Raw genomic sequence first — 57,671 nt, forward strand, 5'->3', positions numbered from 1 at the left:
TGCTTGCTCTTCACTTGTTGTTGTAAAGAATTTTAGTGATTCTTCTAATTCTTTATCAGATGTTTTTATATCCATATCTTTTGCTAATTTTGCCACAATATCTTTAGCAACGATTTGGTCAGTACCTGTTTGCTTTAATTTGGCAAACATCGTATTAATAATATTTTCTTCTTCATCTTCAAATGAGCCAATACCTTCTACATCACGCTTGTCCGTAATTTCAATAATATGATAGCCAAAGTCTGATTGAACAGGCTCGCTTAATGTATTTAATTCAAGTGCATATGCAGCATCATTAAATTCATCGACCATTGCCCCAACAGAGAACCAGCCAAGCTCGCCACCTTTTTCAGCAGAGCTTGTATCTGTTGAATATTCTTTCGCTACATCCGCAAATTTAGCGCCGCCTTTAATTTTTTCAATCACTTCTTTTGCTGTTGCTTCATCTGCTACTAAAATATGACGACCGTTTAGCTCGGTTTTCATTTGCTCATAATATTTTTTTGTATCAAATGAATCCTTTATAGCTTTTTCTTGCAGAAGCTGTACACGTAAAGAATCTTTAAAGCCTTCTTCTGTTAAGCCACTCTCCACAAGTGCTTGTTCGAAATTGTCGCCAATTTGCGCAGCTGTCATATCATATGCTTCTTGTACTTCTTTATCTGTTACTTCATATTTATCAGCTAATACTTTTTCAGTTAGCATTTGTTGTACAACATATGAGCCTGTTAACGATTTTGCTTTTTCATTAAAATCAGCTACTGAAATATCGCCTACTTTAGAAGTAACAAGTGCCTTATCATCTCCTCCGCTACATGCGCCAAGCGCTAAAACAGAAGCAGCTAATGTTAAAGATAAAACTGTCTTTTTCATAATGGATATTCTCTCCTAACATGGTTTCGTCCATTTTTTACTATAACATAAACGATTTAAAAACAAAATGGTTCCCCCTTGAGTATTGCCCATATTTCAAAATTCAAAGCGCATAGGATATAGAAAAGAAAGGGGGTGAAGTTATGGGCAACGGAGGATACGGTGGCGGTGGCTACGGCTCAGGCTTTGCTTTATTAGTTGTGTTATTTATTTTATTAATTATCGTTGGTGCAGCGTTCCTATACTAATTAATAAAATGGCGAAAAGCTAAGAGTGTAAGGCTCTTAGCTTTTCTTGTCAGACATTTGCATTGCATACGAAGAATACTAAGTTGTTGCATGGGGGCTCAACTTATTGTTATACGTATGATTGGTGCGAATGTCTTTTTGGTTGTCATTATACAGCGTATAAAACTTCAATATAGAATGAAACAAGTAAAATCGTAATAAGTATATTGATCGTTCGGAATACTTTTGGTTGGTTTTCTTCGGGAATTTCACGTCGCACACATAGCGTATATGTCATGCGGTTTATTTGAAATAAATAGAATACCGAGAATAGAACTACAATCATTAATAGCAAGTCTATTCCTCCCCTCTTTCAATAGTAATAGCATAACAAAGAACGTCATCAAAACACAAGTACAAGTAATTTAGTGAACCGTTGGTGGCACTAAAATTTCATAGCCCTTAGGCGTTTCCTCTATTTGTGAATTTTTTGGTGAATGTAGTAAATATTTCACGTAAAGAATGTCAATTAAACATAAACTACAATGATAAGCAAATAGTAACGTACCATAATGTGTATATTGCGGTAAAAGCAGTGTACCCAATAAAATACTTGTATTAAGCACAATAAAGGGCGTTAATAATGCTAAAATATAACGATTTTTTGCTAATGGCTCACGAATACGCATATGCAATACAGGAATAATATAAAATTGAGCACGTACACGCAACTTTAAATGCTGTCGTAAATCATATAGTGCAAGAAAATGTAAAAATTTATGAATCGGATACAATATAATAACAGCTATTACAAAGAGCCAAAATAAATGATCTGTATAATGCTCCTCATTGAATAAATTAAAGGTTACATAAGAAGTGCAAAAGACCAGCAGAAACGTGATAACGCTCATTATAATAATACGCGTAGTGCCGTAATGATGTTCTAAGTTTAAAATTTTCCAACAATGCATCGTTTATTATCAACTCCGAAAATAGGAAGTGTCCTATTTACTGTAAAGTGAATAATGTTAGAATGCAAGAAAAAGGAGGCGTTTCAGAAATATTTCTGAAATACCTCCTTTTTTATAAGTGAAGCTTCATCTTATCCTTTTACAGGTGTACGTTGTTCAAGCGTGTCAAAGGAATCACGGAAATGTTGGAAGGAGCGTTCGAAAATATCGATGAAATCCTCACCATAAATATTACGAATAACAGCCATTACATCTAAAAAGTCTGGGAAACGACCATATAGGTCCTTTAATGCCAGTGACCCTTCCAGTACAGAATGATACGTATTATGATAGTTTTTATTCATTTCGATTATTAGGTCTGTGCCAGCATCTGTTAGCTCAACATACGTATTACGCTTATCGTCATCTCGCTTTGAAAATTTAAGGAGTCCACGCTCCTCTAATTTTTTAGAGAAGTTAAACGCTGTTGAAACATGCATCACGCCAAATTTTGCTACATCTGAAATAGAAGCCCCTTTTAAATGGTAAGAAATCCATAAGATATGATGTTCATTAATATTTAAGTCATAGGGTTTAATCCATTGCTGCCAATCTTTTTCAACCGCTTTCCATAGAGCTTTTGATAATTGCGCGATTCTTTGACTATAAAGCATCGCTTCTTTTTGTGTGTATAATTCCTCTGACAAAGCCATCACCTACTGCTTTCTTTCACATTTTTAAAAATATTATAGCAGTAAAGGAAAAAAGTTTAAAGTTCGAAAAATTAAAAAATTAAAAGTGGTTAAAAAATAACATTATTACAATTTAATTTAATAAAAATATAGAATTATATTCAATTTAAAGGGTCTTTAGTCGTTGATTTTTTCTTGAGATTTTTCTTTGCTTTTTATGATTTGTGCGATGTTTTTCTCGATTTCGCTTATTGAATTCTGTAATGCTTCTATTTCTTGTTGTAAATTATTTTTATTTGGCTCAATTTCCTCTGTAAAAGTAGTAATAGTTTGTTTTAAATCATTTATTATTAGAGGAATATTATTTTTAACTTCATTTGTTAGTGAATTGACAGATTGTTTAACAGTGCCTACCTGTTGTTTTACATCCAAGAGCATTCCCTTTGTTTGATCTGCATTTTGTTTTAAGGAAGTACGTAGCTGTTGTCCTGATTGTGGTGTGGAGAAAAGTACAGCAACTGTGCCGCCAATAATGCCTGTTGTAAGTCCAAGTAAAAATGGTTTTGCTTTCATATTTGTCTACCTCATTTCTTATCATGATTACCTACTATTAAACCATGAAATCCGTGAATACAAAAATAAAAAAGAAACTAATATTGTGATGAATGACCACATATTAGCTTTCTGATGGTAGATAAAATTAACATAAAAGAACTTGTAGCAGGCGTTTCGCACCATTGCTACAAGTTCTTACTTTTGTTTGTTTATGAAATTTGAGAAATTGCTGTTACAAATTTAGAACGCTTTACTAATTTTGTTACGATTGGATAGATCACTACAAAGGCAACAATGTTAAATACGACAGCTGGAAGAACAACGCCTACAAATAACATGGCAAACGTTGCGCCCACATTGGCATTGAAGACAAAAAGTGCTGTGGATAAAAAAACAGTTCCAGATAAAATTGTACCCAATCCAACTAAAATCGTAGCTACAGCAAGATGATTTGCTAATTTTTTAAGCAGCAATACAGCAGCTAAAAATACAAAGCCTGTCACAGCTTTATCTAAAATATTTGGCACAAGACCAGCAGGGAACGTTGTAAATAAACCTGAAAGTACCCCTGTTGCTAGAGAAAGTAAAAATGTTTCTTTCACAGTAGGAAATAATAAAATCCCAATAAACATCATTGTTAACATAAAATCAGGCTTCATGCCATTTACCATTCCAGGTGTAACTACATAAAGAGCTGCACCGACACCTACTAAAAGTGCCATTAATACTAAATTTTTCGTATTCATTTTCTAATCTCTCCTCAACTCAACTAATCTAATTGTTTCCTAACGTGCCCTCATAGCCGTGAGCGAAACTTATTTGTGATTGTACGTTAAAATTTTGAAAATTGCAATACAATTATGCTAAAAACGTGATTTAAAGGTGTGCTTTAATGCTTTCCGCCACTTCTACTAATTGCTCTGATGTATAGTTTTGTGTTTGCCAAATCAAGCCTAGACCTTCTTTTTCATCATAACGCGGAATAAAATGTAAGTGGTAATGGAAAACAGTTTGTCCGGCTGCTGCACCATTATTATTAATCGTATTTAAGCCAATTGGCTGGAATGCGGCTTTAATGGCATTGGCGATTTTTGGTGCGACAGCATATAAATTACGTGCCACATCCTCTGGCATTTCAAATAAATCCTGACAATGCTGCTTTGGAATTAATAATGTATGACCTTTTGCGACAGGTGAAATGTCTGTAAATGCATAGACATGGTCATCTTCATAAACTTTTGTACTTGGAATAGAGCCATCAATGATTTTACAAAATAGGCAATCGCTCATAAGAATCTCCCCCTTATCGTATATGTAAGTATATTCTAACATACTCAAACCTGTATCATTTGCTAATTTTTGATAAAATATAAAGTGAAACTACCAATCGGGTTTTTACAGGCTGTTGGCTCCCTACTTAAACATTTCGTTTCTGCTAACTAGTTTGAAGTGGGGGTCTTATAGCCTGTTAATACGGGATAAAACAAGAAGAGGAGTGAGGGTATGCCGGTATTAGAGGTACAACATGTGACGGGTGGCTATACGAGAAAACCTGTTATTAAAGATTTATCTTTTACAATTGAAAAGGGAGAGCTTGTTGGCTTAATCGGCTTGAATGGTGCTGGTAAAAGTACAACGATTAAACATATTATCGGCACGATGTTGCCAAAGGAAGGGAATATTCGGTTAAATGGTGTCACGTTAAAGGAGGATACTGACAAGTATCGAACAGCCTTTTCCTACATTCCTGAAACCCCTGTACTGTATGATGAGCTGACATTAAGAGAACACTTAGAATTAACAGCAATGGCTTACGGCATGGATAAGGCTACGCTTGATGCCCGCTCAGCTACCTTATTAAAGGAATTTCGAATGGAAAAAAGATTAAATTGGTTTCCATCCCATTTTTCAAAGGGAATGCGACAAAAGGTCATGATTATGTGTGCCTTTTTAGTGAATCCTAGTCTTTATATTATTGATGAGCCATTTGTCGGGCTAGACCCACTTGGGATTCAATCATTATTAGATCAAATGGATGAAAAGAAAAAAGAGGGTGCCTCGATATTAATGTCTACGCATATTTTATCGACTGCTGAAAAGCATTGTGATCGAATTATTTTATTGCATGAAGGAAGTGTGCGAGCACAGGGAACAATGGCAGATTTACGTCAAGCCTTCGCGATGCCAAATGCCACATTAGATGACCTATATATTGCAATGACAAAGGAGCGGGACCATGAAGAACTTGCGTGATGTATGGTCTTCTCGCTTTATGCACTACATAGGGGAAGTACAGAAATATATGCAATTTATTTTTACAGGGCATATTGCCATTGTACTTGTCTTTTTGATTGGAGCGGGAGGCTACCAATATAGCGAATGGTTGAAAGTGGTGCAAACAGATTTTCCAGCAGAAATCGTAATAGCCATTATTATTGGGTTATTATTGATTTTTAGTCGTCCTACTACGCTCTTAAGAGAGCCAGACCAAGTATACCTCCTGCCATTGGAGTCTAAAATGCCACAGTATTTTAGCAAAGCTCTAACATGGACATTTTTTTCTCAAGTATGGATTGTAGCGATTGTCTATATTGTGAGTATTCCATTATTAAAGGCAGTGACAGCTTTAACAACGGCAAATATTTGGTTGATATTTTTACTTGTAGTTGTCCTAAAGTATATAAGTGTACAAGGTGAATTTAGCTATCGTTATAGTGAGCGTGGACAACTTGTTTGGGTGGACAGATTAATTCGAGCGGTTATATTTATTGCAGCTATCTATATGGCTCTTCAGGGGCAGCTACTATTAGCTATTGTTGCAACAGTGATTAGCATTATTTATATGATCGTTTTTCGCAAAAAGTCTAGCGGTGAGCCTGTGCCGTATGAGCATTTTGTCAAGCTTGAGCAAAATCGGATGATGAGCTTTTACCGCTTTGCTAATTATTTTACGGATGTGCCGCATCTACGTGGTAGTATTCGTCGTCGTAGCTGGCTTGATTGGTTATACAAATTTATTCCATATGGTAAAGATAACGCTCAAAAATATTTAGTATTTCGTACCTTTGTCCGTACAGATGACCATTTCTATTTATGGCTTCGTCTGACAGCGATTGCAGCTATTATTGCAGCCTTTGTAGATATTCCTGTTGTAACATGGATTGTTGCAGGCGCATTAAGCTTTGCCACAACCATTCAATTAAAGCAAGCATTGCTGTCAAGCGGTGAATTCCGTATGGACATGCTATATCCATTGCCAGATAATGCTCGTCAAATTGCTGTAAGGCAAATTGTACGGCTAGCGATGATAATACAAGCCGTTATTGTTGGCTTATGTGCTATTGCCCAGCCAATGTTTTATATTGTCATAGCAATCATAATCGTAATTAGTGAATTAACAGCAAAGCTTTCTAAATAATAACGTCAAACTTCAATTAATAAGCGTTCTTCATCCTCGCTGTTAATTACGGGATAAATTTAAAAAGAGAGTCGCCTAGAAAGGGGTATCTTTCTAGGTGACTCTCTTTTATTTTTTACTCTGTATCTTCTTCTTTTGGTATCGCGCTATAAGTAGTTAGATAGGAAGCTGCTGAAAAAATATTTTGCTGGCGTATGCCTGTTGAGTCATCCCTTTTAGGGTGTACTGCTTCAAATGCTTTAGAGCTCTTCCATGCTTCAAAGGAATGTGGTCCATTCCATTGGGTCATAACGATATAAGTATCGCTTTTAATAGGTCGCAGCAAGCGAAATGCTACAAACCCCGGTTCGTCCTCAATAACACGTGAACGCTCTAAAAAGCGGTGTTCGAAAACGGGTCGTCCTTCATCTGTCACAGGAATATTGTTGAAAACAAAGAAGCCACGTTCCTCTAAGTCATTGACTGAATCCAGCACCTCAAATTTACGAGGTGTTGCAAACACTGTTTTTCCTGCTGTTTCATGTATCAGTACAGAGTTACCATCTCCATGAATTAAAATCATATGCTCATTTGGATATTTGTTTTTTACCTGCTCTAAAAAATCGCCAGTGCCAGAAGTTAAATAAATGTGCATTATTTTACCCTCCTTCTCAATCTTACTAACTATAGCGTGATTATACCCTTTTAAGCATAAGTCTAACGCCTCGTGTGAAAAGAAACTGTCTAGAAAGAACAATTTTATGACATTTCATAAGGAAAACTATACAATAACAGAGGAAGCGTTTACTATTGAAAACGGATATCAATAATAAAGGAATAAACAAGGCTTTTTTTATAATAGGAATTTATTGAGGGGAAGGAACTATTCATGACAACTTTTAATGATACACTTCTACGTGCGGCACGTGGAGAAAGGGTAGCACATACGCCTGTATGGTATATGCGACAAGCGGGACGTTCACAGCCAGAATACCGTGCGATTAAAGAAAAATATTCTTTAGAAGAAATTACACATCAACCTGAGCTATGTGCGTATGTTACACGTCTTCCTGTCGAAAATTACAATGTTGATGCAGCAATTTTGTATAAGGATATTGTTACACCTCTCCCTGGTATTGGGATAGATGTCAAAATTAAAGCAGGCGTTGGTCCTGTTATTGCAAATCCTATTCGTTCGGTTGCAGATGTAGAAAATCTAGGTGAATTTGATGCGAAGGAGCATACGCCATTTGTATTAGAAACAATTAAGCTGTTAACAGAAGAACAGCTTAATGTACCATTAATTGGCTTTGCAGGCGCGCCATTCACACTTGCGAGCTACATGATTGAAGGCGGTCCTTCAAAAAATTATAATAAAACAAAATCATTTATGGTATCAGAGCCACAAGCATGGTTTGCATTAATGGATAAGTTAGCTGATATGATTATTGCCGATGTAACGGCTCAAATTCAAGCTGGAGCCAAAGCTATCCAAGTGTTTGACTCGTGGGTTGGAGCCTTAAATGTTGAGGATTATCGTGTATTCATTAAACCGATTATGACGCGTATTTTTGCAGAGCTACAAAAGGAAAATGTGCCATTGATTCAATTTGGTGTTGGTGCTAGCCATTTAGCGAAGGAATGGAACGATCTACCGATTGATGTGGTAGGCCTAGACTGGCGTTTACCTATTAAAGAAGCACGTACACATGGTATTACAAAGCCTGTACAAGGTAACTTAGACCCTTCCCTATTGCTAGCAGATTGGTCAGTAATTGAAAAGCGTACAAAAGATATTATCGATCAAGGCTTAGAAATGCCAGGACATATTTTTAACTTAGGACATGGTGTGTTTCCAGAGGTTAATCCAGATGTCTTAAAGCGTCTTACTACATTAATTCATGAATATAGTGCACAACAAATTCAAGCACGTTCTTAATAATAAGTCCTTTTCTATAATGAGCGATGGATGCCATTATAGAAAAGGAGCTGTCCAATAAAAAGATTGGGCAGCTTCTTTTTGTCACATAATGTATAAAAATAATTTTAGAGGTGAAAAGGTAATGAAAGAAGTTAAAGGCTTATTGGTAATGGCATACGGAACACCTTACAAAGAAGAAGATATAGAACCTTACTATACGCATATTCGTCATGGTCGTAAACCTTCTGCGGAGCATTTAGAAGATTTACGCAGTCGTTATGAGGCGATTGGCGGCTTATCACCATTAGCAGCAGCAACAAAGGCACAGGCTGAAGCATTATGTGCACGTTTAAATGAAGTACAGGATGCGGTAGAATATAAATTATTTATCGGCCTAAAACATATCCATCCATTTATTGAGGATGCGGTAGAGCAAATGGTGGCAGAGGGTATTAAAGAAGCGGTTTCGATTGTTTTAGCACCTCATTTTTCAACATTCTCTATTCAATCCTATAATGGGCGTGCAGTAGAAGCAGCTAACGGACGTTTAGCTATTACTTCTGTAGAATCATGGTATGATGAGCCAAAATTTATTGAGTATTGGAAGCAACAAGTCAATGCTACATTTGCTGCAATGTCTGACGAGGAACGTGAAAAAGCATGTTTAATTGTATCAGCACATTCATTACCTGAAAAAATTAAAAGCTTAGGTGATCCTTACGAAGAGCAATTAATTGAAACAGCTCGACTTATTCAGCAAGCAACAGGTTTAAAAAATGTTGAGGTTGGCTGGCAATCAGCAGGGCAAACACCAGAGCCTTGGATTGGTCCTGATGTGCAAGATTTAACACGTGATTTATATGAGGAAAAAGGTTTCCGTTCATTTGTTTATACACCAGTAGGCTTTGTAACAGAGCATTTAGAAGTGCTGTATGATAATGATTTTGAATGTAAAGTTGTTTGTGATGAACTTGGCGCAAAATACTATCGTCCAGCGATGCCAAATACACATCCATTATTTATTGATGCGATGGTAGATGCGATTCATAAAAAATTAAGCTAAGCGAAAAGAAAGTGATGATGTTGGTGACTCAGAAAAGACGAAAGGTAGTTGTTGTTGGCGGTGGTATTACTGGCCTTACAGCTGCGTTCTATATGCAAAAAGAAGCAATCACAAAAGAATTGCCATTAGATATCGTACTTGTCGAGTCGTCATTACGTCTTGGCGGAAAAATTCAAACATTAAGAAAAGATGGTTTTATTATTGAACGTGGACCTGAATCTTTTTTTGATCGTGAAAACTATGTTAATGCTTTAGCAAAGGATCTTGGTATTGAGCAAAAAATTAGAACAAGCAATGCAGGGCCAACCTATATTGCTGTTGGTAGCGCACTTTATCCAATACCTAGTCATCTGTTATCTGGAGAAACGCCACATATCTCATCATTTATTACCTCAGGCTTATTCTCGCTTAGTGGTAAGGTTCGGGCAGCAGGAGATTTTTTTATTCCTCGCTCTGAACAAGATGATGACCAACCGTTAGGAGCTTTTTTTAGAAGAAGGTTTGGCGCAGAGATTGTGGAAAATTTAGTTGAACCGTTACTAGCGGGTACATTTGCGGGGGATATTGAGCAATTAAGCATGAGCTCAACATTCCCTCAGCTTTATAGCTTAGAGCAAAAATATCGTAGTTTACTAATTGGTATGAAGAAGTCTGGCACAAACTTCTTAAATAATCATCTTGTAGATGAAAATAAAGGAATCTTTCAAACCTTTAGCAATGGTCTTGAAACACTCACTGAAAGTTTAGAAGATTCATTACTTCCTGGAACTGTTATGAAAGGTGTGAAGGTTGAGGAAATTGAGCATGGCAAGGATGGCTCGGTTCAGGTGATGCTCAATAACTTCTCACATATAAAGGCTGATGCGGTTATTATTGCAACACCATTCGATACGGTAGAAAAAATGTTTAGTAAGCATCAGCTGTTAAATGAGTTAGGGACAATGAAGGCTGCAACAATTGCAACTGTCACAATGGCTTTTAAAAAAGAACAGCTTGGAAATTTAGATGCACTTGCTTTTTATGTTTCTCGAAATAGTGATTTTTCAATAACCTCCTGTACATGGATGAATCGAAAATGGCCAGGTACTGCACCAGAGGATTATATTTTATTGCGTAGCTATATTGGACGAGTGGGTGATGAAGCCATTGTTGCACTATCCGATACTGAGATTGAAAAGACAGTTCTTCAAGATTTACAAAAAACAATTGGTGTAGATGGAGCACCTATTACAACTGTTGTTACACGCTGGAAAAATGCTATGCCACAATATACTGTTGGGCATGAGGCAAAAGTACAGCGCATTAAGCAGGAGTTACAGCAACACTTTCCAACGGTTAAATTAGCAGGTAGCTCTTTTGAGGGCATATCTGTACCCGAGTGTGTACAGCAAGGTAAGCAGGTAGCAGAGCAAGTGCTACAGGAATTATTAAAATAGAAAAGGAGTCGTTTGCAAAGTCTTTTAAAACGGCTCCTTTGTGACTAGCGTAAGCGCACTAGTTTTTAGCAAATAGTTATTATAGAAGTTAAGGCTGTCCAAAAAGATATTATCTTTTTGGACAGCCTATTTTTATTGTTTAGTGATAAGTGGTGGATAGAATAACCGAATTAGTGGATAATGTATAAAAGATAGATAATTTTTACAATGTGCATGGAAATTTCATAAGAAAGGGTTGGGGTAGTATGGAATTACGGCATTTAGAGTATTTTTTAATGGTTAGTAAAGAGCTACATTTTACAAAAGCCGCTGAAAAGTTAGGAATTTCACAGCCCACTTTAAGCCATCAAATTAGAATACTTGAAAAAGAGATAGGGTATTCACTATTTAATCGTGTTGGTAAGAGAATTGAACTGACGAAGGTAGGGGAAATTGTCCAACAGGAAGCATTGAATATTCAAGGCTCTATTCAAAATATGGCTTCTCAAATTGCAGCATTCTCGAAAGTAGAAATCGGGGAAGTAAAGATTGCAGTGTTGCCAGGAGAAATAACAGATTTGGTATCTACGTTATGTATTCAATTTAATCAGCTCTATCCAAACATTAAGGTTTTTATTGAAACGACAGATCAGGTAGAAAAGGCCGTTTTAGAAAATCAAGCTGATTTCGGTATTAGCTTCCAACTTAATGAATATGATATGTTGCAAGTAACAAAACTGTATGATGAAGAATTTTATCTGATTAGTAATCAATATCATGAAGAATCAAAAATATCATTTTGTTCTATTTTAGATAGTCCTCTTATTTTATTTCCAAATATGCATCAATGTAGAAAATTACTTGATAAGGTTGGCTATGAAATAGGCAAGCAATTAGAGCCTATTGTGGAAACGTCTAGTATTAAATCTATCTTAAATTTTGTTCGGAGTGGTATTGGTTGTAGTATTGTTTCGCGTACACTATACGAATTTTATGATACAGAAGATTTGTATTTCCAACATATTAAAGACCCATCTTTAACAAGAGGCGTTTATCTTGTGATGAAAAAGAACTGTTTTATTAATTATGCAGCACGTGAATATATTAAATTATTAGTATGTGAAATTGAAAAGCTTCATTTTCACACAGAGAAAGATGCCATTAATTCTTTGTCTAGTTTTGTATTATAGTTTTTATCTATCATTATCATAGAAATAATGTAATAGACGAGAGATAAAGTCCTTCTTACAATGTAGATAAGACAGCTTATGAAAAGCAGAAATAAATATTGCAAAGAGAGTAAGAATACTTATGAATTTTTGTGTTAAAAATTCATAAAGTCACAAGGAAATACTAAACTAATATGAGGTGATTGTTAATGGGAAAAGATTTAAGTCAATTCATTAGAAATGAAGCGTTTTTAGACAAAGTTGTTTCAGCTGAAGAAGCGGCTTCTTGGATTGAAGATGGAATGAACCTCGGCATGAGTGGCTTTACACTGTTCGGTGAGCCAAAAGAATTTCCACTTGCACTTTCTAAGCGTGGTGAGCAAGAAGACTTTAAAATCAACCTATATACAGGAGCTTCATTAGGGCCAACTGCTGACCAATCAATGGCTGAAGCTGGCATCATTAATTTACGTGTTCCTTACCAAGGAAACGCTGTAATGCGTGGGCAAGTCAATAAAGGGGAAATATACTACATTGACCAGCATTTATCACATACAGCAGAAGAAGTACGAAAAGGAACATTAGGCAATATTGATTATGCCATTATTGAAGCAGCTGGAATCACTGAGGATGGTTATATTATTCCAACTGGCTCTGTAGGAAATTCACCAATCTTTGTGGAAAAAGCTGAAAACGTTATCATTGAAATCAACACAACTGCACCTAGAGCGTATGAAGGACTTCATGATATTTTTGTACAAAAAGAACAAGGTGAGCGTAGAGAAATTCCAATTTATAATGTTTCGGATCGAATTGGAGAAGCGGGCATTAAAGTTGATCCAGAAAAGGTAAAAGGAATTGTTTTATCAGAACAGCCTGATGTTCCTTCACCATTATTTGAACCAAATGAAGAAACACAGCAAATTGCTAATCACTTATTAGACTTCTTTGCCAGTGAAGTAGCAGCAGGAAAATTACCAGAATCATTAGCGCCATTGCAATCTGGAGTAGGGTCTGTTGCGAATGCGGTTTTAAATGGTATGCAAAATTCTCAGTTTAAAGATATAGAAGTATTTTCTGAAGTATTACAAGATGGTGTCTTTGATTTAATTGATGCGGGTATCGTTAAATTTGCGGCTGGTACTGCATTCTCACTTTCAAAGAAGCGTGTTGATTCATTAGCGGAGGATTTAGAGAAATACAAAGATAAAATTATGTTTAGACCTCAAGAAATTTCGAACAATCCAGAAGTGATTCGTCGTTTAGGTGTAATTTCATTTAATACGGCAATCGAAGTGGACATTTATGGAAATGTTAATTCGACGCATATTAATGGAACAAAAATTATGAATGGTATTGGTGGCTCTGGTGATTTTGCTCGAAATGCTAGAATTACAATTTTTGTAACATCCTCTTTAGCAAAAAATGGAGCGATTTCAACGATTGTTCCTTTTGTATCACATGTTGATCATACAGAGCATGATGTAGATGTTATTGTGACAGAGCAAGGATATGCTGATCTTCGCGGATTGCCACCAGTGAAGAGAGCAGAAAAGCTTATCGAAATTGCACATCCTAAGTATAGACCACAATTACGTGCCTACTTTGAAGAAGCAAAAGAGAAGGTGGGTGGTCAAACACCACATATTCTTGAAAAAGCATTCTCTTTCCATACAAACCTAAAAGAAAAAGGGACAATGTTAATTGAAGAAGAAGTAACAAATTAATTTATAAGGTTAAAAAGGATTTAAATAAAACAAGCATAACCCCATTTTAAAACGAGGTTATGCTTGTTTAAATTTTAAAAATTCAATTATTCTCCTATTGTTTTATAGATAGCCCTATAAAATTCGATGACATGACCATACAATACCACCAGAATTTGCACCACCAAGCGTCAGACCAAGTGTCAGGCCATTCGCTTCGTAATACAGATCAACTGTATCGCCAGCATTTAATTCCACTTCTCCTGCTAAAGTAACTGTGCCATTGCCAAGAACTGCCCGTAAAGTTAGTAGTGTAACGGCTACATTTAATACTGGGAATAGACCGCTTATTAAATTTGTTGTACCATTTCGACGAATAGCAAAGGATGGGTTAATACCTGAACCTAAACTTAAGGAGATAGCTGCTGTTGTAGAGTAATTAATGGTTGCTTCAAAGGAATATCTACCTGTTGTTGGCACAGTAAATATCCCAGTTGCTGGATTGAAAGCAGCTGTTGTATAGTAAGGTGAAGAAACATTCCAGTTAGTAATGGAAGTAGAAGCATTTACAGCTAATGTATTTTTAAAAGCTGAGAATCCTTCAGTAAATGCCGATCCAGTTGCACCCGTAGCGCCAGTAGGACCAGTAGCTCCAGCGATTCCTGTTGCCCCAGTAGGACCAGTAGCTCCAGCGATTCCTGTTGCCCCAGTAGGACCAGTAGCTCCAGCGATTCCCGTAGCGCCAGTAGGACCAGTAGCCCCAGCGATTCCCGTAGCGCCAGTAGGACCAGTCACGCCAGCAATACCCGTAGCGCCAGTGATTCCTGTTGCCCCAGTAGGTCCAGTAATACCAGTGATTCCAGTAGCGCCAGTAGGTCCAGTAGCTCCAACAATTCCAGTCGTGCCAGTAGGACCAGTAACGCCAGTGATTCCAGTAGCGCCAGTAGGTCCAGTAACACCAGCAATACCCGTAGCGCCAGTAGGACCAGTAACACCAGCAATACCCGTAGCGCCAGTAGGTCCGGTCACACCAGTGATTCCTGTTGCCCCAGTAGGACCAGTAACACCAGCAATACCCGTAGCGCCAGTAGGACCAGTAACACCAGTGATTCCTGTTGCCCCAGTAGGACCAGTGATACCAGTGATTCCTGTTGCCCCAGTAGGACCAGTGATACCAGTGATTCCCGTAGCGCCAGTAGGACCAGTCACGCCAGTGATTCCTGTTGCCCCAGTAGGACCAGTAACGCCAGCAATACCCGTCGCACCAGTAATCCCGGTAGGTCCTGTTATACCAGTGGGTCCGGTAGCTCCCGTTGCGCCAGTCGGACCTGTACTCCCAGTAGGCCCTGTAATGCCACCTGTTGTCCCAGTTGGCTTGGTAGGCCAAATTGAGCATGAGGTAGGGGCAGTGTTGCAGCAGCAAGGAAATGCATTACATTTGCTACAAACACGGTTTAGGAAGTTTCCAAAATGCATAATTTCACCTCCTCTCTCACATATCCTATTCGGCGATAGGAGAAAGGAGGAAGACAGATAACTATTGATTACTTATAAATTATAGAACTGAAAAACTTTACCTAACTATAAAAAGGTACTTGGGTGATGAAGCGAAAATATGTTAATCATTGTTTTGCTTATGCTTTAAAATACGCTGGAAGTATTTTTTATTGTGTAAAATTTTCGCATCGTTAGGGATAAAAGTGCTTGCTAATTCATTATGTGCATGAGCAAGTTCGTATTGTTGTAAGCGATCATAAAGCACACAAAGCTGTAAATGGGGGAGCCATGTGGAAAAGCTTTTATGTTGAAAAGGAGCGTTTGGATTTTGCTTAATATTAAGTGCTTGTTCATACCAAAAGATGGCTTGGTGATTTCTACCTTGCTCCATAAAATAATAGCCTAAACGACAGCAGGCTTCAGGGCGAGGGATATCATATTCAAAGCTTCGTAAAATAGCACTTACACTGTTTTCTGTATCGTTTAAATGTGCATAGCAATCGGCTAGCTTAAAGCAGGCACGGATATTATCTTCTACCCAGCCTAATTTTGAGGTTAAAAATAGCTCGTAATAATAAATGGCATCTTCAAATTGGTGATGGTCTAGTAACTCATTAGCAAAATAAAATGTATCACGGGGTGTTAGTGTTGCACCAGATTTAATAAGTTGTTGATAAATCGTAATGTTGCGCGAATGGTCATGTGTTAGTGGTAAATGGCTAACTGCTATATCGCTATCAAATAAATTACCACCTACTTCTAAATATTCATGAACAGCACCAATCCATTGAAATTGCTTCGCTCTTTTCACAAGACGGTATCTTCTGATAAAGGCATCTACATTACCTTCGGGATCAAAGCTTAAATGATAATTCATTGAAACAGCATCAATATTAGAGGAGAGCGATTTTTTTAAAGCTTGCAATTTTTCTCGATCCTCCTCTAATAAAACATCGTCAGCATCTAACCAAAGAATATAGTCCTTTGTTGCCTGTTGAAAGGAGAAGTTTCGTGCTGCTGCGAAATGTTGAATCCATTCAAAATCAAAAATTCGATCTGTAAATTGCGCAACAATTTCTTTTGTATTATCTGTTGAGCCTGTATCAACAATATTAATTTCATCTACTATATCTTTGACGGATGCAAGACATCTGCCAATGACCTCCTCCTCATTTTTTACAATCATACATAAGCTAATTGAAATCACATTTTATTCCTCCTTACTATTATCTTTGTAGTATATGAACTACTGATAGAAATGGCTGGATGATTGAAATGTGAAATATGATTTGTGTGGTTTGTCATAAATTTACCTCTCAAGTTTCACCCCAATTTCACAATTGTGAAGTATAGTTAAGGGGCAGAGGTGATAAAGTTGAAAAAATGGGCATTCTTCATTTTTTCGTTACTACAAATCATATGGTTAGCAGGCTGTGCTGAAAAATCATATGAACCAATTGAACGTGATCAAGATTTTATAGCATCATTAAATATACAGGAGCCGTCGCTGGATTTTATTGATGAGGATGGCAATATACTCGCGACATGGGCATTTAACCAAGCCTATTCAGGAGCGGTTTTACTAGGGGACGATCAAATTCTATTGTATGGACACCAATTAAGTACAATTGATGTTTATACAATATCAACTGGTGAAAAGCGCTTTTCTAAAAAAGTAGATATTGGTACAACGAATGTATATTATGACGACAGCATCCAACAATTTTTTATAACGAATAGTAAAAATAATACAGTGACAAGCTTTGATCAGGAAGGAAATGCGCTAGCAACACAACGGATTGGTAATTATCCAATGTCAATGGCATCCTATAAAGACAAGCTATATGTTATTAATTTTAAGGATACAAAATTAACAGTGTTAAATACGAAAAATTTAATGATTGAAAAAGAATGGCCGATTCCAAAGTCATCACATGGTATAGCAGTTTTAGAAGAAACACATGAGCTATGGATAGGTGGTCATGGAGAAGGAAGTAGTCCAAATCATTCCGTTAAAAAATATGATTTGACGACAGGTGAGCTGCACGGAGAGATTGATATGCCTCTAATGCCAGTTGGGTTAAAGAAGACAGAAAATGCTGTTTTTGTAGTAAGTCATGGTCATAATATGTTATATGTCGCAGACTTTGCTGGCTCAGTCAAATGGCAGCAAGAGGTAGGTGCCAATCCCTTTGTTGTTGAGCGATTTCAGGACTATATTGTAGTGGCTGGCTATGATGACCATACATTACATTTTTTAAAAGATGGTCAGAAGGATAAAACAGTTGATGTAGGAAAAGGAGCCTTTCAGCTACTAGTAAGGGAGGAAAAGTAATGACAACTGTCTTAATCATTGATGATGAGCAAGATATGCGTAATTTAATCGAAATGATGTTAAATAACTCTGATATTGAAACATTTACAGCTGCAAGCGGTACAGAGGCTTATGATGTGATTATGCGTGAGCATATTGATTTAGTGCTGTTAGATGTAATGATGCCGCATGAGGATGGCTTTGTTGTTTGCCAAAGTATCCGTGCTATATCGAATGTGCCAATTATTTTTTTAACAGCGCGTGATGCAAATGAGGATAAGGTGAAAGGTCTTACACTTGGTGGCGATGATTATATTGTTAAGCCCTTTACACACGATGAGCTTGTTGCAAGAATCTATGCTGTGTTAAGAAGAAGTGGCTCGAATGTTTCAGAGCTACAGCAAAAATCGATTGTGATTGGTTCTATTAAAATAGATGAAATCGCTCGGAAAGTATCTGTCAATGATGAAAATGTTCCACTTACTTTAAAGGAATTTGAGTTATTGCATTTATTTATGAAAAATCCAGGTAATGCCTACACAAGAGAGCAATTGCTGGAACGTGTGTGGGATATTGATTATATAGGTGGTACTCGAACTGTTGATACACATATTAAAACGTTACGTATAAAGCTTGGAAAGGATGCGGCAGCGCATATTCAAACGGTCTGGGGAGTGGGCTATCGCTTTGACCCTGGCGAATGAAAAAGATTGCAACACGTATTTGGCTATTAATTTTTGCCTTTTTAGTCATTACAGTTGTCTTTATGTATGTACTGACGGATTTTTTATATCAACGTTTATATGTACAAGATACAGAAGATACAATGATTGAAGTCGGCTTAAAGCTCCAAACAATGTATGATAGCGGAAAGGTGACGGATGAATTTATTGCAGCGATTGAGGAATTTAATGATTATTCAAATTTGAATATTTTTGCTGTAAGGAATCCACGTGAGTTGAGTGCCTGTGTGCCTTTTGATATAGATTATGAAACATTGATTGGTCCTGAGGAAAGACAAAAGCTATTAGATGGTAAAACGATTCAAAAAATTGGTTATGAGCCTCGTTTTGATCGGCAGCTTATTTCAGTAGTAATACCACTTGTTGATCAAAATAGACTAGAAGGGATTATTTATATTTATTTCCCACTAGCAAAAATTAGTGAGCTGGCAAATAATGAAGTGATTTTATTATTTATTAGTGCTTTAATATTTTTAGTAGTTGTTAGTTATTTAATTTATAAAGGTATTCGACATATTATGCGCCCATTAAGTGAATTACAAAATGCTGTGGAGCAGATGTCCTTTGGTCATTATGAAACGCGTGTGCCTGTCAATTCAAGGGATGAAATCGGTAAATTATCGAGCACCTTTAATAAAATGGCGGAGGCTATTCAGCAGGAGGACGAGGCACGAAAAACATTTTTAGCTACGGTTTCACATGAGCTACGAACACCAATTAGCTATGTAAAGGGCTATAGTGAGGCTATACAAAATGGTATGATTACAGAGCAGCAAAAAGAGGAAACGATTCAGTTGATTGTACGTGAGGCAAATCGAATGGAACGTTTAACAAACGAATTATTGCAGCTTGCTAGGACAGAAAATGAACAAACAAATATTATGCTTTATCCAATTCCTCTTGGTGAAACAATACGAGAGGTTCAACAAATTTTAATGCATCAAGCACATAAAAAGAATATTACATTATGTGTAGATGTAGATGATGCACTGATTATTCAAGCTGATGAAGTAAAGCTTAAGCAAATTTTTATTAATATTATTGAAAATGCTATTAATTATTCATACGAAGGTTCTGATGTGGAAGTTATTGCAGCGGAGCATAATGGCTATGCAGTTATTACGATTAAGGATTATGGAATTGGTATTCCGCAGGAGGATTTATCGCATGTAACAGAGCGATTTTACCGTGTGAATAAGGCACGAAGCCGCGCAGATGGTGGTAGTGGATTAGGGCTATCCATTGTTGAGCAGCTTGTAAAGCAATTGCAAGGGAAATTAGAAATTGACAGTGTTGTTGATAAAGGTACAATTGTTAAAGTTATATTGCCATTAATGGAGGAATAAAAAATGAAAAAGTGGTTATACGCATTAATTGCAGTCCCTGTACTGCTAGTAGGTTGTGGAGATAAAAAAGAACAGGCAGCTTTATCGGAGCCAGAAGTTCCACAAGTACCAGAGGTAGAAATTTTAACACCAGAAGCGGTAGCGCCTAATGAAACAATTGAGTTGTCTGCGCATGTTCAACAGGGCGGCGAAAATGTGGATGATGCTATTGTGGAATTTGAGGTATGGGAATCAGGGAAGCGTGATGAAGGGCAAATGATTGATGGGAAATTAGATAAAGACGGTGTTTATAAGGCGACAACGACATTTGACCATGATGGTGTTTATTATATGTATGCACATACAACAGCGAATGGTGTACATAGTATGCCAAAGCAAGAAATTATTGCAGGCAGTCCAGATATGACACAGGTTTTGCCGGAGGATGAAGATGCTAATAATAGTATGGATCATGAGATGATGGAGCATAATCATGACTCATCTGATAAGGAAGACCATAATAATCATGAAAAAAATCATCATTAAACACTTGCAATTTTATTAAATTAGGACTATGATAATGACCAGATGACCAAAACGGTTTTCTGGTCATTTTTTAAAAGACACTATTTAGATGTACATAACTTAGTAGGAAAGGATGTTATGAATGGATCGTAGGCAGGAAATTCTTGAAGCAGCTACAAAGTCTTTTACATTGTTTGGCTATAAGGCAACAACGATGGAGCAAGTGGCAAAAATAGCGAATGTTGGTAAGGGTACGATTTATACATTCTTTGCAAACAAGGAAATTTTATTTCAAGAGATTGCTATGTCACTTGTACGTGAAATGAAGGCGGAGGCAGATGCAGTGTTGGATGCATCAGCAAGCTTTATGGATAATGCACATAATGCTTTAATGAAAATCCTGCAATTCCGTGAAAAACATCTTTTGTTTGCAAAGTTAATAGAGGAAGAAAAGGAAATACGTACACCAGCTGTTAAACAGGTTCTTTTACGCATCGAAACAGAAGTGCTATCATATATCACAGAGTTAATACAAAGGCGTATCAAAACAGGTGAAATTCGAGATTGCAATGCAGAGCTTGTTAGCTATTTATTGTTAAAGGCATATCTTGCATTTGTTGTCGATTGGTATGAGTTACATGGCGAAACGATTCCTGAAGAAAAAATTCTTGATTTATTTAAGGAAACCATCTTCCAAGGATTAATTTCAACTTGATTCGATATAAAAAAGATGTTAAAGTATCGAGTCAAGTGCTCTTTTTTAAATATAAAGAGCGTTTATTTTTTAACTTAAAATGACCAAATGACGTTTTAGGTCAAAATGTTTAGGAGTGAGGATATTTATGATTAAAGCTGAATGGCTGAAAATCTTGAAAACTAAAAAAATGCTTATTTCCATTATCGCTGTTTTATTTATTCCAGTGATGTATGCAGGCATGTTTTTATGGGCATTTTGGGACCCGTATGCAGGGCTACCTAATTTACCAGTAGCAGTTGTCAATGAAGACACTGGTGCTGAAATGGACGATGTTCAATTAGATTTAGGGGACACCTTGGTTGATAAGCTGATGGATAGTGAACAGTTTAACTTTATTGAGGTATCAAAAGAAGAGGCTGAAAAAGGGTTAAACGGCAGAGATTATTATATGATTTTAGAAATTCCAACAAATTTCTCTGAGCATGCAACAACACTATTAGATGATAAACCATCTAAATTAGTGATGAACTATATTCCTAACGAAGGGTTAAACTTCCTAGGTGCACAAATTGGTGAAACAGCAATGGATCGTGTACGTGCTGAAGTAAATGCACAAGTATCAGCAACATATGCTGAAAAATTATTTGATTCGATTGCAACAATGGGAGAGGGCTTTACAGAGGCGGCAGATGGCTCGTTGAAGCTAGATGAAGGTGCTAAAAAAGTAGCAGATGGTGCAAAGGATTTAAAAGGCTATCTTGAGCAATTAGCATCAAGCACAGTTGAATTGTCAAATGGTACAGATAAATTAACAAAAGGTGCTGGCGAAGCTGCAAAAGGTGCCAATGAATTATCAAATGGTTTAGTGAAACTTCAAGACGGTACTGTACAATTACAGCAAGGTGCACAGCAAGCTGCAAATGGCGCAGCAAGCCTTGAGCAAGGGTTAACACAATATACACAAGGCGTTGCAAAAGTAGGCGCAGGCTTAACAACTTTAAATGATAAACAGCAACAAATTAGTGCAGGTGCAGCCTCTATTGCTGAAAATGCAGGTGCATTAAATGGTGCAGCAAGCCAACTAACAGAAGGCTCTGCAAAGGTAGAGGCAGGAATTACAGCTTTATCTAACCAGCTACAAGATATGATAGCTACAATGCCTGAGGAGCAAGCGGCTGTCTTAAAGCAAACTTTAGCAGAATTACAGGCAGGTAGTGCAAGTGTGCACAATGGCTTAAGCTCTTTATCTGCAGGGACAGAACAATTACAGGCTGGTGCTAATCAAGTAAGCTCTGGTGCAGGTCAAATTGCGGCAGGTCAAGCAGAGGTTTTAGCAGGTGCAAATGCATTAACAGCAAAAAGTGGTGCTCTATTAGAAGGAGCAAAAGGCTTACAAGCAGGGAATGCAACATTAGCTGCAAAGCTAGGAGAATTAAATGCTGGTGTAAATACAGCAGTGGCAGGCTCTCAAACATTGGCGTCAGGTTTAAATGAGCTAACAAATGGTACAACAACATTAAATCAAGGTACATCTACACTTGCATCAAAATCTGGTGAGCTCGCACAAGGTTCAGCAACACTTGCAGAAGGTTCTACGGAGCTTGCAGATGGTACAGCAACTTTATCAGGTAAACTAGATGAAGCAAGTGAAAAGGCAAATGAAGTAAAAGCAAATGAAGATACGTATGATATGGTCGGTAGCCCAGTTGAAGTTGAAAAAGAATCTGTCAACCATGTTCCAAACTACGGTACAGGCTTTGCACCATATTTTATTTCGCTTGGCTTATTCGTAGGGGCATTATTAATTTCGATTGTGTTCCCACTTGTTGAACCTGCTATTCGTCCTAAAAACGGGGCATCTTGGTTTACAAGTAAAGTGACTGTATTAGCTGTTGTAGGTTTAGTACAAACATTACTAACAGTAGCTATTGTTAAATGGGGTCTAGGGCTTGAAGTGAATAACATGGGCTACTTTATCTTAACAGCTTTATTAACAAGCTATGTATTTTTAGCATTAATTCAAATGCTTGTTTCGATCTTTGGTGACCCTGGACGTTTCATGGCAATTGTAGTGTTAATTTTACAACTAACAACAAGTGCAGGTACGTTCCCATTAGAATTAATTCCATCACCATTACAAGTATTTAACAAGCTATTACCGATGACATATACAGTGCAAGCATTCAAATCAAGTATTTCTACAGGGGATATGTCATTCTTAATGCAAAACTATGGTGTGCTAGCTGGCTTCCTAGTAGCATTTTTAGCCATCACATTCGGCTACTTCATGCTACTTCACAATAAACGTTATTCAAAAGTAGCGGAAGAAAACTAAAATAAATAAGCACTCATCCAGAAATGGTGAGTGCTTATTTTGCTAGCTGGGGATAAGTGAATTTTAAACTAAGCAGATGAAGTATATTAATATAAAAACAAACAGCTGATATGAGCGTATCAGCTGTTTGTTTTGTAAGTGTAAGAGATTTAATTAAGGATTCATCATAGAAATGATGAGGGGTGTCATAATTGCTACGTGTGGGGCACGTATATGACGGTTACAGAATAGGCAAATGCTTATAGGTGGTTGCAGTTTTCACAAGTGTTGCTGTAGCATTCGCTTTGTTCTTCCAATTTTTCACCGCATTCAGTACACTGCTTTGCAGGTAAGTTCTTGAAAAATTCAACTACATTTTCTAACATTGTGGACGCCTCCTTTAAGTTCATCTGTACTATTACTGTTTCGATATTTTATAGTGTATTATAACAGATGCTTTTCGTCAACACAAAATGCCTAATTTACGGTAGAATAAATATGGATATTTTGTGAAGGAGGAAACGTAAACTATGATTTTCGTTGATAATAAAGGGATTCATGATCCACGCATTAACCTTGCGATTGAGGAATATTTATTAAAAACAATGGATGTTGAGAAGGAGCCAGTGCTACTTTTTTACATTAATCAGCCTGCTATTATCATTGGCAAAAACCAAAATACAATTGAAGAAATCAACACAGACTATGTAGAGGATAATGGCATTATTGTAGTACGACGTCTTTCGGGTGGTGGAGCTGTTTATCACGATTTAGGCAATCTTAACTTTAGCTTTATTACAAATGATGATGGCGATAGCTTTATGAATTATAAAAAATTCACACAGCCAGTTGTGGACGCGCTAGCAAAAATGGGTGTGAATGCAGAGCTTTCAGGGCGCAATGACATTTTAGCAGAGGGACGCAAGGTGTCAGGCAACGCACAGTTTTCAACAAGAGGACGCATGTTCAGTCATGGTACATTAATGTTTGATACAGAAATTGATGCGGTTGTTTCAGCTTTAAAGGTGAAAAAGGACAAAATTGAATCAAAGGGTATTAAATCCATTCGCTCACGAGTAGCCAATATTTCTGAGTTTTTGCAAGAAAAAATGACAATTGAGGAATTCCGTCTTGAAATTTTAAAATCTATTTTTGGTGGAGAAGAAAATATTCGCTATTATGAGCTAACTGAGGAAGATTGGGCGAATATTCATAAGCTATCAGCGGAGCGTTATCAAACTTGGGAATGGAACTATGGTAAATCACCACGCTTCAATATTCAAAAAACACATCGTTTCCCAACAGGTGGTGTCGATATTCGTCTTGAGGTGAATCATGGTATCATTGAAGAGGCACATATTTTTGGTGATTTCTTTGGTGTAGGCGATATAGCTGATATAGAACAGCGTCTAGTTGGGACAAACTATGATAGAGCTGCCATTGCGAAAGCGTTGGCGGATATTGATATTCCTACATATTTTGGCGGAATTTCAACAGAAGACTTTTTACAATTAATATATTAAGGAAAATAAAGGTTTTTTAGGCTGAAGGTTCGCTGACAATTATGTCGTCGAACCTTTTTTTGATACAATATAGAAAGAAAGGAGTGTTGATATGGAAAAGCATCGAATATTTATCGTTGAAGATGATGTGAAAATCGCTTCATTATTAGCGGAAACGCTTCGTAAATATCAATACGAGGTTGAAACCATTCAAAAGTTTGAACATCTTATCGAAGAATTTACAGCATTCAATCCACATATGGTACTGCTTGATATAAATTTACCTGCCTATGATGGCTATTATTGGTGTCGCCAGCTACGCCAGCATACAACATGCCCAATTATTTTTATTTCTGCCCGTTCAGGGGAGATGGATCAAATTTTTGCCCTTGAAAATGGCGGTGATGATTTTATTACAAAACCATTTAATTATGAGATTGTATTGGCTAAAATTCGGAGTCATTTGCGTCGTACATATGGTGAGTATGCGGCAAGACAAGAGGAGCGGACAATTAAACAGGGGCAGCTTATCCTGCATTTAGAAAGAATGGAGCTGCATAAAAATGATTTAGCCATTCCTCTACAGAAAAAAGAGTGTATTATCCTAGAACTTTTAATGGGCAATGCGCCAAAGGTCGTGACACGCGAGCAATTGCTAGAGGAGCTTTGGGACGATCAAGCCTTTGTTGATGAAAATACATTAAATGTCAATATGACACGCGTACGTAAAAAGCTAGCGGATTATGAGATATCATCGACGATAGAAACTGTGCGTGGTGCAGGCTATCGCTTTATATTAAGTGCAGGTGAGCTGTAGTGGGCTGGAAATTATTTTTACGCGATTATGCATCATTTATTGTGTTCCAGCTTTTACTAGTTGGCTTTATTATGGTTTTATATGCGCTGGATGGCTTTCGAAATGTTAATACAGCGATTTATTCCTTCTGTATTAGCCTTGTACTATTAGCGTCATTTCTACTTGTCCGTTATTTAATGCGTCAACGCTATTTATTAAAAATAACGCAGCTTCCTACAACAATGGAGGATGTATTGCAAAAAAATGCGAAAACACCTGAGGCTATACAAACAGAAAAATATATGCATGAATTGTATCGCCTTTATCAGCATGAGCTGCATTCATTATATGCAAGTCAAAAACGGCATGACCAATTTATGAATCAATGGGTGCATCAGATGAAAACACCTATCTCTGTTATTGAGCTATTATTGCAGGATGATCGCCCTCTTGATAAAAGGAATGTGCAGGAGGAAATTGATCGCTTACGCAGAGGCTTGGATATGGTACTTGTCAATGCACGCTTAGAAAACTTTGAAGATGATATGCAGGTAGAGCAGGTTGCGTTAAAGGCAATTGTGACTGCAACTGTTAATGAAAATAAACGTTTATTTATTACGAAAAGGGTTTTCCCTGAAATTCATGTTGAGGATGACCTAATTGTTGCGAGTGATTCAAAATGGCTTCGTTTTATTCTTGGTCAATTTATTACCAATGCAGTGAAATATACATTTGAAGCAAATAAAAAAATTGTGATTTCCGCTATTCAAAAGGATGACTACGTGCAGTTAGCCATTTGTGATGAAGGAATTGGGATTCCCGCCTCTGATCTTTCACGTGTAACAAAGGCTTTTTTTACTGGTGAAAATGGGCGTAAAACAGGGGAATCAACAGGGATGGGGCTTTACCTAGCTAAAGAAATTTGCGAAAAGCTTGGGCATGAATTAACCATTACATCAGAAGTAGGTCAAGGGACAATTGTAACAGTGACATTTACAAATTAGGGGGAAGTAGCATGGCGGAAATACGTATAAATCATTGGCTATTAAATATTGAAAAGGAGAAAACGAAGGCTCTGTATGCGACACAGCTCCGAATGGATGAAGATGTACATTATCAAAGCTTTCATGAGGCAAATCAAATACTCGATGCAGATTTACTGCATTTTTCAAATACGCTTGGGCTAGACTTACAGCAGCCAACAATATTGAATGCCTTTCCTGTGGAGGGCGAGCAAATTATGTACAGTGGCTATTATACGGTATGTGGTGACATTATCGAGGGAGAAATGGATGCTTGGGATGTGGTGATTGGCAAATATTGCTTTAGCCTGATTGAGGAAGACTCTATATTGGCAGAACCTCATTTCCATATTGGTTTTGAAGTAGTGTTACCAGCATCCTTAGAATTAATAAAGAAATAAGGTGAATAAAAGTATGCCTATTTTACAAATTAAAGATGTGACAAAAGTATATGAAGGCAAGGTAACACATCGAGCCTTAAATCAACTAAGCTTTGAGGTGGAGGAAGGCGAATTCTTAGCAGTAATGGGACCTTCAGGAAGCGGTAAAACAACATTGCTCAATATTATTTCGACAATTGATGAACCAACAAGCGGTGAAATTATTGTAGATGGCATGAATCCGCATAAATTGAACGCCACAGAGCTTGCCTTTTTTAGAAGAAGACAGCTAGGCTTTATATTTCAGGATTTTAATCTTTTGCATATGTTAACGGTAGAAGAAAATATTGTGCTGCCATTAACATTAGACCAGCAGCCATTAGAGGTGATGGAGGAGCGTCTAGCAAGCATTATAGAAAAGCTAGATTTAACCTCTTTTCTGCATAAACGACCAAATGAAATATCTGGTGGACAGGCACAAAGAACGGCAATAGGGCGTGCATTGATTCATAACCCAAGCCTGATTTTAGCGGATGAGCCAACAGGTAATTTAGATTCTAACTCATCTCGTGATGTACTAGAGTTGTTAACAAAAGTAAATCAGGATAAACAAACGACGATTATTATGGTAACGCATGATCCAATTGCCGCAAGCTACTGTGATCGTGTGTTATTTATTAAAGATGGCGAATTTTTCAATGAAATTTACCGAGATAATCGTCGCCAAATGTTTTTCCAACGCATATTAAATGTTTTGAGCTTACTAGGAGGAGGGCAAGTAGGTGACCTTTCGACAATTCGCTTACCGTAATGTCGTACGGAACAGCCGAGTATATGGTGCCTTTTTCATGGCAAGCTTTTTTTCTGTGGCTGTATTTTTTATCTATTCCATGCTGATGTTTCATCCTGATATTGAGCATGGGATATTAGGTGAAGTATCGCTCATTGGGATGGTGGGTGCTGAAATTGTACTCGTCCTTTTTACATTATTCTTTTTATACTATTCGATGAGTGCTTTTTTAGAGGCGCGTTCACATGAATTTGCGATTTTATTGCATTTAGGCATGGAAAAGCGTCAGATGAATAGGCTTGTCTTTTTAGAAACCATGATTATTGGCTCAGGCTCTATTATTGTAGGGATTATTTTTGGTTTTTCATTTTCAAAATTCTTCTTTATGATTGTGCGTGAGATTTTGCATTTAGATGATTTACCATTATATGTTTCATGGGAGCCATTTTTATTAACAATTGGCGTTTTTACAAGTGCCTTTGTCGTGATTTCCTTTATTAGTGTGTATTTTACACGAGAACGACAGCTACGAGATTTAATTAAAGGCAGTGATTATTTAAGCAGCCTAGCAACCTATTCTAAAATTCGTGCTATATATGGTGTTGCTCTAATTTTAGCAACGTATATTTTAGCCTTTGTTGTGGGGCACACTTCATTAATTGGCTTAACATTAATTATCCCGTTTTCAGCAACCTTTGGCACATATTATTTTTTTAGTGATTCTGTGCCATATATTTTAGATTTGGCGCGTGGCAAGCGTAAATTTTATTGGCGACGCTATCGTCTTCTGTCACTTGCTGAGCAAACACACATTATGATGGATAATGTCAAAATGTTTTTTGTTGTGACAATGGTGTCAACACTCGCTTTTTTATCTGTAGGTGTATTAGCAACAATGTCCTCTTACACTATTCAATACGATCGTTTAAATCCATTAGGGCTTGTCTATAAGGGAGATGTTGATAATCCATTTGAGCGGGAGCATATTAACTCACTACGTCTGCAATTAGAGGACAAGGGCTTATCCTATCAGCTATCCCGTTTTGTTGTGGTAAAACAAACATCCTCGTTTACAAAAAATGAAGTAGAAGTATTTCGAGAGTCTGATATGAATGTATTGCTGTCATCCTATAGTTACCCATTGTTGAATCTTGCGGCAGGAGAAGCAGTCTTTATCCCTTATTCGGAGGATGCACTAAAAAAATTAAAAGATCGAGTTGTGCATACGGTGCTGGAGGAAAATTCAATACCGATAACAATTGATAGTGTCTATCCTAAAATTGTATTTCCTGGATCAATTGTTAGCGTAAATTCAATTGTTATTAGTGATGAGGATTTTGCAAACCTTGTTCATCCAATTTCTGATAAAAATATTATGCAGCCAAGCTACCATTTATTTACGTTTGTCATTCCGCAATGGATGGAAACAAAAGAAATTGGCAAGGATATAGTGAATTTAGAAACGAATTTATATTTTAGCAAAAAGGATAAATTTAGTCCTTTCTACTTTGAAAATGCAGGATTAAATTATTCTTATATATTAGCTACCTACTCTTTATTTACATTAGTGGGTGTCTTGGTGGCAACAGTATTTTTACTGGCGGCAGGAAGCTTTGTCTACTTTAAATTGCATACTTCCCTTGAACGAGAAAAGCGCAAATTTGATGTATTAAAGCGTATGGGCTTAACAGATGCGGAGCTGAAAAAGCTTGTCAATCGCCACTTATTCCCGCAATTCTTCTTACCATGGGGCGTTGCAATGATGCATAGCGCTTTCGCCTTTTTAATGGTTCAAGGTGTTTTAAAAGATTTTGCGAATATTTCGATTGTAAAAGAGGTATTCTTTGCATTTGGCTTTTTTGTCGTTATACAAGTAGTGTATTTTTACTTAATTCGTTGGCGTTACATCTCTCATATTCGCTCATAAAGAACGTGCTTAAAAGAGCAAAAAATGGATTACTTAAGCTAATTTATAACACGAAATAAAAAGATTCATTGTCTTTTAGATGTATTTCTTATATAATATTACTGAATAGCGATTCATTTTATACGATAAGGGGATGGTGTAATTGAATTTAGTTTCATGTGTTCGTCAACAGGCAATAGAGCAACCGGAAAAAGTTGCGTATCATTTTATGGGGAAGAATACGACTTACGGGGAATTTGAACATGCTGTTGGACGCTTTGCAAAGGGGTTAGAAGATTTAGGTATTGAAAAGGGGGACCATGTGGCGTTTTTACTTGGCAATACGCCACATTATTTAATTGCGCTCTATGCGACAATGCGTTTAGGAGCAACAGCAATACCTGTGAATCCAATCTATACACCAGATGAAATTTCTTATATTTTACATAATGGAGATGTAAAAGCAGTTATTGCATTGGATGCTTTACTACCATTAGTTGAAAAGGGTGTACAAGCATTTCCGCAGGTGCAAGCATTTATCATTTGTGAAACAGCATCAGATATAGCTGAAAAAATTGCAGCTTTATCACCAGAGGCGCGTGACAAAACGCATTTATTTACACAGGTCATTGCCAATGCTGCTGAAGCATTACAACCTGTGGAAGTGACAGATGATGATAACGCGATTATTTTATATACATCTGGTACAACTGGCAGCCCAAAGGGAGCTATGCTAACACATGGTAATATCTATTCAAATGCTCGTGATGTTGCTCATTATTTAGGAATAAGAGCTGATGATCGTGTTATAGCTACATTGCCAGTATTTCATGTCTTTGCTTTAACAGTTGTGGTGAATGCACCGCTATTAAGTGGAGCAACGATTTTGCTTGTACCTCGTTTTAGCCCAGCAGAAATTTTCGCATTAGCAAGGGAGCAAAAGGCAACAGTATTTGCGGGTGTTCCAACAATGTATAATTTCTTATATCAATTACCAGAAGGCAATGCTGAAGACTTCGCAACAATTCGCTTAGCTGTTTCAGGGGGAGCTTCTTTACCTGTTGCATTATTACATAATTTCGAGCAGAAATTTAATGTACGTGTGTCAGAGGGCTATGGTTTATCGGAGGCGTCACCTGTAACATGCTTTAACCCGTTAGACCGTGAGCGCAAGCCAGGCTCTATCGGCACATCCATTAATAATGTGGAAAATAAAGTGGTGGATGTGAATGGTCAGGAAGTACCCGTTGGTGAGGTAGGAGAGCTTATTGTACGTGGACCGAATGTGATGAAGGGCTACTATAAGCTACCAGAGGAAACAGCAATGGCTATACGTGACGGCTGGCTTTATACAGGAGATTTAGCAAAGGTTGATGAGGAAGGTTATTTTTATATTGTTGATCGTAAAAAGGATATGATTATTGTTGGGGGCTATAATGTCTATCCACGAGAGGTTGAGGAAGTGTTATTTGCCCATGATAATATTGTAGAGGCAGCAGTTGTAGGCTTCCCTGACCCGAATTTAGGCGAAGCAGTACATGCCTATGTTGTGCTTAAAGAGGTAGCAGCTACTTCAACAGAGGACTTATTCACTTATTGTGCTAAACATATGGTGAAATACAAAGTGCCAAAAGTAATTGAAATTATGGATGAGTTACCGAAAAATACGACAGGAAAAATATTGCGTCGTTCTCTTAAAGCAAAGGTATAAAATTAGACAGTCAGCCTTCACTGTTTTGGTGGAAGCTGACTTTTTTATTTGCCATTAGCTATCATTTCAACAATAATAGCTGATTTGTGTAAAGTGTTTTTGTCAAAGTTGTGACAAGCCTATGCTAGCTATTATTTATTCATCTAGGCTACATTGTGAAATGACTATATATCCTTACGATATAGGCGATAAATGTGCTCTTAGCTATTACAAGAAATCAGTTGAAGGACTTTGTAGACAAATGATAGAATCAGTTTTGGAACATAACGTCATGCATTCGAGCATATAGTAGCTAGTAGAATTGCAACCTTTGGATAGCTATAACGTCAAAATTCACGGAATGACAAATGAGCGACTTATAGCTCGATGTAGGTCAGTTAAAAATAAATCGATAATAGAGAAAGAGAGCCTATATGCAATGATTGAGCTTATTCAAGATTTAATTAGTTTTATTGTACATATTGATGTGCATTTAGAAGAGATTATTCGTGATTTTGGCAACTGGAGTTATCTTATTTTATTTGCCATTGTTTTTGTAGAAACAGGAGTTGTTATTTTCCCATTTTTACCGGGAGATTCATTGCTATTTGCTAGTGGCACATTAGCTGCTGCAATGGGGGCCTTTGATATGTGGATATTAATTCCTGTATTTTTAGCAGCAGCTATTTTAGGCGACACAATGAACTACCATATTGGCCATAAAGTAGGCACATCGATTCCTCCAACTAGTTTCCTTGGCAAGGTCATTAAAAAGGAGCGTATGGAGGCGGCTGAAAAATTCTTTAATACGCATGGTGGAAAAACAATTGTGATTGCTCGTTTTATGCCATTTATCCGCACCTTTATTCCATTCGTAGCGGGTGCAAGTAAAATGAAGTATAGCTATTTCCTTTTTTATAATGTTTTTGGTGCGTTTTTATGGGTATTTAGCTGTACATTGCTAGGCTACTTCTTCGGTAATATTCCTATTATTAAAGAGAACTTCTCAACTGTACTCATTTTAATTATTATTATTTCCGTGATCCCTGCTATCGTTGGAGCAATCAAATCGAAAAAGAGTAAATAAGTAAGACAGTCCTTACGTGAGTAATTATCACTGGGACTGTCTTTTTTAGCTATTGTAAATATTGAATGAAACCTTGACGATCTTCAAGCTCCACATCAGGCGATATAGTAATCACCATAAATTTAGAAGATTGTGTAGATGGTGAATGGTCATGAGGCTCACGATTAAACGCTAAAAACGTTAATACTGCCTCTGCACGCTTATATTGAATATGTTGTATAGGTAATGGCTGAATAATGAGTTCATTTTGTTCTATATATACATGTGGTGTTGGTATTTCACCTGCAATATTAATGCCATTAATAATATAAGGAAATTGATAGTAGGTGACAATTGCTTTCCCTACTGGAATATGTTCATCATACCGATAGCGAATATTAAACGTATAAGAATCTTGGAGAGTTACAGGCAGTGATGTACCTTGAAAATCGAATTCCCATCTATCTCGTTGATATTGCTCTGTTAAAAAAGAGCCATTATATTCTTGGTCATAGGTTTCAATCATATGGATATCCTTTTCGATTGCTGTTAATTCAGAAGCTGAAAGTACATGGGTCGGTGAATCTAAGAACAAGCTTATATAAAGAAAGGCACATAAACCAAGTGCAAGGTAGCTGATAATCCCGATGAAAATTTTTCGAGGCGACCAAAAGCCTTCTGTTAGCTTACCGAGCTTTCTAGCAAGCAATATTACAAACGATGCAATGAGCAGTATTGATAAAACAGAAACTATGATAAAAATCATCAGCTTGTCACCTCCGAGTGGCGGGCAATCCAAGCTGTCAGGCTACAGCAAATAATTGCTATTAAAAAGAGACCTGCACTTATTACTAGATTAGGTAAAAGTATAAATGGCTGTAGATTAATCAAGTTTGGATAGATGATGGTTATAACAGAAAATCCAATACATAGAAAAGTCATCGCAAATTTTAAAATACGTGGTCCTTGAAAGCAATAGCCAATTAGTAGACCAACAGATCCTGAGAAGCTAATACTGCAAAAGCATACAAGTAAAATGAAAGGTGAAATTATTATTTGATTAATGATTAGTGCATCCTTTTGTAGCATGAATAAACATATAATTTGAATAAAGTAAGAAGAAACCAAAATCAACACAGCTACAATGCTATATAAAATCATAACAAAACTATTAGCAATTGCACTCGATGTTCTACTAGAAATAATCGCTAAATCATCCTGACGATAGCCCTTTGTCGAAAATAGTAGCCCTGTAATAATAGCCCATAGCATAGCCGTTAATAAATAGATATCTAATGAATAGATAGAAAACTGGACATCTAAATCTGCTTGCCCATAACCTTCTGAAGCGAATCCTTGATTGAGAGAAAGCACAATAAAGATAGCCTGTAAGATAATAAGTGAGCTAAGGGCTGAAAGATACAGCTTTGCCTTCCATTTGATTTGCTTTTTTAGGATAAAGATAGGCGATAATTTAGTCAAAAATTGCATCAATATCACTTCCTTCTTTATAGGTTAAATAATGAGAAACATCACTTATGGATAGTGCTGCTGTAGTGATTCCTCTGGCTTGCATCACATCCTCTGCCATCTTTAATTGCTTAGCATCTATAATAATCGTAGCTATATTTGCTAGCTCTTTACGGGCATAAATGTTTAGCTGTGAGAACAATGCTGCTATTTCTTCACTTGGTCCAGTTACGGCAATAAGCTGTTCCTTGAACGTATCAACAGGCGCATGTGCAACTAACTTACCTTCATGCAGCAGGATAATTTCTTCTAAAATAGGTTCCATCTCCTGTAAATGATGATTCGCTATTAAAATGGTGCGAGGGAAGGCGATATACTCCTTTAAAATCACTCTGTAAAAATCCTGACGTATTGCTTCATCCATACCATTCATTGGTTCATCTAAAATTGTGAAAGCACAACGAGCAACTAGCCCATAAACAAGGTTGAAAATAGCTCGATGTCCCTTTGATAGCTGGTGATGCTTCATAGCAAGATCAATGTTCGCGTGATGTAATAAGCGGTAGGCTAAATCATTTTGCCAGTTAGGATAAAAATCAGCCGCCATTGTTAAAATTTCTGCAAGTGATAAGTAATTCGAGAAGCTTAATTGATCGTGAATAAAAATCGTGTTAGCCGCCGTTTGAATATTATTAAATGGGTATTGATTAAAGAGCTTACATATCCCACTTGTTGCTTTTAGATGCCCCGCTAAAAGATGAAATAATGTTGATTTACCAGCACCATTACGCCCGATAACACCTACAATTTTTTGACCATCAATCGTGCAGGTCACTTGCTGGAGTATCTGACGATGACCATAGCTTTTACTTAGCTGCTCACATTGAATTACGTTCATAATTATTCCCCCTGAATTTTTTGAATTAGCGTTAGCAATTCTTTGTCTGAAACAAGTAAACGTCGGGCTTCTAATACGAGGTCTTTTGCCATTTTTGTTAATAGTTCATTGCGCCGCTTCATCATAATTTTTTCTTTCGCATCAGGCATGACAAACATTCCTAGCCCACGTTTTTTATAGAGAAGCTGCTCCTCCAGCAATAGCGTTAATCCCTTACCAGCAGTTGCTGGATTAATATTGAACAGTTCAGCAAGCTGGTACTGTGAGTAAACTTTTTCATCTGCCTGTAAGCGATCAGCAATAATTTCATGCTGAAGCCACTCAGCAATTTGAATGTAGATAGGCGTTGAATTATTTAGCTGGATATGCAAGCAAAAATCCTCCTCTCTATATTATGTAATATAGTGCATTGCTATTGTAATGTACTATATCTCGAAGAATAGAAAATGTCTAGCGTAAAATGATAGTAAAAGTCATCTTGGTAAAATAATGAGGTTACTGAAACATGGGCAGACTTCTTAAAATAACAGTATTTTTCTATGATTTGTTTGTTAAAATGGCTATAAAAAATTTATTTATAGCAATATTCTTTCTGTGAATCGACTTTTTCAGTATTCTTTAAAACAAAGTGGATGGCTTTTGTACTATACCTATTAGATTGATAGGAAACTATATTGAAGTATAAGCATCAGGTAATAAAAAATGATATACTATTAATTACTAAAATGCGGAGAAATGGGGGCAACGAAATGGAAGTATTTATTGGCAGACAGCCTATTTTCAATCTTCATGAACAGATCGTTGCGTATGAATTACTGTACCGTGGTAACAACATCAATGCCTTTCCATTGGTTGATTCAGATGCAGCAACGATTGATGTATTGGTGAACTCATTTCTTTCAATTGGTTTTGAAGAAGTAACAAAAGGTAAACCCGGCTTTGTTAATTTTACTGAAAACCTATTAATGAGCTCTATTCATGAATTTTTAAATCCTTCTCAAGTTGTAATAGAGATATTAGAGAACGTGCCGCTGACACCAGAGTTAGTGGAACGCGTTATTGAGCTAAAACAACATGGCTTTCAAATTGCCTTAGATGATTTTATTATGGATGAGCAGGTGGAAATCTATGATGAATTATTTAAGCAAGTCGATTATATTAAAATAGATTTTTTAGCATCATCTATTGTAAAACGAATGGAAGTTGAACAGAAGGTAAAGGAAAGCTTCCCACATATTCAATTATTAGCTGAAAAGGTGGAAACTCGCCATCAATTTGAAGTGGCTAAATCCTCTGGCTATGTATTATTTCAAGGCTACTTTTTTGAGAAGCCTCAAATTGTGCAAGCAACAGATATTCCAGCGAATACCATTCAATATATCCATATTATCTCATTACTAAAAGAGGAAGAGCCAAATATTCAATTACTGGCAGAAAATATTGAACGAGATATTTCACTCACGTATAAATTGTTACAAATGATAAATAATTCATCTAAGCGTTCTAAATCAAAGGTACGCTCCATTAAGCAGGCGATTGTCTTACTAGGCATACCAAACCTACGTAAATGGATTTATTTATTAGCGATGCGCGAAATTGATATGGATACAGATTCGGATATCTTTAAGGAAATTTTATGTACCTCGTTATTCCGAGCAAAAGTTTGCGAAAAATTAGCAAAGCTTACGTATAGAAAGAATTTCTCGGAATATTTTTTAGTAGGAATGTTTTCATTGATTGATACATTATTACAACGACCAATGGAGGCTATTTTGCAGCAGCTCCCTTTTTCAGAGGCTATTACAAATACAATTTTAGGAATTGAAACAGAAATGACGCCTTATTTAGAATTTAGTATCGCGTTAGGAAAATTAGATTGGGCGCAATTAGAAGAGCTAGCTCCTCAATTTCATATGGAGCTAAAAGATATGGAGCATTTATATTATGAAGCGATGGAATGGGCAGAAAAATCATTTTAAATGGGCAGACTAAATATTTGCTTAGTAAGTTATCTTACGCTTGTTAAGATAGCTTATTTTTGTGTTTTCTTCAATCGTATATTTCCTTCATCAAGATGAAGTTCTCAATACAATAACTATTTGCTATAATCATTTCGTCTTAAAAAAATTCTGATAGTTGAAGTGGACGTGGAGAAATGAAGCATGATATGAAGGAAAGCATTGTAGAATATGTGTATGTAATAATAGGGGCAGCGATTATTGCGATTGGCTTTAATGTGTTTTTATTACCAAATCAAGTTGCTTCTGGTGGTGTAAGCGGTATTAGTACCATATTACATGGCTTATTTGGCTGGAATCCGGGAATTGTGCAATATGCATTTAATATTCCATTATTTGTTGCAGGGATTATCTTGCTGGGCAAAAAATTTGGCATTAAATCATTTATTGGAACGATTACTTTGCCATCTGTCGTTTTACTAACAAATAGCTGGGAGCCTTGGACGAATAATCCATTGCTGGGTGCACTTTTTGGTGGAATTGTAGTTGGTTTAGGAATAGGACTTGTTTTTAAGGGGAATGCTTCTACTGGTGGCACTGATTTACTAGCGCAAATCATTACAAAGTTTACAGGATTATCGCTTGGGACAAGTGTACTATTTATAGATGGCATCATTGCGATTAGTGCAGCAATTGTTTTTGATTTAGAAAAGGGTTTGTATGCGCTTATTGGGCTTTATGTTACAACAAAAACGATTGATATTATTCAGCTTGGCTTTAGCCAATCCAAAATGGTTTATATTATTACATTGAAACAAGATGAGGTACGTGAGGCCATTTATGCTGAAATTGATCGTGGTGTAACGAAATTACCTGCAATTGGCGGCTATACAGGAGAGGAACGACCAGTGTTAATGGTTGTCGTGTATCAAACCGAATTCACAAAGCTGAAACAACTCATTAAAAGCGTTGATCCATCAGCGTTTGTTATCGTTTCTGATGCCTATGAGGTATTAGGAGAAGGTTTCAAACGTGCATAACTTTGGTATAATGGCGACGTAAGGTATTTGTTGATAATGAGGAGGGGTATGAATGAAAAAAGCAATGTTAACATTAGTGTTTGGCTCAGCTATCTTCTTAGCAGCATGTGGTGGCGGAGATGATAACGGCACTAAGGATAATGAAGGTGCTACAGCGCCAGATGGTGAAGCGATTGCCATGAAATCCTGTGTTTCCTGTCATGGTGGCGAGCTACAAGGTGCAAGTGGGCCAGCATTGAATGATGTAGGCTCGCGTTTATCTGAGTCGGAAATTTTAGATATTATTAATAATGGTCAAAATGGAATGCCTCCTGGTATCGTAAAAGGTGAAGATGCAGAGGCTGTTGCGAAATGGTTAGCAACTCAAAAATAAGTGCTTTTAAAACTAGCGGGCTGGAGAGCCGCTAGTTTTTTTATGCTCGTAAACGCTTAAGCGTAAATATATTTCTTTTGTACATAGTCATGCTAAAATAGAGAGAACCTTATCCATTGATTGGAGGCTTTTTCATTGGGCGTAGTATTAACAAGAGATGTTATGGAGAAATTTAAGTTAGAGTTACTAGCTGGAGAGGAAGGGATTGGCAGAGCGATTGTCACAAGCGATATTTCAAGACCAGGACTTGAAATGGCTGGCTATTTTACACATTATCCAGCAAATCGTGTACAGTTACTTGGTAAAACAGAGCTATCCTTTTTTGAAATGCTGCCAGCAAGTGTCAAACTTGAGCGTATGCGTTTACTTTGTTCACAGGATACACCAGCAATTATTATTTCAAGGGATTTAGAAGTGCCTGAGGAGCTTATACAGGCTGCAAATGAAGAGCATGTCCCTGTTTTTAAAACACATATGACAACCACTAAATTTTCAAGTAGATTGACAAATTATTTAGAAGGACGCTTAGCGCCAATGACAGCTGCTCATGGTGTACTTGTTGATGTTTATGGTATTGGCGTGCTCATTATTGGCAAAAGTGGCGTAGGGAAAAGTGAAACAGCACTTGAGCTTGTGAAAAAGGGGCATCGTTTAGTAGCAGATGATTGTGTTGAAATTCGCCAAGAAACTGAAAATGTACTAATTGGTAATCCACCGCCTTTATTAGAGCATTTACTTGAAATAAGAGGTATTGGCATTATTGATATTATGACGTTATTTGGCGCAAGTGCAGTACGTCCATATAAGCGAATTACATTGATAATTGAGCTGGAAATTTGGGACCCAGAAAAAGTATATGATCGCTTAGGCTTAGAAGAGGAAAAAATGAAAATAATTGATACAGAGCTAACAAAGTTAACAATTCCAGTAAGACCAGGGCGTAATGTTTCAGTTATTATCGAAGTAGCTGCAATGAATTATCGATTGAAGAAAATGGGTGTGAATGCAGCAGAGGAATTTTCAAGACGCTTAGATGAGGTTATTAGCTCAAATGATGTGTTAGATGATTAGTGAAGGCGATATACTATCAGCACATAATGGAGAGGAGTAGAAGATGGATTTATTATTATTAGATATTAACCCTGTTGCCTTTCATTTGGGGCCTATTGCAGTGCGCTGGTATGGATTATTGATTGTATCAGGGATTATTTTAGCATATATTGTTGGGCAACGAGAGGCTGTAAAGCGAGGACTACCTGAAGATTTCCTTGCTGATTTATTGTTATGGGCAGTACCTATCTCTATTATTTGTGCACGTATTTACTATGTGTCAATGCGCTGGGATTATTATAGTGAAAACCCAGGGAAAATCATTGAAATATGGAATGGTGGTATTGCGATCCATGGAGCGCTAATTGGCGCATTTGTGACAGCCTACATATTTACAAGGATTAAAAATGTGAGCTTTTTACGAGTTGCGGATATTGCAGCACCAAGTATCCTAATCGGGCAGATTATTGGGCGATGGGGTAACTTTATGAACCAAGAGGCTTATGGAGGACCTGTATCGAAAGAGTTTTTAGAAAATTTGATGCTGCCTGATTGGATTATCAATCAAATGTATATTGAGGAACTAGGGACATATGTACATCCTACATTTTTATATGAATCTGTATGGAATGTAATTGGTCTGATTATTTTATTAGTATTACGTAAAGTGAATCTACATCGCGGGGAAATATTCTTTGGTTATTTAATTTGGTATTCAATTGGTCGCTTTTATATAGAAGGCTTGCGTACAGATAGCCTCTATTTAGTGGGTGATTTACGCTCAGCACAGGTTGTATCTGTAGTTGGCATTGTAGTAGGTCTTGGTGCCATTATTTACCGTAGAATAAAGGTCAAGCCTGTTGTGAACTATTTAGATGATAAATAAGGAGATGTAACGATGGCTGTAAAAGCATTATTATTCGATTTTGATGGGACTTTATTGAATACGAATGACTTAATTATTCAAACATTTATGCATGTATTAAATGAACGATTTCCTGGGCAATATTCGCCAAAAGATTGCTTGAAATTTATTGGTCCATCACTTAAACAGACATTTAGCGACATTGCACCTGGTGAAGAGGATGCTTTAATGGCAAAATATCGTGCTTGGAATATAGAGCATCATGATGAATTGGTTACACAATATCCGAATGTTGTTTCCACACTGGAGCAATTAAAGGAATTAGGCATTCGGTTAGCCATTGTGTCCACAAAGCGTAATGATATGATTGATCGTGGACTTTCGGTGCTTGGTGCAGCACAGCTATTTGATGTGCGTATTGGTACAGATGATGTGAAAAATGTGAAACCTGATCCAGAGCCTGTTCTGCTTGCCTTAGAACGTTTAGGTGTAGACAAGGAAGATGCCATTATGATTGGAGATAATTCACATGATATTGAAGCTGGTCACCATGCAGGGGTGAGAGCAGCTGGTGTTGCTTGGGCTGCTAAAGGTGAGGCTTATTTACAGCAATTTAAACCTGATTATATGCTACAGCATATGACAGATTTACTGGATATTGTGAAAGAGGGGTAAGGTTAGATGGCACGTAAAACAGAACGCTATCGTGTTGAAGGTGCAAATTCGCTTTGGCATATTTATGACACGGTGTCCTTTTGGAAGGTGATGAAGTGTTTCATTATCATTCAAATTGGTCGCTTCACACCTTTTTTACGTGTGAAAAACTGGCTTTATCGCACATTTTTAAAGATGACAATAGGTGAGCAAACTTCATTAGCTTTAATGGTGATGCCAGATACTATGTTTCCAGAACGTATTTTTATCGGTAAAAATACAGTGATCGGTTTTAATACAACGATTTTAGCGCATGAGTATTTAATTGAGGAATATCGCTTAGGGGATGTTCATATTGGCAATGAAGTAATGATTGGGGCAAATACAACCATTTTACCAGGAGTAACAATTGGTGATGGAGCTATTGTGTCGGCTGCAACTCTTGTACATAAGGATGTGCCAGCCGGCTGTTTGGCAGGTGGGAACCCAATGCGAATTATTTACACTGCTGAACAAATGGCAGAGCGTAAGCGTCATGAGGTTGTAGAGTGGTGTACACCTAAAAAATAAGTAAACGCGACTCTAAGATGATATGCTCCCCACTAGGTAGACAGATTTAAAAATAAAATTTGTTTATCAAATGGGGAGTTTTTATTAGTTAAAAATTTTTTATGCATGTGCTGTATCGTATTCAGGCTTAAACTCACAGTTATCATGGTCACCTAAGCAAGTTGACTCAACGAAGGTTGATTTAATTGCAGTGCCATCAATATCCTCTGATGCATGAAGTGTTACTTTATCTCCCGGATAATACTCCCCTTTACAAATACTAACAATCATTTGCTCGCTAAGTTGTACGAATGGACATGCCATAATACATCCCTCCAATGTGTAATTTTTATAGTGTTAATATTATTCTATATTGAGTTTCTTGAAATGTAAAAGAAAAAATAGAATGAAGATGAAAAACAACTGAAATATTGATATAACAGTGTTTTAAATGATAATGAGATTGAGAATCGTTTTAATTTAAAGGGGATTATTTAATATATTATTATAATTTATTCGTAACCTTATTGAGAACAGCTTATTAAATAATCAGTATTTGTGCGAGTTAAGCTTTAAAAGATAATCATTATCATTTTTCTGAAAATTATAAATTTATAGGGTGGATTATTTTGTTATAAAAATGACATATTCTTATTCTCAATAAAATATTTTGACAAATCCTACATGAGTATAGGTGTTTCTCTAAAATTAGTGAGAGCTGATAGTGATGGTATAAGTCTTTGAAATGTTAGCCATTGTGAATAATGAGCTAAATTTAAACGAAATTATGTTATTCTTTGCTATAATTTTTCATTCCATAAAGTGTATAATTAACAGAATAATAAGTGTTTTAAGATTTTGATAATTTATGTAGATAACGTTGACGGTTGAAGCGAAATACGTTAGAATTCTTTCATAATCTGATTCTCTAATACTCTAGTGAACTAAAGTGCGAGGAAGTGTCTATATGTCGTCGATAAAAATGTTTGAAAAACCGCTTGGAATGCGTGATACATTTCCGCAAATATATGAAAAAGTAGAGGCAGTCAGACATGCTGGCAGAAACTTTTTATATAAAAGAGGTTATGAATTTATTAAAACACCTGCTGTAGAGTATTTTGATACAGTTGGCAAGGCTTCAGCGATTGCTGATGCTCATTTATTTAAGTTAGTGGATAGTCAAGGAAATACATTAGTGCTACGACCTGATATGACAACACCGATTGCTCGTGTAGCAACATCCAAATTATTAAAAGAAATGATACCATTGCGTCTTGCTTATTTTGCTAGTGTCTTTCGAGCGCAGGAAACAGAAGGTGGACGACCTGCAGAATTTGAACAAATGGGTATTGAATTAATTGGAGATCAATCTGTTTTTGCCGATGCAGAAGTGATTGTCACAGCAATGGAGCTGTTAAAGCATTTCCATTTAGAAAAATTTAAAGTAACAATTGGTCATGCAGGTATTCTTAATTGTATTTTACAGGATTACACAGAAAGCGTAGAGCAACAAACCGTTTTAAGAACATTGCTCGTTCAACGCAATTATGTAGGATTTGAAGAAGCTGTAGAGTCATTTGATTTACCAAAAGCAAAATCCGATGCTTTGCTGCAATTTATTGAAGAAGCCATGCATGTTAAGGAAATTCGAGATATTGAAAAATATGTGCGTAAAAATGATGCACTAGAATATATGCAGCAGCTTGCTCAACTACTTGACATAGCGGACTTAGCTGATTATGTAGCCTTTGATTTTACGCTTTCCAGTCATATGAGCTATTACACAGGTATGTTATTTGAAATTTTTGCTTCAGGCAGTGGCTTCCCGCTAGGTAATGGAGGGCGCTATGATGGCTTGTTAGAGGTGTTTGGCTCACAAGTAGGTGCTACAGGCTTTAGTATTCGAGTAGATCGTTTATTAGAAACGCTAAATGAACAGTCCAACAAGCATCCAGAAGCAACAGTTGTACTTTTTGAGGAAGAACAGTATGCAACAGCTTTAGCGAAGGTCAAGGCACTGCGAGCAGCAGGAAAGCTAGCTACATTACAGTTGCGTAGTAGCTTAGTTGACGAGGCAGCCTTTTTAACAAACTTTACAGAAGTAGTTGTTGTTGGACAGGAGGAAGTTGGCAGTGAATGAGTTAACAATTGCGATGCCGAAGGGGCGAATCTTTGAAGAGGCATATCAGATGCTACTAGAGGCAGGGTTTAATTTACCAGAAGAAGTAGAAATGTCACGCAAGCTAATGATTGAAATCCCAGAGGAAAAAATTCGTTTTATTTTAGCAAAGCCAATGGACGTGCCAGTTTATGTCGAGCATGGTGTTGCAGATATCGGTATTGCTGGAAAGGATGTTTTGCTAGAGCAACAGCGAGAGGTTCATGAGCTGCTTGATTTGAAAATTAGCACATGCTATATCGCGTCAGCAGGATTACCAAATACAACGATGAATGAAATTGCCCCAAGAATTGCGACAAAATATCCAAATATAGCAATGAAATACTATAAAGGCATTGGTGAGCAAGTTGAAATTATCGAGCTAAACGGGTCGATTGAGCTAGCGCCAATGATTGGCTTGGCAGATCGCATCGTTGATATTGTATCTACAGGACGTACGTTAAAAGAAAATGGCTTAGTAGAATATGAATTTATTGCAGCGGTATCTTCACGGCTAATTGCCAATCCAGTTAGTTATCGTATGAAGGGTGACCGTATTATCGATCTTGTAAAACGACTAAAAAAGTGTGTAAGTGAACAAAAGAGTAATCCTATCTAGCTACATAATAAAGGGGTTTAAATCTATGAAAATAACAAAGCTAGCAAAAGGTATTTCATTAAAAAGACCGCTTGAGGGAGGCAATGAAGAGCAACTAGCGGTAGTAAGACAAGTATTATCAGATGTTAAATTACAGGGAGATGCAGCATTACGTGCCTATACTGAAAAATGGGATGGCTATGTGCCAACGCATTTACGTGTAACAAAGGAAGAAATTCAGGAAGCCGTCAATGCGTTAGATCAACAGCTCTATCAGGATTTAACAGAGGCAGCTCATAATATTCGTCTTTATCATCAACAACAGCAGCGTTCAGGCTATCGCTTAGAGCTAGGTGATGGCTCTTGGCTTGGGCAACGAGTAACAGCGCTTGATGCGGTAGGCTTGTATGTGCCGGGTGGAACAGCCGCCTATCCTTCCTCCGTACTGATGAATGTTATTCCAGCGCAAGTTGCAGGTGTACAGCGTATCGTCATCACATCCCCAGCTGGTCGTGATGGGAGGTTGCCAGCAGGTGTTCTAGCAGCAGCACATATTTTAGGCATTGATGAAATTTATAAGGTCGGTGGTGCACAAGCAATTGCGGCTCTTGCCTACGGTACAGAAACAATCGCACCTGTTGATAAAATTACAGGTCCAGGGAATATTTTTGTAGCATTGGCAAAGCGCGAGGTTTTTGGTGAGGTAGCGATCGATATGATTGCTGGTCCAAGTGAAATTGCTATTTTGGCTGATGACACAGCATATCCTGATGAAATTGCAGCAGACCTTTTATCACAGGCAGAGCATGATCCATTGGCATGTGCCGTACTTATAACAACCTCTGAACAATTGGCAAAAAAGGTAGCAGAGCAGGTAGAGCGCCAATTAGTAACGTTACCACGTCAAGATGTAGCACGCGCTTCCATTGAAAACTTTGGAACAATTTATTTAGCAGAAACATTAACAGATGCTATTGCTGCTATTAATTCATTAGCACCAGAGCATTTAGAAATTGTCACAGATGATGCTGAGATAGTAGCACAACAAATTCGACATGCTGGTGGTATTTTTATTGGTCGCTATAGCTCTGAGCCTGTCGGTGATTATTTTGCGGGTACAAATCATGTATTACCAACGAATAGCACGGCTCGCTTTGCTAGCGGCTTAAATGTTGATGATTTTGTTAAAAAATCAAGCATTGTTTATTACAGTGAAAAAACATGGGCAAACAATGCACCTAAAATAGCACGTTTAGCACGGATGGAAGGCTTAGAGGGTCATGCACGTGCAGTAGAATCACGTGGGTGGGAAAAGGAGTAGTACAATGACTGAAAAAAGACGATATGCAAAAATAGAGCGGACAACGAATGAAACACAAATTGCAGTAGCGATTGATTTAGATGGTGAAGGTAAGGCTGAGATTCAAACAGGAGTAGGTTTTATGGATCATATGCTTGATTTATTTATCAAGCATGGTCTATTTAATGGCACAATACAGGCGACTGGTGATACTTATATTGATGATCATCATACAACAGAGGATATTGGAATTGTGCTAGGGCAGGCGATTCGTGAAGCACTTGGCGATAAAAAGGGTATTAAACGTTACGGAACAGCGTTTGTGCCGATGGATGATGCACTGGCACAGGTTGTTGTCGATTGCTCAAACCGTCCACATTTAGAATATCGTGTACCAGAGCTAACGGAAAAGGTAGGTACTTTTGATACGGAGTTAGTGCATGAGTTTTTATGGAAATTTGCGTTAGAGGCACGTATGAATGTCCATGTAATTGTCCCATATGGGCATAATACACACCATATTATTGAAGCAATTTTTAAGGCGTTGGCGCGTGCTATTGATGATGCGGTGACAATCGACCCTCGTGTTAAAGGAGTGCCATCAACGAAGGGGCTGTTAACATAGCATGGACAACGCGCGACTCAAAATCGTGTTCTGTCTAGTACCATCAATGAAAGGATTGTTAACATGAAAATAGGTGTGATTGATTATGGTATGGGCAATTTATTTAGTGTGGAGCAGGCATTGAAACGACAAGGCTGTGAGGTTATTGTCACGGCTGATGAAAGCGTGTTGGATACAGCAGATGCTCTTCTATTGCCAGGGGTTGGTGCATTTCCTGATGCTCGCAAGCGTTTAGCAGAAACAAAATTAGATTATTACTTACAAAAAGCACAACGTGAGAATCGTCCTTTGCTGGGGATTTGCTTAGGGATGCAATTATTGTTTGAGGAAAGTAATGAAGTAACGCCAACAAAGGGGCTAGGCTTTTTTAAAGGGCGTATACAACAGTTTAGTGGTATGAATGAGGAAGGACAAGCATACCGAGTGCCACATATGGGCTGGAATGAGCTAGTAATTTCAAACCGTCCTGTATGGCTGCAGCAGGAAGCACCAGCTAAGCATGTTTATTTTGTTCATTCCTTTTATGCCACAGATATTGAGGAGGCGGAGCTTGTTGCTTATGCTGATTACTATGGTATAAGAGTGCCAGGCATTGTCGCAAATGGCTCTGTCACTGGCATGCAGTTTCATCCTGAAAAATCGGGTGCGCTAGGTGTTTATTTATTAGAGCAATGGCTGAAAGGTGTGAAGGCATGCTAACAAAACGTATTATTCCATGTCTTGATGTAAAGGAAGGTCGCGTTGTTAAAGGAATACAATTTGTTTCACTACGCGATGCAGGTGATCCAGTTGAACTGGCGAAGTTTTATGATGAGCAAGGTGCAGATGAGCTTGTATTTTTAGATATTTCTGCCTCACATGAAGGGCGGGAAACGATGGTGGATGTCGTTCGGCAAACGGCTGCCACGCTTGCAATTCCTTTTACGGTTGGCGGTGGTATTCGTACATTGGATGATATGAAGCGTATTTTACGTGCAGGAGCGGATAAAGTTTCTGTCAATACATCTGCGTTGGAGCGCCCCGCTCTTATTCAAGAGGGTGCTGACTTCTTTGGCGCACAATGTATTGTTGTAGCAATTGATGCACGTTATAGTGAAGAGGATGGCACGTGGATGGTTTATACACACGGTGGACGTAATAAAACAACTTGGTCAGCTATTGAGTGGGCGAAAGAGGCTGTACGCTTAGGAGCTGGCGAGATTTTATTAACAAGTATGAATCAGGATGGCGAAAAATCAGGCTTTGATTTAGCTTTAACAAAGGCGGTCAGAGAGGCTGTCACAGTACCAGTAATTGCTAGTGGTGGAGCGGGACATGCCGAACATTTTTACGAAGTATTAGCAGAAGGTGTAGATGCAGATGCAGCACTTGCAGCATCTATTTTCCATTATAAAGAAACGAGCGTAGCGCAAGTAAAAGAATACTTACGTGAAAAAGGAGTGGCAGTAAGATGATTGACATGATTCAATTCGATGAAAAAGGTCTTGTGACAGCGGTTGTGCAAGATGCCAATACAAAAGAAGTGCTGACAGTGGCTTATATGAATAAGGAGTCACTCGCTAAAACAATTGAATCAGGGGAAACTTGGTTTTATTCTCGCTCACGACAAGAGCTTTGGCATAAAGGAGCAACAAGTGGTCATACACAAAAAGTTGTGTCGATCAAAGCAGATTGTGATCAAGATGCATTAGTGGTGGAGGTTTTACCGAACGGACCAGCTTGTCATAATGGTACAATTTCTTGCTTTACTGAGGTAATTCAGCAAAATGAAAAAGTTGGCTCTGTGGACATCCTTTCTAAACTTGTCCGTGTTATCGAAAAGCGAGAGCAGGAAATGCCTGAAGGGGCGTATACTACATATTTATTTGATAAAGGTATCGATAAAATTTGTAAAAAGGTTGGAGAAGAAGCGACAGAGGTTGTGATTGGTGCTAAAAATCGTGATGCAGAGGAAGTTAAATGGGAGGCTGCAGATTTAATTTATCATCTGCTAGTATTACTGCAAGAGCAAAAAGTAAGTATTTATGATGTTCTATATGTGTTGGAAAAACGTCACGAGGAGAAATAACAGCATATTATTAATTGTATGGTATAATAAGTGTTACTGTGTCAAGGAACGTGAAATACGTTCCTTATTTCTTGTTTCGGAGGAAATATATTGGAAAAGAAACGTCAAAATGAGAAGCAATCGAATATAGTGTCGTTTATTCCAACAGGCGACTATTATTATAAAAAATCAATTCAGGCAATGAATAGTGGACAAATGAATAAAGCCTATAAATATTTACAGCGTGCTGTAGATTTAAGCCCTGATGATTCTATGATTATTTTACAACTAGCCATCGTTGAATTAGAAGGTCAACGTTTTGAAGAAGCGTATGATCTGCTTCGTCGTGCCTATCAGCTTGACCCAGATAATCCAGAAATTATTTTTTATATGGCAGAGGTATCGGGCTGTATAGGGATGATGCATGATGCTAAAAATTTTGCAGAGCGCTATTTGCAATTAGAGCCTGAGGGTGCTTATGCAGATGAAGCAGCAGAAATATTAGAGTTTGTTGCTTTTGAGCAGGATGAATTTGAGGTGCCAGAAGGATCTGGCGAGGATTTATATCGTCAGGAGCAGGCTCGTCGCTGCATGGAAAAGGGGAATTTTCCAGAAGCTATTCAGATTTTAGAAGATTTAATTGAAGATCGACCAGCGTTTTGGTCTGCGTATAATAACCTAGCGCTTGCGTATTTTTATGTTGGAGAAGAAGAGCAGGCAAAGGCTCTCTTGCATACAGTGCTACGTGAAAATAAAGGAAATTTACATGCGCTTTGTAATTTAACAGTCATTGCATACTATGAAAAAAACGAGGAGGATTTACAAGAGTTATTAAATATTCTTGTTAAAATTCAGCCCTATACATGGGAGCATCGTTATAAACTAGGTGCGACATTGGCGTTAATCGGGCAATATGAATTAGCCTTTAAATGGCTGCGTAGTATGCAGAAGCGAGGCTATGCAGGTGATGCAGGGTTTTATTTCTGGCTATCACATGCAGGTTATTTTTCAGGGCATAAGGAAATTTCCAAAAGCGCATGGGAGCAACTGCTGGAGTTAGATCCAGATAAAGAAGGATTTGAGCCTTGGCGTCAGCAGGAAAATGAATTGGCGCTTGATGCATTAGAGCATAATCGTGATTTTATCGTTGAAAAGTTAGAAAGCAACTATACAAGTGAGCGCATTTTTGGCTTGTTTTTATTAAAGGATACAGCGTATAAGCAAGAAATTATTGCGCATCCTAAATGGATAAATGTGGAGCAATTAGGTACGTTTGAAAAGTTGTTTTTAGCCTATGCACTTGGTCATGAGTTTGATAAAAAAAATAAAGTAGAAGCGAGCTTTTTACGGGCTGTTCATGTGCCAGAAATTTTATTAGAGCAGTATGGTAAGCTCTCCTCACTAATTGTACCAATGTTTCAAATGTGGTTTGTGCTATGTGAGCAAGCTCTAGGGCAAAATTATCGCTTTACAAATCCAGCAGCGATTGCGGGTGCAAATGATTATTTATTTAAAACTTCGCACATGCTGAAAGTCACAAAGAAGGAAATTGCTCAGCAATATGGTATAGCGGTGTCCACATTAACAAAATATATTGATGAAATTTTAATGTTTTTACCAAATAGTCATGATGAGCAAGTGTGAGCAACTTAGTTGAATAACTTTATACTTTCACATACGATGAACATACGGACGCTATAATAAGTTTCCTTTGGTAATATTGCCAGAGGCCTTATCTTCATCTTCTGAATGAAGATAAAAAGTATTATGTTTAGGGGGAAGTATTGATGTCAGAAGAAAAAATTTATGATGTGATTATTATTGGAGCAGGTCCTGCTGGGATGACTGCTGCTGTTTATACATCACGTGCTAATTTAGCAACATTAATGATTGAACGGGGAATTCCTGGTGGGCAAATGGCTAATACAGAGGAAGTAGAAAACTACCCAGGCTTTGATACAATTTTAGGTCCTGAGCTGTCAACAAAGATGTTTGAGCATGCAAAGAAATTTGGGGCAGAATATGCTTATGGTGATGTAACGGAAATCATCGATGGCGAAGAATATAAAACAATCAAATCAGGTGCAAAAGAATATAAAACACGTGCCATTATTATTACAACAGGTGCAGAGTATAAAAAAATGGGTGTGCCTGGTGAAAAAGAGCTTGGTGGTCGTGGTGTCAGCTATTGTGCTGTATGTGATGGTGCATTCTTTAAACAGAAAAATCTTGTTGTCGTAGGTGGCGGCGATTCAGCTGTAGAGGAGGGTGTTTATTTAACACGCTTTGCTGAGAAAGTAACAATTGTTCACCGTCGTGATAAATTACGCGCACAAAAGATTCTACAAGACCGTGCCTTTGCTAACGATAAAATTGATTTTATTTGGAATGCCACTGTCAAAGAAATTAATGAAGCAGATGGCAAAGTTGGTAGTGTTACATTACAATCGACAATCGATGGCAGTGAATCAGAATTTGCTACAGATGGTGTCTTTGTCTATATTGGTATGTTACCATTAACAAAGCCATTTGAATCTTTAGGCATTTTAAATGAAGCAGGCTATATTGTGACAAATGATACGATGGAAACAAACATTCCAGGTATCTTTGCAGCTGGAGATGTACGTGAAAAATCGTTGCGTCAAATTGTCACAGCGACAGGTGATGGTAGTATTGCCGCACAGGCTGCACAACATTATATTGAAGAATTATTAGAGAAAATCAATGCGTAAGCTTGCTATTTTAACGAAAAACCAGTAGTTTTAATGTGGTTTTAATATTGCTGTAACTTGAATGACATATAAAAGGTGTATGATAAGAATTGTAATTAGCAATCCCCCTTTTATTTTGTTTTAGTAGGTTGTTTCCGCCTCAAGTAGGTGAAAGCAGCCTACTTTTTTTGTGGAAAGGGTTTGTAGCTGAAAAGTTGTAAATGAGGACAAATCTTACGAGGTCTTGTTATAATGGAGAGTAGAATGCAAAAGTGATTAGAGGTGTGCCTATGCAAAGAATTGCAAATTTAATTGCCGTAAAAGACGGTAAAGTATTATTACTTCAAAAACCAAGACGAGGCTGGTACGTGGCGCCTGGTGGGAAAATGGAAAGTGGCGAGTCCATCTATGAGGCCGCTATACGTGAGTTTCAAGAGGAAACAAATGTCACACCATTACATGTGCATTTAAAGGGTGTTTATACAATGGTGATTAAAGAAAATAATGATGTAGTGGACGAATGGATGCTTTACACATTTGTTGCAAAAGATGTGGAAGGAACACCACTTGAAGAAACGCGAGAAGGCAAGCTTGCATGGCACCCAATAGAGGATTTAGCGCATTTGCCAATGGCTGAAGGAGATCGAACGAATTTACAATTTGCTGTTTCACAATCAGGTATTCAGTATGGTACGTTTGACTATACAACGAATTTTGAATTACTTCATCAGAAAATACAAATATCAAAGGAACAATAAAGGAGTTGCATAGCAGTGGTGGTTGAAGGCCAACAAAGTACACATGAATTGGTTATTATTACAGGAATGTCTGGAGCTGGAAAAACGGTAGCGATTCAAAGCTTTGAGGATTTAGGGTATTACTGTATCGATAATTTACCACCAGCATTACTCACAACTTTTTTAACCTTGCTAAGGGATTCGGGAAAAAATAGCACACGTATTGCCGCTGTAATGGATATGCGCGGAGGAGATTTTTTTGATTCTCTTATTGGTGCATTAGACCATATACTAAAAGAAGGCGATATTATGGTTCGGATTTTATTTTTAGATGCAGATGATGCAACACTAGTTAGACGCTATAAGGAAACAAGACGTGCCCACCCATTAGCAGTCAGCGGCTTACCATTGAATGGCATTAAACAAGAGCGTGCCCTTCTAGCTGAAATAAAGGGACGTGCTAATTTTGTTTATAATACATCCCAAATGAAGCCTAAGGAATTGCGTGAAAAAATTGTAAAAGAATTTGCTAGTGAGGCAGATACAATTTTTTCTGTTAATGTGATGTCCTTTGGATTTAAGCATGGTATGCCGATTGATGCTGACTTAGTATTTGATGTGCGTTTTCTTAAAAATCCTTACTATGTGGAAGAGCTACGCTCAAAAACAGGCTTACAAACAGAAGTATCCTCGTATGTTTTGGCATTAGATGATACGCAAATATTAATACAAAAATTAACCGATTTATTTGATTTTATGATTCCGCTTTATCGACAAGAAGGAAAATCCCAGCTTGTTATTGCTTTTGGTTGTACTGGCGGGCAGCATCGTTCAGTAACATTAGCAGAATTTTTTGGGGCATATTTAGCAAGCAAAGAAAATACGGTTATCACGCATCGTGATATTCATCGTAGAAAGGATTGAGTGCATGGGGAAAAAGCAAACAAAGCTTGTCGTGATAGGTGGAGGCACAGGTCTTTCCACGCTACTTCGCGGGCTAAAGCACCATCCATTTGATATTACTGCGATTGTGACGGTTGCAGATAATGGGGGGTCATCAGGGCGTTTACGGGATGATTATGACATTCCGCCCCCTGGTGATGTTCGCAATGTGATTGCTGCATTATCCGATGTTGAACCACTTGTCGAGCAAATGTTTCAATATCGCTTTTCAGCATCAGAAGATTTACGTGGACATTCATTAGGGAATCTTATGTTAACAGCATTAACGGATATTACAGGTGATTTTAACCATGCTATTAGTGAGATGAGCAAGGTATTAAAAGTTCATGGGCGCGTTATACCAGCAGCGAATAAAAAGATAAATTTACATGCAGTGTTAGAGGACGGTTCTATTATTGAAGGAGAATCTAAAGTTCCGACAGCAACCAAACGCATTGACCGCGTTTTTTTAGTGCCTGAAAATGTGCAACCGTTACCAGAGGCAATTCGGGCTATTCAACGTGCGGATTATATTTTAATTGGCCCCGGAAGCCTGTATACAAGCATTATTCCCAATCTCCTTGTAAAGGAAATTGGAGAGGCTGTTGTGAGAGCCAAAGGCAGAAAAATATATGTTTGTAATTTAATGACGCAAAAAGGTGAAACAATTTCTTATACAGCAGGTGATCATGTGAAGGCTATCTATAAACATGTTGGCAGTGCCTTTATCGATTCCATTTTAGTGAATAATGAAGAGCTTCCTAATCTTGTAAAGGAATTATATAAAGAGGAAAGAGCAGAGCCAGTGACATTTGATGTGGCAAAGCTTGAAAGTATGGGATTAGAGGTTATTAAACGTGATATTGCTACAATCCGCTCAGATGGAACGGTTCGACATAATGCAACGAATGTTGCAGAATGGCTGATCGACTATGCTGATATTTATAATGATAAAATAAGAGGAACGTTATAGCATCATAATGCACATATTGTATATGGTAAGATACACATATACATAGAAATCATGATTGAAAGGGGGGCGTGATATGTCTTTTGCTTCTGAAACAAAAAAAGAGTTAACCCAAGTAGAAGCGGATAATCATTGTATGAAAGCGGAAGTATCTGCCCTAATTCGTATGAATGGTTCATTATCCTTTGCGAATAAACAACTAAGCTTAGACGTGCAAACTGAAAATGCTGCAATTGCGAGAAGACTATATACAATTATGAAAAAGCTATACCCATACAATGTAGAATTACTTGTTCGTAAAAAAATGCGACTGAAAAAAAATAACGTATATATTTGCCGCGTAAGAGAAGGTGCACGTGAGCTGTTAATCGATTTAGCAATCATCTCAGACGACTTTCAATTTAATCATACGATCTCTAGAAAACTTATTAAAAAAAGCGGTCAAAAGAGAGCGTATTTAAGAGGCGCATTTTTAGCAGGCGGCTCTGTTAATAATCCAGAAACATCAGCCTATCATTTAGAAATTTATTCTTTATATAAAGAACATGGTGAGGCATTAATGGATTTAATGAATGAATTTGACCTGAATGCTAAAACGATTGAACGTAAAAAGGGCTTTGTCACATATTTAAAAGAAGCGGAAAAAATTTCAGATTTCCTAAATATTGTAGGTGCACATCAAGCAATGATGAAATTTGAAGATGTGCGTATATTGCGGGATATGCGTAATAGTGTCAATCGCATTGTCAACTGCGAAACAGCCAATTTGAATAAAACAATTGGTGCTGCATTACGTCAAGTAGAGAATATTCGATTTATTGAAAATTCAATTGGTCTTGACCAACTACCAGAGAAGCTGCGAGAAATAGCGCGCCTTCGTGTGGAATATCAAGATGTGACATTAAAAGAGCTTGGTGAAATGGTATCAAGTGGAACTGTTAGTAAATCAGGCGTGAACCATCGCTTAAGAAAAATTGATGAGATTGCTGATGCATTACGACGTGGCGAAAAAATAGGTGGTTAAATTTCTATACTTTTTAGGTATGAATGTCATGCGTAATCGTTTATTGTTCTTTTGCTAGTAAGTAAGGTAAGATAAAATTAATCGACGAACGGTAGTGAAAGGGAGTTTTAAGAATGATTGAAAGAACAGTCCAAGTCAAATTAAAATTAGGACTACAAGCAAGGCAAGCAGCGCTATTTGTGCAGGAAGCAAATCGTTTTAGCGCTGATATCTTTTTAGAAAAAGATGAGAAAAAAGTAAATGCCAAATCCATTATGGGTGTTATGAGTTTAGCAGTTGCTAAAGGAGCTGAGGTAACGTTAAGTAGCGAAGGCAACGATGCCGAGCAAGCGGTTTCAGCATTAGCAGCAATTATTGAAAATGAAGACTGAAAATTGTTATTTCATTTGAATAGAAAAGGCATCACAGAACAACTCTGCGATGCCTTTTTATGTTTATTTATTGTTACTGTGCATAATATGATCAATTAAGCCGTATTCTTTTGCACGTTCAGCTGTCATAAAGTTATCACGGTCTGTATCACGTGCAATAACCTCAAGAGGTTGACCAGTGCGTTCAGATAAAATACCATTTAATTTTTCACGTAAGAATAAAATACGCTTTGCAGCAATTTCAATTTCTGTCGCTTGCCCTTGAGCGCCACCTAGTGGTTGGTGAATCATTACTTCAGCATTTGGCAATGCAAAGCGTTTACCAGGCTCACCAGCAGCAAGTAAGAAAGCCCCCATAGATGCAGCCATACCAATACAAATTGTTTGTACCTGTGGCTTAATTAGCTGCATTGTATCATAAATTGCCATACCAGCTGTAATTGATCCACCTGGTGAGTTAATATAAAGAGAAATATCTTTATCTGGGTCTTCCGCTTGTAGGAAAAGAAGCTGTGCGACAATAGAGTTCGCAACGTTGTCATCAATAGCGCTTCCTAAAAGAATAATGCGGTCTTTTAGTAGTCGTGAATAAATGTCATAGGCACGTTCACCACGGCTTGTTTGTTCAATAACTGTAGGAATTAAATTCATGTTAAATCCTCCTTAAAAAACTAAATTCGAATACCCTTGCTGAAAATTTCCATTGTTATTTCAGCTGTATCCCTATCATACACATTATAGTCAGGGAAGGTCAAATATTAACCCTGCTTAATTTAATAAAAAAATAAATTGTTTTTGCATTCTATGGTTGAATTATAGGTTAGACGTTTGTATAATAGTTAAGGTCATAAGTTTAAAGTACGTTACACTATTTTGCAGGTATGCTTCAAAAATGAGGGTTATCTACATCATGCTTTTCGAAAGCCTAGATAGAGTGTGTACTTTTTTTTTGTGTCTTTTGCCCTCGTGGTGTAATGGATAACACGCAAGATTCCGGTTCTTGCACTGGGGGTTCGATTCCCTCCGAGGGCGCCATTTTACTGATTATTGATATACTGTTATAACTCAATCTCCTAATAAGTAGTTTAGCAGCCTGCTTAGTGGAGATGGAGAGGGAAAATATCGGGAATATTGCTCTAGTTGGCATTATTCCCCTATTTCTTCCTTTCAAACCTTCAAAAAAGCAACAACTCCAAATTATTTTTTAGTGAACATACTGTACGTGAAGACTAGTAATAGTCGAAAAAAAAGAATCCTTTCTGAGGGGATTCTTTTTTTTGCCATAAATTCGAAAAGCTAAAACAGTCCATGGCGATAAGAGGTCGCCATGGACTGTTTTTTAATGAAGTGGATTAGATGTTGTTGTATGGGCATTCAGCATAATTTGCATATCTTGCTGAGAATATTGTGGCACTTGATAGTAGCCATGTTTATTTTGATAAATAGACAATTCGTAGCCCATTTCAATACAGTTAGGGATACTATCCGCAACAACACGACGTACAACAGGATTTGTTGTTTCCAGAGCAGCCGTTGTCATACATTTTGCCGCTCCTTTTTGCGCACCTAGTAAGAAGCCAGAAATCATTTCATCATTGATTTCATTGGCATTTTGCATTGGCTTTTTCGGTTGGCCAGCCGTCATACCATATTTGAAATCATTTCCTGTTTCCATTTGGTAGCGCCCTGTAGGAACAGTTGGATCATGACCTGTACTAAAAGCTTCAACAATTGTGTTATACATGCCTAATGTAAAATTGTATTGGCGATCTAAAATGCTTAATAATTCAGGGTCTTTTACATGTGGACGCAAAATAATTGCTTGGTTCATACCAGCCATAACTTCACCAATGGTTTCATGCATGTCCATCATTTCATGGCCGCCATGATTTAGGCTTTGCTGCTGATTAAAATTGTTTTGATTGGATGATTCATTATAAAACGATTGTGACAAAAGAAACGCCTCCTAGATGTTATTTTGTTGCAGTATTTAGTATGTCAACTTCCGTTCATTTCATACGGTATAAGTACCAATTCGTTGGAATTGTTTTTATGGAGAAAAAGGGAATTATCATAAAATGCTATCAATTATTGACAGTGATATAAAGGTTATGATAGTTTATGTATATATCGACATTCGATATAACGTAAACTGATATAAGGAGGAGTTATGTTGAAAAAAAGATTTCTATCTGCATCATTGGCGATTATTTTAACAACGTCTGCTGTAGTTCCTGCAACAATGCAAGAGGTGCGTGCTGCTAATGACACGCAAAGTGTAGCTATTGCGCAAGAGGAGCAATTGTCATCACAGGAATTTTTAGACTTAGCTGTAACGGCTTTAACATTCCAGCACGGCTCGGAATCAATGCGTCAACAAATTATGGATAAGTGGGTAAAGGCTGAGGAATTCACAGATTTAGATGTAGCCATTAAACGTGATGAAGCCGCTCGTATTTTAGTAAGAGCTTTAAATAAAGAAGACCAAGAAGCATCACTTACAGCATACTGGGACACAGCGAATAAGCTTGGCTTATGGAATGGTGTATCCGTGGATAATGAATTTATTTCAAAACAGGATGCAAATAAAATTTTAAACAATGCTAAAAATATTAAAAATGCTACAAATAATGAAGGTGTTCCAGAAATCTCTGTGGAAGATTTTATGAAAAATCCTGGTAGCTTTGGCTATGAACTGTCACCTGATGGCAATTATATTACATTTGCTGCTGCATGGGAAAATCGTTCCAATGTATTTGTGAAAAAAATGAATGATGATAGTGAGCCAGTACGTGT

62 protein-coding genes and 1 tRNA gene (2 of these 63 only partly in view) are annotated in these 57,671 nt (G+C 37.3%); 45 read left to right on the forward strand and 18 right to left on the reverse strand.

Annotated elements, in window-relative coordinates; all coding sequences use genetic code 11:
* Positions 1-873, reverse strand: partial view of a peptidylprolyl isomerase gene (locus ACIQVU_RS07340; protein ID WP_340807420.1) — the 5' portion only. It extends 102 nt beyond the left edge of the window; 873 of the gene's 975 nt are visible here — the first part of the coding sequence; the start codon lies at positions 871-873; its stop codon lies off the left edge, out of view.
* A 143-nt stretch (positions 874-1,016) separates the two neighbouring features.
* Between ACIQVU_RS07340 and ACIQVU_RS07345 the strand changes: the two genes are divergently transcribed.
* Positions 1,017-1,121 (forward strand): YjcZ family sporulation protein, encoded by a 105-nt coding sequence (locus tag ACIQVU_RS07345; protein WP_004230765.1) that lies wholly within the window; start codon positions 1,017-1,019, stop codon positions 1,119-1,121.
* Between the two features lie 148 nt (positions 1,122-1,269).
* On the opposite strand, the gene ACIQVU_RS07350 is transcribed toward ACIQVU_RS07345, so the two are convergent.
* The 6 genes from ACIQVU_RS07350 to ACIQVU_RS07375 all read right to left on the reverse strand — a co-directional run bounded on the left by ACIQVU_RS07350 (position 1,270) and on the right by ACIQVU_RS07375 (position 4,587).
* A complete protein-coding gene (locus ACIQVU_RS07350) occupies positions 1,270-1,455 on the reverse strand; it encodes a hypothetical protein (protein ID WP_340807413.1) in 186 nt (61 codons plus the stop codon).
* A gap of 70 nt (positions 1,456-1,525) precedes the next feature.
* Positions 1,526-2,071: a DUF3267 domain-containing protein gene (locus ACIQVU_RS07355; RefSeq protein ID WP_340807411.1), complete on the reverse strand. Its 546-nt coding sequence runs from the start codon at positions 2,069-2,071 to the stop codon at positions 1,526-1,528.
* A 131-nt stretch (positions 2,072-2,202) separates the two neighbouring features.
* Positions 2,203-2,763, reverse strand: a complete 561-nt coding sequence (locus tag ACIQVU_RS07360) for an HTH-type transcriptional regulator Hpr (protein WP_340808618.1) — start codon at positions 2,761-2,763, stop codon at positions 2,203-2,205.
* Between the two features lie 156 nt (positions 2,764-2,919).
* On the reverse strand, positions 2,920-3,315 hold the full coding sequence (locus ACIQVU_RS07365; RefSeq protein WP_340807409.1) for a YtxH domain-containing protein: 396 nt from the start codon (positions 3,313-3,315) through the stop codon (positions 2,920-2,922).
* Between the two features lie 191 nt (positions 3,316-3,506).
* Positions 3,507-4,043 (reverse strand): tryptophan transporter, encoded by a 537-nt coding sequence (locus tag ACIQVU_RS07370; protein WP_340807407.1) that lies wholly within the window; start codon positions 4,041-4,043, stop codon positions 3,507-3,509.
* A gap of 130 nt (positions 4,044-4,173) precedes the next feature.
* Positions 4,174-4,587, reverse strand: a complete 414-nt coding sequence (locus ACIQVU_RS07375; RefSeq protein ID WP_340807405.1) for an HIT family protein — start codon at positions 4,585-4,587, stop codon at positions 4,174-4,176.
* A 213-nt stretch (positions 4,588-4,800) separates the two neighbouring features.
* Here ACIQVU_RS07375 and ACIQVU_RS07380 point away from each other — a divergent pair, with 213 nt between their 5' ends.
* The gene (locus ACIQVU_RS07380) at positions 4,801-5,550 is read left to right on the forward strand and encodes an ABC transporter ATP-binding protein (protein ID WP_340807403.1); all 750 of its coding nucleotides are present in this window, start codon (positions 4,801-4,803) and stop codon (positions 5,548-5,550) included.
* On the forward strand, positions 5,534-6,715 hold the full coding sequence (locus ACIQVU_RS07385; protein ID WP_340807402.1) for an ABC transporter permease: 1,182 nt from the start codon (positions 5,534-5,536) through the stop codon (positions 6,713-6,715). The genes ACIQVU_RS07380 and ACIQVU_RS07385 overlap by 17 nt, the downstream gene beginning before the upstream one ends.
* 115 nt (positions 6,716-6,830) lie before the next feature.
* Here the strand turns inward: ACIQVU_RS07385 and ACIQVU_RS07390 are convergent, their stop codons facing one another.
* Positions 6,831-7,349 (reverse strand): antibiotic biosynthesis monooxygenase family protein, encoded by a 519-nt coding sequence (locus tag ACIQVU_RS07390; protein ID WP_340807401.1) that lies wholly within the window; start codon positions 7,347-7,349, stop codon positions 6,831-6,833.
* A 234-nt stretch (positions 7,350-7,583) separates the two neighbouring features.
* Here ACIQVU_RS07390 and hemE point away from each other — a divergent pair, with 234 nt between their 5' ends.
* From hemE to scpC, 5 genes are all read left to right on the forward strand, one after another.
* Positions 7,584-8,633, forward strand: a complete 1,050-nt coding sequence (hemE, locus tag ACIQVU_RS07395) for a uroporphyrinogen decarboxylase (RefSeq protein WP_340807400.1) — start codon at positions 7,584-7,586, stop codon at positions 8,631-8,633.
* 124 nt (positions 8,634-8,757) lie between these two features.
* Positions 8,758-9,678, forward strand: coding sequence for a ferrochelatase (gene hemH, locus ACIQVU_RS07400; protein WP_340807398.1), 921 nt, complete (start codon positions 8,758-8,760; stop codon positions 9,676-9,678).
* 14 nt (positions 9,679-9,692) lie between these two features.
* Complete coding sequence (hemY, locus tag ACIQVU_RS07405) at positions 9,693-11,114, forward strand: protoporphyrinogen oxidase (protein ID WP_340808617.1); 1,422 nt, start codon at positions 9,693-9,695, stop codon at positions 11,112-11,114.
* 245 nt (positions 11,115-11,359) lie between these two features.
* Complete coding sequence (locus ACIQVU_RS07410) at positions 11,360-12,283, forward strand: LysR family transcriptional regulator (protein WP_340807397.1); 924 nt, start codon at positions 11,360-11,362, stop codon at positions 12,281-12,283.
* A 188-nt stretch (positions 12,284-12,471) separates the two neighbouring features.
* Positions 12,472-13,989 (forward strand): succinyl-CoA:acetate CoA-transferase ScpC, encoded by a 1,518-nt coding sequence (gene scpC / locus ACIQVU_RS07415; protein ID WP_340807396.1) that lies wholly within the window; start codon positions 12,472-12,474, stop codon positions 13,987-13,989.
* Between the two features lie 114 nt (positions 13,990-14,103).
* Here scpC and ACIQVU_RS07420 read toward each other — a convergent pair whose 3' ends face one another.
* Complete coding sequence (locus ACIQVU_RS07420) at positions 14,104-15,444, reverse strand: collagen-like domain-containing protein (protein WP_340807394.1); 1,341 nt, start codon at positions 15,442-15,444, stop codon at positions 14,104-14,106.
* Between the two features lie 142 nt (positions 15,445-15,586).
* Positions 15,587-16,672: a glycosyltransferase gene (locus ACIQVU_RS07425; protein WP_402894616.1), complete on the reverse strand. Its 1,086-nt coding sequence runs from the start codon at positions 16,670-16,672 to the stop codon at positions 15,587-15,589.
* Between the two features lie 159 nt (positions 16,673-16,831).
* Here ACIQVU_RS07425 and ACIQVU_RS07430 point away from each other — a divergent pair, with 159 nt between their 5' ends.
* From ACIQVU_RS07430 to ACIQVU_RS07455, 6 genes are all read left to right on the forward strand, one after another.
* A complete protein-coding gene (locus ACIQVU_RS07430) occupies positions 16,832-17,800 on the forward strand; it encodes a YncE family protein (RefSeq protein WP_402894619.1) in 969 nt (322 codons plus the stop codon).
* On the forward strand, positions 17,800-18,483 hold the full coding sequence (locus tag ACIQVU_RS07435) for a response regulator transcription factor (RefSeq protein WP_340807389.1): 684 nt from the start codon (positions 17,800-17,802) through the stop codon (positions 18,481-18,483). Before ACIQVU_RS07430 ends, ACIQVU_RS07435 begins: the two co-directional genes overlap by 1 nt.
* Positions 18,480-19,868: a sensor histidine kinase gene (locus tag ACIQVU_RS07440; RefSeq protein WP_340807388.1), complete on the forward strand. Its 1,389-nt coding sequence runs from the start codon at positions 18,480-18,482 to the stop codon at positions 19,866-19,868. Before ACIQVU_RS07435 ends, ACIQVU_RS07440 begins: the two co-directional genes overlap by 4 nt.
* Positions 19,869-19,871: 3 nt before the next feature.
* Positions 19,872-20,393: a FixH family protein gene (locus ACIQVU_RS07445; RefSeq protein WP_340807386.1), complete on the forward strand. Its 522-nt coding sequence runs from the start codon at positions 19,872-19,874 to the stop codon at positions 20,391-20,393.
* 121 nt (positions 20,394-20,514) lie between these two features.
* Positions 20,515-21,087: a TetR/AcrR family transcriptional regulator gene (locus ACIQVU_RS07450; RefSeq protein WP_340807385.1), complete on the forward strand. Its 573-nt coding sequence runs from the start codon at positions 20,515-20,517 to the stop codon at positions 21,085-21,087.
* A gap of 127 nt (positions 21,088-21,214) precedes the next feature.
* Positions 21,215-23,404: a YhgE/Pip family protein gene (locus tag ACIQVU_RS07455; RefSeq protein WP_340807383.1), complete on the forward strand. Its 2,190-nt coding sequence runs from the start codon at positions 21,215-21,217 to the stop codon at positions 23,402-23,404.
* Positions 23,405-23,643: 239 nt separating this feature from the next.
* On the opposite strand, the gene yhfH is transcribed toward ACIQVU_RS07455, so the two are convergent.
* Positions 23,644-23,769, reverse strand: coding sequence for a protein YhfH (gene yhfH, locus ACIQVU_RS07460; RefSeq protein WP_340807382.1), 126 nt, complete (start codon positions 23,767-23,769; stop codon positions 23,644-23,646).
* A gap of 144 nt (positions 23,770-23,913) precedes the next feature.
* Here yhfH and lplA point away from each other — a divergent pair, with 144 nt between their 5' ends.
* The 8 genes from lplA (at position 23,914) to ACIQVU_RS07500 (ending at position 32,556) form a co-directional block, all read left to right on the forward strand.
* Complete coding sequence (lplA, locus tag ACIQVU_RS07465) at positions 23,914-24,906, forward strand: lipoate--protein ligase (RefSeq protein ID WP_340807381.1); 993 nt, start codon at positions 23,914-23,916, stop codon at positions 24,904-24,906.
* A 91-nt stretch (positions 24,907-24,997) separates the two neighbouring features.
* Positions 24,998-25,702, forward strand: a complete 705-nt coding sequence (locus ACIQVU_RS07470) for a response regulator transcription factor (protein WP_340807380.1) — start codon at positions 24,998-25,000, stop codon at positions 25,700-25,702.
* A complete protein-coding gene (locus ACIQVU_RS07475) occupies positions 25,702-26,685 on the forward strand; it encodes a sensor histidine kinase (RefSeq protein ID WP_340807379.1) in 984 nt (327 codons plus the stop codon). Before ACIQVU_RS07470 ends, ACIQVU_RS07475 begins: the two co-directional genes overlap by 1 nt.
* An 11-nt stretch (positions 26,686-26,696) precedes the next feature.
* Positions 26,697-27,104 (forward strand): hypothetical protein, encoded by a 408-nt coding sequence (locus ACIQVU_RS07480; RefSeq protein ID WP_402894626.1) that lies wholly within the window; start codon positions 26,697-26,699, stop codon positions 27,102-27,104.
* A 13-nt stretch (positions 27,105-27,117) separates the two neighbouring features.
* A complete protein-coding gene (locus ACIQVU_RS07485) occupies positions 27,118-27,894 on the forward strand; it encodes an ABC transporter ATP-binding protein (protein ID WP_340807377.1) in 777 nt (258 codons plus the stop codon).
* Positions 27,866-29,800 carry an FtsX-like permease family protein gene (locus ACIQVU_RS07490; protein ID WP_340807376.1) on the forward strand — a complete coding sequence of 645 codons (1,935 nt, stop codon included), beginning with the start codon at positions 27,866-27,868 and terminating at the stop codon, positions 29,798-29,800. The genes ACIQVU_RS07485 and ACIQVU_RS07490 overlap by 29 nt, the downstream gene beginning before the upstream one ends.
* A gap of 142 nt (positions 29,801-29,942) precedes the next feature.
* The gene (locus tag ACIQVU_RS07495; protein WP_340807375.1) at positions 29,943-31,490 is read left to right on the forward strand and encodes a fatty acid--CoA ligase family protein; all 1,548 of its coding nucleotides are present in this window, start codon (positions 29,943-29,945) and stop codon (positions 31,488-31,490) included.
* Positions 31,491-31,908: 418 nt separating this feature from the next.
* The gene (locus ACIQVU_RS07500; RefSeq protein ID WP_402894630.1) at positions 31,909-32,556 is read left to right on the forward strand and encodes a VTT domain-containing protein; all 648 of its coding nucleotides are present in this window, start codon (positions 31,909-31,911) and stop codon (positions 32,554-32,556) included.
* Positions 32,557-32,605: 49 nt separating this feature from the next.
* Here ACIQVU_RS07500 and ACIQVU_RS07505 read toward each other — a convergent pair whose 3' ends face one another.
* The 4 genes from ACIQVU_RS07505 to ACIQVU_RS07520 are packed head-to-tail and all read right to left on the reverse strand — an operon-like array spanning position 32,606 to position 35,274.
* Positions 32,606-33,301 carry a hypothetical protein gene (locus ACIQVU_RS07505; protein WP_340807373.1) on the reverse strand — a complete coding sequence of 232 codons (696 nt, stop codon included), beginning with the start codon at positions 33,299-33,301 and terminating at the stop codon, positions 32,606-32,608.
* The gene (locus tag ACIQVU_RS07510; protein WP_402894632.1) at positions 33,301-34,026 is read right to left on the reverse strand and encodes a hypothetical protein; all 726 of its coding nucleotides are present in this window, start codon (positions 34,024-34,026) and stop codon (positions 33,301-33,303) included. Before ACIQVU_RS07510 ends, ACIQVU_RS07505 begins: the two co-directional genes overlap by 1 nt.
* A complete protein-coding gene (locus tag ACIQVU_RS07515; RefSeq protein ID WP_340807371.1) occupies positions 34,010-34,903 on the reverse strand; it encodes an ATP-binding cassette domain-containing protein in 894 nt (297 codons plus the stop codon). The genes ACIQVU_RS07510 and ACIQVU_RS07515 overlap by 17 nt, the downstream gene beginning before the upstream one ends.
* Before the next feature lie 2 nt (positions 34,904-34,905).
* Positions 34,906-35,274: a GntR family transcriptional regulator gene (locus ACIQVU_RS07520; RefSeq protein ID WP_340807370.1), complete on the reverse strand. Its 369-nt coding sequence runs from the start codon at positions 35,272-35,274 to the stop codon at positions 34,906-34,908.
* 378 nt (positions 35,275-35,652) lie between these two features.
* On the opposite strand from ACIQVU_RS07520, the gene ACIQVU_RS07525 reads away from it, so the two are divergent.
* The 7 genes from ACIQVU_RS07525 (at position 35,653) to ACIQVU_RS07555 (ending at position 41,413) form a co-directional block, all read left to right on the forward strand.
* Entirely contained in the window at positions 35,653-36,882 is a 1,230-nt protein-coding gene (locus tag ACIQVU_RS07525) for an EAL and HDOD domain-containing protein (protein ID WP_340807369.1), read from the forward strand.
* 176 nt (positions 36,883-37,058) lie between these two features.
* A complete protein-coding gene (locus ACIQVU_RS07530; protein ID WP_340807367.1) occupies positions 37,059-37,901 on the forward strand; it encodes a YitT family protein in 843 nt (280 codons plus the stop codon).
* Between the two features lie 52 nt (positions 37,902-37,953).
* Positions 37,954-38,274: a cytochrome c551 gene (gene cccB / locus ACIQVU_RS07535; RefSeq protein ID WP_402894637.1), complete on the forward strand. Its 321-nt coding sequence runs from the start codon at positions 37,954-37,956 to the stop codon at positions 38,272-38,274.
* A gap of 135 nt (positions 38,275-38,409) precedes the next feature.
* A complete protein-coding gene (gene hprK / locus ACIQVU_RS07540; protein ID WP_340807364.1) occupies positions 38,410-39,345 on the forward strand; it encodes an HPr(Ser) kinase/phosphatase in 936 nt (311 codons plus the stop codon).
* A 43-nt stretch (positions 39,346-39,388) separates the two neighbouring features.
* A complete protein-coding gene (gene lgt, locus ACIQVU_RS07545; RefSeq protein ID WP_402894639.1) occupies positions 39,389-40,210 on the forward strand; it encodes a prolipoprotein diacylglyceryl transferase in 822 nt (273 codons plus the stop codon).
* Between the two features lie 12 nt (positions 40,211-40,222).
* Entirely contained in the window at positions 40,223-40,864 is a 642-nt protein-coding gene (ppaX, locus tag ACIQVU_RS07550; RefSeq protein WP_340807361.1) for a pyrophosphatase PpaX, read from the forward strand.
* A 6-nt stretch (positions 40,865-40,870) separates the two neighbouring features.
* Entirely contained in the window at positions 40,871-41,413 is a 543-nt protein-coding gene (locus ACIQVU_RS07555) for an acyltransferase (RefSeq protein ID WP_340807360.1), read from the forward strand.
* 99 nt (positions 41,414-41,512) lie between these two features.
* On the opposite strand, the gene ACIQVU_RS07560 is transcribed toward ACIQVU_RS07555, so the two are convergent.
* On the reverse strand, positions 41,513-41,716 hold the full coding sequence (locus ACIQVU_RS07560; RefSeq protein ID WP_402894642.1) for a hypothetical protein: 204 nt from the start codon (positions 41,714-41,716) through the stop codon (positions 41,513-41,515).
* 643 nt (positions 41,717-42,359) lie between these two features.
* Here ACIQVU_RS07560 and ACIQVU_RS07565 point away from each other — a divergent pair.
* The 14 genes from ACIQVU_RS07565 to ACIQVU_RS07630 all read left to right on the forward strand — a co-directional run bounded on the left by ACIQVU_RS07565 (position 42,360) and on the right by ACIQVU_RS07630 (position 54,875).
* Positions 42,360-43,532: an ATP phosphoribosyltransferase regulatory subunit gene (locus tag ACIQVU_RS07565; RefSeq protein WP_340807357.1), complete on the forward strand. Its 1,173-nt coding sequence runs from the start codon at positions 42,360-42,362 to the stop codon at positions 43,530-43,532.
* Positions 43,525-44,169 carry an ATP phosphoribosyltransferase gene (gene hisG / locus ACIQVU_RS07570; RefSeq protein WP_340807356.1) on the forward strand — a complete coding sequence of 215 codons (645 nt, stop codon included), beginning with the start codon at positions 43,525-43,527 and terminating at the stop codon, positions 44,167-44,169. The genes ACIQVU_RS07565 and hisG overlap by 8 nt, the downstream gene beginning before the upstream one ends.
* A 25-nt stretch (positions 44,170-44,194) precedes the next feature.
* Positions 44,195-45,469, forward strand: coding sequence for a histidinol dehydrogenase (gene hisD / locus ACIQVU_RS07575; protein WP_340807355.1), 1,275 nt, complete (start codon positions 44,195-44,197; stop codon positions 45,467-45,469).
* 4 nt (positions 45,470-45,473) lie between these two features.
* Positions 45,474-46,073: an imidazoleglycerol-phosphate dehydratase HisB gene (gene hisB / locus ACIQVU_RS07580; protein ID WP_340807353.1), complete on the forward strand. Its 600-nt coding sequence runs from the start codon at positions 45,474-45,476 to the stop codon at positions 46,071-46,073.
* A gap of 63 nt (positions 46,074-46,136) precedes the next feature.
* Positions 46,137-46,772: an imidazole glycerol phosphate synthase subunit HisH gene (gene hisH / locus ACIQVU_RS07585; protein WP_402894648.1), complete on the forward strand. Its 636-nt coding sequence runs from the start codon at positions 46,137-46,139 to the stop codon at positions 46,770-46,772.
* Positions 46,766-47,527, forward strand: a complete 762-nt coding sequence (gene hisF / locus ACIQVU_RS07590) for an imidazole glycerol phosphate synthase subunit HisF (protein ID WP_340807350.1) — start codon at positions 46,766-46,768, stop codon at positions 47,525-47,527. Before hisH ends, hisF begins: the two co-directional genes overlap by 7 nt.
* Positions 47,524-48,141: a bifunctional phosphoribosyl-AMP cyclohydrolase/phosphoribosyl-ATP diphosphatase HisIE gene (gene hisIE / locus ACIQVU_RS07595; protein WP_340807349.1), complete on the forward strand. Its 618-nt coding sequence runs from the start codon at positions 47,524-47,526 to the stop codon at positions 48,139-48,141. The genes hisF and hisIE overlap by 4 nt, the downstream gene beginning before the upstream one ends.
* Positions 48,142-48,231: 90 nt before the next feature.
* Positions 48,232-49,764 carry a tetratricopeptide repeat protein gene (locus tag ACIQVU_RS07600; protein ID WP_340807348.1) on the forward strand — a complete coding sequence of 511 codons (1,533 nt, stop codon included), beginning with the start codon at positions 48,232-48,234 and terminating at the stop codon, positions 49,762-49,764.
* Positions 49,765-49,907: 143 nt separating this feature from the next.
* Positions 49,908-50,852: a thioredoxin-disulfide reductase gene (trxB, locus tag ACIQVU_RS07605; protein WP_340807347.1), complete on the forward strand. Its 945-nt coding sequence runs from the start codon at positions 49,908-49,910 to the stop codon at positions 50,850-50,852.
* A gap of 269 nt (positions 50,853-51,121) precedes the next feature.
* Complete coding sequence (locus ACIQVU_RS07610) at positions 51,122-51,589, forward strand: NUDIX hydrolase (RefSeq protein ID WP_340807346.1); 468 nt, start codon at positions 51,122-51,124, stop codon at positions 51,587-51,589.
* A gap of 15 nt (positions 51,590-51,604) precedes the next feature.
* Entirely contained in the window at positions 51,605-52,492 is an 888-nt protein-coding gene (rapZ, locus tag ACIQVU_RS07615; RefSeq protein WP_340807344.1) for an RNase adapter RapZ, read from the forward strand.
* Between the two features lie 4 nt (positions 52,493-52,496).
* Complete coding sequence (locus ACIQVU_RS07620; protein ID WP_402894655.1) at positions 52,497-53,483, forward strand: gluconeogenesis factor YvcK family protein; 987 nt, start codon at positions 52,497-52,499, stop codon at positions 53,481-53,483.
* Positions 53,484-53,556: 73 nt separating this feature from the next.
* Entirely contained in the window at positions 53,557-54,504 is a 948-nt protein-coding gene (whiA, locus tag ACIQVU_RS07625) for a DNA-binding protein WhiA (RefSeq protein WP_340807342.1), read from the forward strand.
* Between the two features lie 113 nt (positions 54,505-54,617).
* Complete coding sequence (locus ACIQVU_RS07630) at positions 54,618-54,875, forward strand: HPr family phosphocarrier protein (protein ID WP_340807340.1); 258 nt, start codon at positions 54,618-54,620, stop codon at positions 54,873-54,875.
* Positions 54,876-54,938: 63 nt separating this feature from the next.
* Here ACIQVU_RS07630 and clpP read toward each other — a convergent pair whose 3' ends face one another.
* Positions 54,939-55,526 (reverse strand): ATP-dependent Clp endopeptidase proteolytic subunit ClpP, encoded by a 588-nt coding sequence (gene clpP, locus ACIQVU_RS07635; protein ID WP_340807339.1) that lies wholly within the window; start codon positions 55,524-55,526, stop codon positions 54,939-54,941.
* Positions 55,527-55,835: 309 nt separating this feature from the next.
* Between clpP and ACIQVU_RS07640 the strand changes: the two genes are divergently transcribed.
* Positions 55,836-55,910 (forward strand) — tRNA-Arg (locus ACIQVU_RS07640).
* Positions 55,911-56,214: 304 nt separating this feature from the next.
* Here the strand turns inward: ACIQVU_RS07640 and ACIQVU_RS07645 are convergent.
* A complete protein-coding gene (locus ACIQVU_RS07645; RefSeq protein ID WP_340807336.1) occupies positions 56,215-56,829 on the reverse strand; it encodes a spore coat protein in 615 nt (204 codons plus the stop codon).
* A gap of 219 nt (positions 56,830-57,048) precedes the next feature.
* Between ACIQVU_RS07645 and ACIQVU_RS07650 the strand changes: the two genes are divergently transcribed.
* A protein-coding gene (locus tag ACIQVU_RS07650) for a S9 family peptidase (RefSeq protein WP_402894659.1) crosses the window boundary here: on the forward strand, positions 57,049-57,671 show its 5' portion. The gene runs 1,651 nt beyond the window's last position; 623 of the gene's 2,274 nt are visible here — the first part of the coding sequence; it begins with the start codon at positions 57,049-57,051; the stop codon falls past the right edge of the window.

Origin of the sequence: Lysinibacillus sp. NPDC098008 (assembly GCF_044760715.1) — a bacterium.
Lineage (GTDB): Bacteria > Bacillota > Bacilli > Bacillales_A > Planococcaceae > Lysinibacillus.

Excerpts from the sequence above, each read along its gene's own strand:
- ACIQVU_RS07445 (WP_340807386.1), top strand. The coding sequence starts at position 19,872 with ATGAAAAAGTGGTTATACGCATTAATTGCAGTCCCTGTACTGCTAGTA.
- ACIQVU_RS07370 (WP_340807407.1), bottom strand. The coding sequence starts at position 4,043 with ATGAATACGAAAAATTTAGTATTAATGGCACTTTTAGTAGGTGTCGGT.
- hisIE (WP_340807349.1), top strand. The coding sequence starts at position 47,524 with ATGATTGACATGATTCAATTCGATGAAAAAGGTCTTGTGACAGCGGTT.
- scpC (WP_340807396.1), top strand. The coding sequence starts at position 12,472 with ATGGGAAAAGATTTAAGTCAATTCATTAGAAATGAAGCGTTTTTAGAC.
- ACIQVU_RS07380 (WP_340807403.1), top strand. The coding sequence starts at position 4,801 with ATGCCGGTATTAGAGGTACAACATGTGACGGGTGGCTATACGAGAAAA.
- ppaX (WP_340807361.1), top strand. The coding sequence starts at position 40,223 with ATGGCTGTAAAAGCATTATTATTCGATTTTGATGGGACTTTATTGAAT.
- ACIQVU_RS07480 (WP_402894626.1), top strand. The coding sequence starts at position 26,697 with ATGGCGGAAATACGTATAAATCATTGGCTATTAAATATTGAAAAGGAG.
- ACIQVU_RS07470 (WP_340807380.1), top strand. The coding sequence starts at position 24,998 with ATGGAAAAGCATCGAATATTTATCGTTGAAGATGATGTGAAAATCGCT.
- ACIQVU_RS07510 (WP_402894632.1), bottom strand. The coding sequence starts at position 34,026 with ATGCAATTTTTGACTAAATTATCGCCTATCTTTATCCTAAAAAAGCAA.
- cccB (WP_402894637.1), top strand. The coding sequence starts at position 37,954 with ATGAAAAAAGCAATGTTAACATTAGTGTTTGGCTCAGCTATCTTCTTA.
- ACIQVU_RS07355 (WP_340807411.1), bottom strand. The coding sequence starts at position 2,071 with ATGCATTGTTGGAAAATTTTAAACTTAGAACATCATTACGGCACTACG.
- ACIQVU_RS07365 (WP_340807409.1), bottom strand. The coding sequence starts at position 3,315 with ATGAAAGCAAAACCATTTTTACTTGGACTTACAACAGGCATTATTGGC.
- ACIQVU_RS07525 (WP_340807369.1), top strand. The coding sequence starts at position 35,653 with ATGGAAGTATTTATTGGCAGACAGCCTATTTTCAATCTTCATGAACAG.
- ACIQVU_RS07610 (WP_340807346.1), top strand. The coding sequence starts at position 51,122 with ATGCAAAGAATTGCAAATTTAATTGCCGTAAAAGACGGTAAAGTATTA.
- trxB (WP_340807347.1), top strand. The coding sequence starts at position 49,908 with ATGTCAGAAGAAAAAATTTATGATGTGATTATTATTGGAGCAGGTCCT.
- ACIQVU_RS07505 (WP_340807373.1), bottom strand. The coding sequence starts at position 33,301 with ATGATTTTTATCATAGTTTCTGTTTTATCAATACTGCTCATTGCATCG.
- ACIQVU_RS07440 (WP_340807388.1), top strand. The coding sequence starts at position 18,480 with ATGAAAAAGATTGCAACACGTATTTGGCTATTAATTTTTGCCTTTTTA.
- ACIQVU_RS07420 (WP_340807394.1), bottom strand. The coding sequence starts at position 15,444 with ATGCATTTTGGAAACTTCCTAAACCGTGTTTGTAGCAAATGTAATGCA.
- ACIQVU_RS07450 (WP_340807385.1), top strand. The coding sequence starts at position 20,515 with ATGGATCGTAGGCAGGAAATTCTTGAAGCAGCTACAAAGTCTTTTACA.
- hemE (WP_340807400.1), top strand. The coding sequence starts at position 7,584 with ATGACAACTTTTAATGATACACTTCTACGTGCGGCACGTGGAGAAAGG.
- ACIQVU_RS07410 (WP_340807397.1), top strand. The coding sequence starts at position 11,360 with ATGGAATTACGGCATTTAGAGTATTTTTTAATGGTTAGTAAAGAGCTA.
- hisD (WP_340807355.1), top strand. The coding sequence starts at position 44,195 with ATGAAAATAACAAAGCTAGCAAAAGGTATTTCATTAAAAAGACCGCTT.
- whiA (WP_340807342.1), top strand. The coding sequence starts at position 53,557 with ATGTCTTTTGCTTCTGAAACAAAAAAAGAGTTAACCCAAGTAGAAGCG.
- ACIQVU_RS07360 (WP_340808618.1), bottom strand. The coding sequence starts at position 2,763 with ATGGCTTTGTCAGAGGAATTATACACACAAAAAGAAGCGATGCTTTAT.
- ACIQVU_RS07515 (WP_340807371.1), bottom strand. The coding sequence starts at position 34,903 with ATGAACGTAATTCAATGTGAGCAGCTAAGTAAAAGCTATGGTCATCGT.
- hemH (WP_340807398.1), top strand. The coding sequence starts at position 8,758 with ATGAAAGAAGTTAAAGGCTTATTGGTAATGGCATACGGAACACCTTAC.
- ACIQVU_RS07630 (WP_340807340.1), top strand. The coding sequence starts at position 54,618 with ATGATTGAAAGAACAGTCCAAGTCAAATTAAAATTAGGACTACAAGCA.
- ACIQVU_RS07565 (WP_340807357.1), top strand. The coding sequence starts at position 42,360 with ATGTCGTCGATAAAAATGTTTGAAAAACCGCTTGGAATGCGTGATACA.
- ACIQVU_RS07500 (WP_402894630.1), top strand. The coding sequence starts at position 31,909 with ATGATTGAGCTTATTCAAGATTTAATTAGTTTTATTGTACATATTGAT.
- ACIQVU_RS07560 (WP_402894642.1), bottom strand. The coding sequence starts at position 41,716 with ATGGCATGTCCATTCGTACAACTTAGCGAGCAAATGATTGTTAGTATT.
- hisB (WP_340807353.1), top strand. The coding sequence starts at position 45,474 with ATGACTGAAAAAAGACGATATGCAAAAATAGAGCGGACAACGAATGAA.
- lgt (WP_402894639.1), top strand. The coding sequence starts at position 39,389 with ATGGATTTATTATTATTAGATATTAACCCTGTTGCCTTTCATTTGGGG.
- yhfH (WP_340807382.1), bottom strand. The coding sequence starts at position 23,769 with ATGTTAGAAAATGTAGTTGAATTTTTCAAGAACTTACCTGCAAAGCAG.
- ACIQVU_RS07555 (WP_340807360.1), top strand. The coding sequence starts at position 40,871 with ATGGCACGTAAAACAGAACGCTATCGTGTTGAAGGTGCAAATTCGCTT.
- ACIQVU_RS07455 (WP_340807383.1), top strand. The coding sequence starts at position 21,215 with ATGATTAAAGCTGAATGGCTGAAAATCTTGAAAACTAAAAAAATGCTT.
- clpP (WP_340807339.1), bottom strand. The coding sequence starts at position 55,526 with ATGAATTTAATTCCTACAGTTATTGAACAAACAAGCCGTGGTGAACGT.
- ACIQVU_RS07485 (WP_340807377.1), top strand. The coding sequence starts at position 27,118 with ATGCCTATTTTACAAATTAAAGATGTGACAAAAGTATATGAAGGCAAG.
- ACIQVU_RS07345 (WP_004230765.1), top strand. The coding sequence starts at position 1,017 with ATGGGCAACGGAGGATACGGTGGCGGTGGCTACGGCTCAGGCTTTGCT.
- lplA (WP_340807381.1), top strand. The coding sequence starts at position 23,914 with ATGATTTTCGTTGATAATAAAGGGATTCATGATCCACGCATTAACCTT.
- ACIQVU_RS07385 (WP_340807402.1), top strand. The coding sequence starts at position 5,534 with ATGAAGAACTTGCGTGATGTATGGTCTTCTCGCTTTATGCACTACATA.
- hemY (WP_340808617.1), top strand. The coding sequence starts at position 9,693 with ATGATGTTGGTGACTCAGAAAAGACGAAAGGTAGTTGTTGTTGGCGGT.
- hisF (WP_340807350.1), top strand. The coding sequence starts at position 46,766 with ATGCTAACAAAACGTATTATTCCATGTCTTGATGTAAAGGAAGGTCGC.
- ACIQVU_RS07530 (WP_340807367.1), top strand. The coding sequence starts at position 37,059 with ATGAAGCATGATATGAAGGAAAGCATTGTAGAATATGTGTATGTAATA.
- ACIQVU_RS07390 (WP_340807401.1), bottom strand. The coding sequence starts at position 7,349 with ATGCACATTTATTTAACTTCTGGCACTGGCGATTTTTTAGAGCAGGTA.
- hisH (WP_402894648.1), top strand. The coding sequence starts at position 46,137 with ATGAAAATAGGTGTGATTGATTATGGTATGGGCAATTTATTTAGTGTG.
- ACIQVU_RS07375 (WP_340807405.1), bottom strand. The coding sequence starts at position 4,587 with ATGAGCGATTGCCTATTTTGTAAAATCATTGATGGCTCTATTCCAAGT.
- ACIQVU_RS07620 (WP_402894655.1), top strand. The coding sequence starts at position 52,497 with ATGGGGAAAAAGCAAACAAAGCTTGTCGTGATAGGTGGAGGCACAGGT.
- ACIQVU_RS07435 (WP_340807389.1), top strand. The coding sequence starts at position 17,800 with ATGACAACTGTCTTAATCATTGATGATGAGCAAGATATGCGTAATTTA.